The sequence below is a fragment of the Vibrio sp. L85 genome, from assembly GCF_963871815.1.
In the GTDB taxonomy this organism is placed as follows: domain Bacteria; phylum Pseudomonadota; class Gammaproteobacteria; order Enterobacterales; family Vibrionaceae; genus Vibrio; species Vibrio harveyi.
Genome location: NZ_CAWMYL010000243.1, coordinates 115,344 through 173,014, shown reverse-complemented (window position 1 = coordinate 173,014; position 57,671 = coordinate 115,344). Strand labels below are relative to the sequence as shown.

Genomic DNA, 57,671 nt, shown 5'->3' with positions numbered 1-57,671 from the left:
ACCCACAGCAACAAAACCAAGCAGTGGATCCACAACAGCAGGCTGCAGAGCAACCATATAAAAAGCAAAACACAAAAACGCATTTTATGATGGGTATGGCAGCCGGGGCAGCAGTTGCTTACCTATTGACAAACAAAAAGTTTCAGCAAGGTGTTACGACTACTGGTGAGAAAGCTTGGTCCGCAGTCCGTGGTGAAGTAGAAGAGCTTAAAGAACGCTTAGAAGACACACAAGCAGAGCTGGAATACTACCGTAACCTATACAAAGGCGAAGAATGATCTCGATTCAGGTAAAGCATCACTTTCCCGGTAGGATCCGCTTTAAAGCATCAGCATTAAGGCATCACAAAGATGTCGGCACTTGGATTGAAACCAGTTTAATGGCAATCCAAGGCATCAGTGCTGTGCGGGTCAATGAGTCAGCTCAATCTGTTGTTGTCGAATATGACACGCAACTGCTACAAGCAAAAACGGTTGAAGAACGTCTAAGCCAACTTGATTTAGCAGAAGCCACTCAAGAAGAAGCAGAACACAAGTTTACGCGTGGCGACATTGCCATGAACGTGATTGGCACTATCGCGGCGGCTTTACTGCCCAACAAATGGGGAGCACTATCAACCGCAACATTGATTGCTCCAACCTTATTTGAAGGGGTCAGCGATCTAAAAGACAAGAACATTTCTGTTGAAGTCTTAGATGCAATTGCTGTTGGTTTATCGGCTTGGCGCGGTGATTACCGTACTGCGATGATGACGCAAAGCTTAATCAGTCTTGGCGAATACATGGAGCAAAAGACCAGTCGCAACAGTGATCAACTACTGGCTGATTTGATGCGTCCTCAGGAATCGATTGTTTGGCGCGTAGACGGAACACAACGCACACAAGTGAACTCAACGGAGCTTGACGTTGGTGATGTCATTGAGCTGGCTCCTGGTGTGTCTATTCCTGTTGATGGCACTATCATCAAAGGGGCAGCACTGATTAACCAATCCTCTTTGACTGGTGAAAATGTACCAGTTCGTCGTGAGGAAAGTGCTGTCGTGTACTCTGGAACTAGCGTGCACGAAGGTACAATTCAAGTTCGCGTCGACAAGGTCGGTAGCGAAGCGACCACCGCAAAAATTGCCAAACTGATTTATGACTCGCTGAGTGAAAAGAGCGAAATTCAGCAGGTTACACAAGACATGGCAAACCGCCGCGTGAAAATTACCTTGGGTATCGGAGCCGCAGTCTTTGCGCTAACTCAGGATATTAACCGCGTCGCGTCTGTATTCCTTGTAGATTACTCCTGTGCGCTAAAACTCAGTACGCCAGTAACCTTCAAATCCATCATGTACCGTGCGGCACAACAAGGGATCTTGTTCAAAGGCGGCAGCGCAATTGAAAAATTGGTAAAAATAGACACCTGTGTGTTTGATAAAACGGGCACGCTCACTCATGGTGATATGCAGGTAACGGATGTGATTCCATTATGCGATTCCAACACGGCTCGTGATTTACTCGCTATTGCAGCGTCTGTCGAAGAACACAGCAACCACCCACTTTCTCAGGCTGTGGTAAACGCGGCAAAACACAATCAACTACCACACATCGAGCACGGTGAAGTGGAATACGTGATTGCCCATGGTCTCAAGAGCACCATGAATGATCATGAGTTGGTAATGGGCAGTCGCCACTTCTTAGAAGTGCATGAGAGTGTTGACTTCACACCATTTGAAGATGTGATCAAAAAGTATGAAGCGCAAGGTCGTCACCTTATCTTCATCTCGCATCAAAATGTGTTGATCGGCATGATTGGCTTACGCGATCACTTGCGTGAAGATGCATTAGACACGCTAAATGCACTGCACCAGTTTGGTGTCAAAGAGCTGATCATGATTACTGGTGACAGCCAATTCAAAGCCAGCATTCTTGCTGATGAACTGAAACTAGATCGAGTCTTCGCTGAAGCAGTCCCTTCAGAGAAATCAACTATCGTTGAAGCGCTTCAGGCTGAAGGACGCACTGTCATGTTTGTTGGTGACGGCGTAAATGATGCGCCGGCTTTAACCGCAGCTGATGTCGGTGTCGCAATGGGTCGAGGTACTGAACTTGCCCGCCAAGTTGCCGATGTCGTGCTTCTTCGTGATCAGCTATACGGACTGGCAGAAGCGCGTGAGCTTGCCAATATCGCCATGCATGTAATCAACTCTAACATCAAGATCGCAGAATACGTGAATAGCGGAATCATGCTTGCTGCGGCGTTAGGTTGGCTCAATCCAACGATGAGTGCTCTACTCCATAACGGCACAACATTATCTATCCTTGGTCGCTCTGCAGCGCTTAGACATGGATAAATGTATGCTTTAAGAAAAGACTCCTGAAAGCGATGAGAAAAGCCCCGACTCAATCGAGTATCGGGGCTTTTTATTACCTAAGGGAGAGCATTAGTTTGATGAAAGCTTGTAACGATCATCAATGACTGTCACTTCTGGGAACACTTTGCCACTCTTCATCGCTTTCTCTGTTTCTTTCTTCACAGACTTATCAATCCAGAAGTTACCAATATCCATTGGATGGAACATGCTCTCGGTGGATTTGGTCATTGCATCCTTTGGTGTAATCAGCCAGCGCCAATGTGCAACACGAGTATAAGGTACCATGTAACCTGGGACGATCACGTTTGCATCACCAACATACTTCTGGATCTGACGTGACAAGTCATAACGCTTTTGTTGTTCAAACTCGTTGTCATACGCTTCAATTAACTTATCTAGCTCAGGGCTACTGTAGTTCGTATGTGCATTCGTTTGCGGCTTGTTCGCATTCGCTGAGTGGAAGTATTCCCAATATGCTGGGATTTCACCTGAGCCCATATTTAGGAATGCCAGTTGGTGCTTTTTCTCTAGGATGTATTTAAACGCAGAGGAGCCATCAACAAGGTTAAGGGTAAACTCAAGACCCGCTAATTTCGCTTGTTCTTTTAGATAAGCAATTCTAGGAGTATGAGAATTGTAACCGTAAGTAATCGCAAAACTTAGGCGCTCGCCTTTGTCATTAACACGAATACCATCCGCCCCTATTTTATCGAAACCCGCTTTCTCGAAATGCTTAACCGCTTCTGCTGGATCAAATTTTGGTGGTGTATTGTTTGGATCATCATACTCACCATGACCAAAGCCTAAACCGTGTGGCTTACGTGAATAGTCACCACGCATGATGTTTTCAATCATGCCATCGTAGTCTGTTGCAGCCATGATGCCTTTACGTACTTCTATATTGCCTAGCATCGGCATTGCTGTGTTCATCCACAGACCACCTGCACCTTGAGGTGATTGGTTGAAGCCCCAATACTTTTGGATATAACCCTTGGTGTAGCCATCGCTGTTTGTTTTGTCGTGCCAAAGGTTAGGTAGCACCATATCAAAGTAATCAAGCTTGCCTTTTTCGAAGTGCTTCATCGCGATGTCTTGGTCACGAATTACAGTGATACGTACTTTGTCTACGTTGTAACGGTTTTTGTAATAACGGTTGTTATAGCCCCACCAATCTTCACCAACGTGCTTAAAGGTAACACTCTTACCCTTTTTGATCTTATCAAGGTAGTAAGGGGCGGCGGTCGGTTCTGCCTTGAAGTTGAACTTGCGGACGAAGTTATCTGGCATACCGTCTTTGTTTTCGTCCTTTTCACCCTCAAAGAAGTGTTCTGGACGAGGTTGGAAGCCGTTACTTGGCATATTGATCAAAACCATGAGAGAGTCGTGGCTTTGCGCAACAGAAAGATTAACGCGAATTGTGTATTCATCAATCTTCTCTACGCTCACAATACTGTTTTTAAAGAAGTCGTTGTACCAAGGATCGATGATGTCTTCTGAAGTGTAATACTTCATCATAAATACGTAGTCGTCTGCGGTGATCTTCTCACCATCTGACCATTTAGCGGTTTCATCCAGCTTAAAGTAAACTGTTTTATTATCTTCACCGAACGCCCACTCTTTGGCTAATTGTGGGATCCATTTACCGGTGTTTGGATGGCGCTGTGCCAATTTAGGTGCGCCATCCATAAAGTAGTGACGTAGACCTGAGTTAGCATCAGGACCAACGCTACGAAGAGTCTGTGGAAAGCTCATCATATATGTGCGCAGAGTGCCGCCTCGTACAGCTTCATCAGAAGCGAAAAGAGGCTCGTTATTATTCGAAATCCATTCGATGTCAGCAGGTAGCTCCGCAGCATTTAACTGAAAGCTGCTCGCCACTAACATTGCCAATGCCGAGAATGGCAGAGTTTTTATCATTGTTTTCTTCCTTGTCGTGTTTGCGCAGTAAGACCAGAAGAACGACAACAAGTGAATCTCGAAGCGACTGTGTTTAATACACAGTAAAGGAAATAATGGGAGCGAATACAAAGTGAAGTCCTGTTCACTTCCGTATAAATATCAGAGAGTTTCACTAGGTCATCCTGACCTTACAACGCAGTGAATGCATCCACTCCATAGTATTCGTTACACATTTGTAACGCAACCCATCCATAACACATGGTTGCACTTTCCGAGTATCACAGCGGTTTATGTTAGCAAAGTGTGAACCTAGCAGTGCCATTAGCCATACAGTCAAGGCAAAACGATATCAATTACAGCTACCTCTATTTTTTCAGTGCAGCAAAAACAAAAAAGGCGAAGCGTTCCCACTTCACCTTTTTCGTTCGGTTCAAATCAACATTACATATTTGCTAAGCTATCGTTGATTGACTTAAGGACCGATGCAGGATCCACAGCCTGAGTAATCGGACGACCAATTACAAGGTAGTCAGAACCCGCTTGGATTGCATCTACTGGCGTCATGATGCGGCGTTGATCACCTTGCTCAGAGCCTGCTGGGCGGATACCTGGAGTGATTAGCTTAAATTCTTTTCCAAGTTCATTTTTAAGTAGAGATGACTCTTGCGCAGAGCACACTACGCCATCAAGACCAGCGTTCTTTGTCAGAGTTGCTAGGCGAATAACCTGCTCTTGAGGAGCGACGTTCAGACCGATTCCAGCAAGATCGCTCTGCTCCATGCTTGTTAACACTGTCACACCAATAAGTAGCGGGCGGTCTTTACCGTAAGGTTCAAGAATTTCACGCGATGCTGTCATCATGCGCTCGCCACCACTTGCATGTACGTTCACCATCCATACGCCCAGTTCAGCTGCTGCGCGAACCGCTTTTGAACACGTATTCGGGATATCGTGAAACTTCAGATCTAGGAATACAGAGAAACCGCGTTTATGAAGCTCACGTACGAAATCAGGACCAAATAGCGTAAACATTTCTTTGCCTACTTTAAGGCGACATGACGCAGGATCAATTCTGTCTACAAACGCAAGCGCATCAGCTTGGTTATCATAATCCAGTGCGACAATAACTTTTTGGTCGATCATTTCATCTCCTAACTGTTTTTGGTTCTTATTAAATAAAGGTCAAAAAAATGCAGCGGACAGAAACTCTGCCAGCTGCATTAAAATTATTCACCGTCCAATCCTCGGATTGGCTTGATCGTCCCCCACCCTTTACACGATGGACAGTGCCAGTAAAGGGAATGAGTGGAGAAACCACATTTCCTGCATCGGTAGTGCGGTTTAACTTTTAATTGCTCACCAACCATCGCTTGTAGTGTAGAAAGGCTGTCTTTTGCACGACCATCTTCTGCTTCTGCAATATGGTAGTCAATAAGGCGGTAGAAGCCCTTCATGGTTGGGTTTTTCAATAGTTGTTTGGTTAGTAGTTCTTGTGCGGCTCCCACACTCTCATGGTGCGCAACTAACTGTGCCAACATCAATTCAGACGATACACCGGCTTTCTTATCGATACATGCTCGTAAAAATTCCACCAGCTCATCTTCTTGACCAAGGTGGTGATAACACTCGGCAATTGTTGGCAGTACATCACTAATAAAGTCTTTATCTTGCTCAAGCACGCCAGTCAGGTATTTGATGGTGTGTTTGTAGTCTTCTGATTCCAAGTACACACGACCAAGAGCAATACTCGCACGGACACATTTAGGATCTTCTGAAAGTGCTTTCTTGAAATGTTGAATGGCTTTATTGGTATTGCCATCCGCTTGGTCAAGCATCGCCAGCTCACACCAGAAGTGCGCAATGTTAGCGCGAATACGAGTGCGTTTTTTGCCCATTTTCGCTAACTGGTTTGCGTAGTGAATCGCTTTTTCCCACTCACGGGTTTGTTGGTAAATAGTCACCAACTGTTGAAGGGCACTTTCACGATGGTCTGGCTCATCAACTAGCTGCTCAAAGATCTTCTCGGCACGGTCTAAAAAGCCGGAAGCCATGTAGTCTTTCGCCAGTTGCTGGAGAGCAAGGTTTTTCTGATCCAGAGTCAGACCAGAACGGGAAATCAGGTTTTGGTGGATACGAATTGCACGGTCGACTTCACCACGAGAACGGAAAAGATTACCTAACGCTAGGTGTGTATCTATCGTCTCGTTATCAACTTGGAGCAATTCAATAAAGTGGTCAACCGCCTTATCTGACTGATCAGATAAAAGCAGGTTAAGACCCGTCACGTACTGACGGGATATCTGATGAGATTGCTTCTGCTTGTCTTGCTGAGCGCTGCGATGCCCCATGTACCAGCCATAGGCGGCGGCTATCGGCAATAACAAGAAGAGTAGTTCAAGCATTAAAGTTAAGCCTTATCCTTATGCCTGTTTTGCTACTGCTGGTTTAGCAGGTTTCTCTGCTTCAGCGGGCTCATACTTTTTAAGTTTCTTTTTCAGACGACGAACCTGAAGTTGAGTCTTGAATTGGATGCTAGCAAAGATAACCCATGCCAGAGCAAAGCCAACCACAAAGACCACACCTAGTAGCGTTGATAAGTGGAATTCACCCTTCGCTAAAAGGTAATTGAAAGTCACGATCTCTTGGTTTTGAGAACCTAAAGCCAGTGCAATTAAAAAGAGAGCTAAAACAGCAACGATTTTTATAATTTTCATGTTACATCACCCTTCGAGGAGTAAGTAGGTAAGATTATGCAGTAAAATGTTTCTTCAGACCATGTATATTACCAATAATCTAGTTATAAAAAAGCGGCATACACGAGAGTATGCCGCTTTTTCAAACTAATAAGAGAGCCTTAGCCAACCATATTTACACGTTCACGAAGCTCTTTACCAGGTTTGAAGTGAGGAACGTATTTACCTTCCAACTCCACTTTATCGCCCGTTTTAGGGTTACGACCTACGCGAGGCTCGCGGTAATGAAGAGAAAAACTACCAAAGCCACGGATCTCGATACGGTCACCGCTCTCTAGTGTAGAAGCCATGTGCTCTAAAATATCTTTTACAGCATCTTCTACCTCTTTCGCTGATAAATGTGTTTGCTCAGCGCAGAGTCTTTCAATCAGTTCAGACTTAGTCATAGTTGCCCTCTTTGAGTATCTTTATCACTCATTATAGTAAGTAATACTAATTCCAACAAACACTTGCTATCAATTCTAGACAAATTTTACACAAAATGCGCAATCAAAAAATGTCTTTTTTTAGCATAGTTTATCAACATTAGTATTACTACTCGCAAAGTAGCAAGCATAAAAAAGGAGCCTTGCGGCTCCTTTTTAGCTTAAGCGAGTAAATTATTCGCCTTTAGCAGCTTTGAAAGCGTCAGCCATTGCATTACCAAAAGCAGCTTCGTCTTGCTTGTTGATAGATGCCATTGCTTCTTGCTCTTCAGCTTCATCTTTAGCTTTGATAGATAGGTTGATTACGCGGTTCTTACGGTCAACACCTGTGAACTTCGCTTCAACAACATCACCAGCGCTTAGGATTAGAGAAGCATCTTCTACGCGATCGCGAGATACTTCAGAAGCACGGATGTAGCCTTCAACGCCTTCTGCGATTTCAACTGTAGCGCCTTTAGCGTCAACAGCAGTTACAGTAGCGTTAACTAGAACACCTTTCTTGTTGTCAGCAACGTAAGCATTGAATGGGTCGTTTTCCATTTGCTTGATGCCTAGAGAGATGCGCTCACGCTCAGCGTCTACTGCTAGAACAACTGCAGAGATCTCGTCGCCTTTCTTGTACTCACGTACAGCTTCTTCGCCAGCAACATTCCAAGAAATGTCAGATAGGTGAACTAGACCGTCGATGCCGCCTTCTAGACCGATGAAGATACCGAAGTCAGTGATAGACTTGATCTTACCAGTAACTTTGTCGCCTTTAGCTTGTGCTTCAGCGAATGACTGCCATGGGTTAGCTTTACACTGTTTCAGACCTAGAGAGATACGACGACGTTCTTCGTCGATTTCAAGAACCATAACCTCAACTTCGTCGCCAACATTAACAACTTTAGAAGGGTGGATGTTCTTGTTAGTCCAATCCATTTCAGAAACGTGTACTAGACCTTCAACGCCTTCTTCGATTTCAACGAAGCAGCCGTAGTCAGTTAGGTTAGTTACGCGACCAGTTAGTTTGTGACCTTCTGGGTAACGCTTAGCGATTGCTACCCATGGATCTTCGCCTAGTTGCTTAAGACCTAGTGATACGCGAGTACGCTCACGGTCGAACTTAAGAACTTTAACTTGGATCTCGTCACCAACGTTAACGATTTCAGATGGGTGCTTAACACGCTTCCAAGCCATATCAGTGATATGTAGAAGACCGTCAACGCCACCTAGGTCAACGAACGCACCGTAGTCAGTAAGGTTCTTAACGATACCTTTAACTTCAGAACCTTCTTGTAGAGTTTCTAGAAGCTCGTCACGTTCAACGCTGTTCTCAGATTCGATAACTGCACGACGTGAAACAACTACGTTGTTACGTTTTTGGTCAAGTTTGATAACTTTGAACTCTAGCTCTTTGTTTTCTAGGTGAGCAGTGTCGCGGATTGGACGTACGTCTACTAGAGAGCCAGGAAGGAAAGCACGGATACCGTTTAGTTCAACAGTGAAACCGCCTTTAACTTTACCGTTGATGATACCAACAACAGTTTCAGCTTCTTCGTAAGCTTTCTCAAGAACGATCCAAGCTTCGTGACGCTTAGCTTTCTCACGAGAAAGTTGAGTTTCACCGAAACCATCTTCAACAGCGTCTAGAGCTACGTCTACTTCAGCGCCAACTTCAACTTCAAGTTCGCCAGCAGCGTTCTTGAACTGTTCAGCAGGGATAGCAGATTCAGACTTAAGACCAGCGTCAACAAGAACGAAACCGTTCTCGATAGCTACTACAGTACCTTTAACGATGCTGCCTTGTTGGAATTCTGTTTCGTTTAGAAACTCTTCAAAGAGTTGAGCAAAAGATTCAGTCATTTATTTAATCTTCAATAAATTAAACGTCCACGGGTATCCTACCGCATGGGGTTATTAAATTCGCCAATCATCATCCTTGCGACCGACGCTCTTAGCCTAGCCGAGCGTAATTACTCAGCTAGCTTCGATTCGATATATTGTAGTGCCTTTTCTACCACTTCGTCGATAGTCATCGACGTAGAATCTAGCACAAGCGCATCCTCTGCAGGGCGTAGTGGCGCCACTGGGCGGTTACGATCTCGATCGTCACGCTCTTGGATCTCGCTCAAAAGGTCAGCAAATCTAACATCTAACCCTTTATCTTGCAACTGTTTAAGGCGTCGATTTGCACGCTCTTCTGCGCTCGCATCAAGGAAAATTTTCGCTTGTGCACCCGTGAATACAACCGTACCCATGTCACGACCATCAGCAACAAGACCCGGAGCAGCCTCAAATGCACGCTGACGACGCAATAATGCTTCACGAACGCGTGGCAAAGCTGCCACTTTAGACGCCGCCATCCCAGTTTCTTCTTTACGAAGTTCACCAGAGACGTCTTCGCCTTCTAGAATCACTTTTACTAGGTCACCTTCAGCAACAAACTGCACGTCTAGATGAGTAGCAAGTGGAACAAGCGCATCTTCTGACTCAGTGTCTACGCCGTGGTGAATCGCTGCGAGTGCAAGTACACGATAAATTGCGCCAGAATCAAGAAGATGAAAGCCCAACTTCTTCGCCAGCAACATACATAAAGTGCCTTTACCTGCACCACTAGGTCCATCTACGGTAACAACCGGAGTTTGAGAGGACATGTTCTTCTCCACCTATAATTTCTTTTTCAGCAATTTGCTCGGTTTTCGAGGCGCGTATTATACGGGTAATTGCCTTTTGGAGCGAGTAAAAATGTCGTGTAAAGCATTACACCCAACGCGCACTTGGATTCACGCTATTGAGAAAAGTTCCAATAAAAAACGGCGAGAATTTTCACTCTCGCCGTTTTAAGTTTCACTCGTTATCTTATCGATTAGACAATCGGTTTTTGACCACGCTCTGCAAGTTTAAGCACGACACTGTCTGCCACTTTACCTGCAACACCAGCGAGCTTGTCTGCCAGTTTCTTCTTCTGCACGTAATGCACTGCTAGTACCGTTTTCTCTTTGCATGCAGCGACAACCAGATCGTCGGAAGTGCTGATTTCATCCACCAACCCTAGCTCTTTCGCTTGCGTACCAAACCAGTGCTCACCCGTTGCCACTTTTTCAAGCTCTAGATCTGGGCGACGCTCACGGATGAAGTCTTTAAATAGTACGTGTGTTTCTTCAAGTTCTTGCTTGAACTTATCGCGCGCTTTGTCAGTGTTCTCACCAAACATAGTCAGTGTGCGTTTGTACTCACCAGCCGTTAGCTGCTCGTACTCGATATCGTGCTTTTTCAACAGTTTGTTGAAGTTAGGGATCTGTGCGATAACACCGATAGAACCCACAATCGCAAACGGAGCTGAGACAATCTTGTCTGCCACACACGCCATCATGTAACCGCCACTTGCTGCAACTTTGTCGACAGAAATCGTCAGAGGCAGACCCGCTGCTTTGATTCGGTCAAGTTGAGAAGATGCCAAGCCATAACCATGAACCATGCCACCGCCAGACTCTAGGCGCAGCAAAACCTCATCGCCTTCACGAGCGACAGCTAATACTGCAGTGATCTCTTCACGTAGCGAGCCTACTTCTTTTGCATCAATGCTGCCGTTGAAGTCCAACACGAACAGATGCGGTTCGCGCTTGCTATCGAGAGAACCTTCTTTGCTCGCTTGTTTGATTTCTTTCTCGCGAGATTTGTTCTTCTCTTTCTCTTCTTTCTTGACTGCTTTATCACGAGCTTTGATGAAAGCGTCATCGTGCAGGTGATGCTCCAACTGCTCTACCGCATCTTTATGACGTTCAGAAAGGTTGGTAACTTCCAATTCGCCTTTTGCTGCACCCGACTTACCACTCGCTGATTTTGCGATAATCAACAGCACAATTACTGCTGCAACAACGGTAACAATCTTAGCCAAAAACAGACCGTAATCTAATAAAAATTCCAATGAGAGTTCCTCTATCTCATACCAGTGATAGTCATCAATATGTTACGTAGAAAAATCAGTGAGAAGGCAAGAAAATCAGCAACCTCTTGTTCTGATTGATAGCGTTCAAATAACATACCGGACAACCGTTCTGGAATTGGTATAACACATGAATTGGTGTATTGTAACCAACTTGTCACGATTACCAAGATTTTCCATTGAGAAACAGGCGCATTTCTACATAAACGAACATGAAGCCTGTACGTCGGAACTAGATACAATAATAAGGATTAACTACCGTGAACTACTCCATTTCAGCAGATGCTCTAAAAGGTAAAGTCATTCTTGTCACTGGCGCAGGCAATGGTATCGGTCGCCAAGCCGCCCTTTCTTACGCTCAGCACGGTGCGACTGTGATTCTACTGGGTCGAAACGTTCAAAACCTTGAATCCATTTACGATGAAATCGAGTCTGCGGGCTACCCTCAACCAGCGATCATCCCACTCGATCTAAAAGGTGCAACAAAGCAACACTACATCGACATGGCAGAAACCATCGAAGGTCAATTTGGTCGTTTGGATGGTCTATTGCACAACGCCGGTGTTCTCAGCACGCTGTGTCCGTTTGAGCAAATCAATGAAGAAGACTTCGACGACATCATGCAGATCAACGTGAAAGCGGAAGTACTGATGACTCAGGCGCTACTACCGATCATGCGTAAATCAGAAGCGGGTCGTATTGTCTTTACCTCTTCAACCGTTGGTCACTCTGGTCGTGCTTTCTGGGGTCCATACGCTATTTCTAAGTTTGCTGTAGAAGGTATGATGCAAGTCTTGGCTGATGAGTTGAGTGATACACCAATACGTGTGAATGCAATTAACCCTGGTGCAACTCGTACTCGTATGCGTGAAAAAGCCTACCCAGGTGAAGATGCAAACACGTTAAAAACACCGCTGGACATCATGCCGCTTTACCTTCACTTGATGGACCCAGCAGTCACTGATGTAAACGGTCAGTGCATCGACGCTCAACCAAAGCGTAAATAACCCACTTAGGTTACCTCACATAATTGATTGAAAAGGCAGCAAATGCTGCCTTTTTTCGTATTTCTGCCTATAAAAATCTTGCGACTTTCCATCACAGAAATATACTGTATGTATATACAGGTATTTTATTTATGCAAGACATCATCCAACACTTAAAAAGCCAGCATCTTGTTTGGCAAGCAAATCTAACCAAAGCTGACGATCATCAGTTCCTTAATAGTTCTGGTTTTCCGGAGCTAGATGCTCTGCTTGGTGGCGGCTTTCCTCCTCACGGTGTGGTGGAAATGGAATCCATAGGCAGCATTGGCGAGCTGCGTTTGCTTGCGCCTTACTTAAAAGCATCCCTTTCGAGAGGAGTCACGGCATTCATTCAGCCACCAGCATTGATGAATTCATTGTTCCTACACGGCATTGGGCTAGACATCAACCAGGTGTGGGTGGTCACGCCTGAACATCAGCGCGATGCATTATGGGCAGCGGAGCAGTGCCTCAAGAGCGGTGTTTGTACCAACGTTTTGCTATGGCAAGATGAACTAGAGATCCACCAAGTAAAACGTCTGCAAGTGGCGAGCGAGCAAGGATCTTGCCCTCTGTTTATGCTCAAACCTAATATGACAAACCGCTTGTCTTTACCTGTTTCGTTGAGTCTGAAATTGCAAGGTCATGGACAAGGCGTTAGCGTGGAAGTTCTCAAACGAAAAGGCGGTTGGAGCAAAGGTAGTGTCGACATCAATTTCCAACACCACTACCCACAATTGGTGATGCCAACCACGACTCACATTCCATCAACTGTGGTCAATTTCCCATTGGCGAATCAAGGTTAGTGGTATGGCTTTGTGGGTTTATTTGCACTTCCCTCGCCTGCAGCTAGACGCACTCTTTGGCGATAACCAAGAGCAACCCGTGGTGATTGTAGAAAGCCAACGTTGTCGGATCATTCAATACAACGAGATTGCCGAGCAACAAGGCATTAAACCAAATATGGGCTTGGGTAGTGCGGCTTCTTTGTGCCGAGATTTGCAAGTGCATCCTTATCATCCGCAAACCGAATTGAGCAAGTTACAAGAAATTGCGCAATGGCTGTATTTGATCACATCTGACGTCGTATTGATGCCAAACCAAGGTATTTTACTGCGCGCAACTCCAATGCTTAATCTGTATGAAGGGCTCCAAAACTATTGGAATAAAGTCAGAGCTCACTTATCGGAGCTGAAACTGAGTTTTCAATTCGGATGTGGCTTTTCGCCTTTTTCTGCCAAATTGATGGCATTAGCAGGGACGAACGTCATCAACGAAGACAAATCTGCCATACAACAAGCCTTATCGCCACTACCGTTAACACTGACAGATTTATCAAGCGCTACTGTAGAGAAGTTACAACGTGTAGGCGTCACCACACTGCAAGGCTTACTTGAACTGCCACTACAAGACATTGCACGCCGATTCGATATTGATTTGGTGAACTACGTTGGCCGACTGACTGGACAGTTTAAACACCCTGTCGACTTTTATCACCCTACCGAATCCTTCCAAGTTTATTTAGAACTGCTGTTTGAGATTGAAAACGTCCAATGGATTGAAAAGCCACTAGCTAAGTTGCTTCGTCAGCTCGAAACCTTTCTCAAGCTGCGTGATAAAGTCGCGTTTGAACTCTGTTTAACCCTCCACCAGCGAGACAAGCAAGCGCAGCACCTTCCGCTCACATCCGCACAAGGTGATTACTTGTACCAACGTTGGCAACAGCTCGCGAGTTTGAGTTTGGAATCCGTCACGTTAAACGGCCCTGTTATCGGTCTGACGTTAAAAGTAGAACGCCAAGGTGAGCCTTTAAGTTCTGCACGCGATTTTTTTGCTGGGCAAAAAGGGCAAATGAGCGCATTAGAGCTGCTCTCTTTACTGCAAGCCAAATTGGGCAAAAGCGCAATACTCAAACCCAATATTGCCTGCGATCCAAGACCAGAGAAAGCCAGCCAATATCGCCCAGCCGATGAGCCAGATGTCTCAATTAACACCGTTCCTGCTCTACTGCGCCCCGCGATGCAATTGCCCGCACCTATCGCGCTACAAGAGCAAATATCTCTAGTACATGGACCTGAGCGTATTGTCTCTGGATGGTGGGATGGTGATGAGATCATGCGTGATTATTACATTGCGCACACCAAGCAAGGTCGCTGGTTATGGGTATTTCGCGATCAGCACAAACATTGGTTTCTCCATGGCTATTTTTGTTAAATCGACAGTTATTTTTATTAGATCGTTATGAGTTACGCAGAACTGTTTTGTCAGTCCAACTTCTCCTTTCTCACTGGCGCTTCTCATGCAGAAGAATTAGTGTTGCAGGCGGCGTTTTATCGCTATCAAGCCATTGCAATCACCGATGAGTGCTCCGTCGCAGGCATTGTGAAAGCCCATACGACCATCGAGCAGCATAAACTCGACATCAAGCAAATTGTCGGCAGCATGTTTTGGCTCAATGATGAGTGCCAAGTGGTACTACTTTGTCCTTGTCGTAAAGCTTATGCAGAGCTGTGCCGGATCATCACTAATGCAAGGCGACGTAGCGAGAAAGGCAGTTATCAATTGTCTGAATGGGACTTGATGTCGATTCGTCACTGTTTAGTACTGTGGCTCCCTACTCATCAAGAAAGCGACCATTATTGGGGGCGTTGGCTCCAGCAACACCACGCTCATCGATTATGGGTCGCGATTCAACGTCATTTAGACAGCGACGATAATGCCTACACCACACACTGTGAGTTACTGGCAAGCGAGTTCGAATTACCAATTACCGCTTGTGGTGGCGTCTTAATGCATGCGGTTGAGCGCTTACCATTGCAACATGTCTTAACCGCCGTAAAAGATAGTTGTAGCGTCGACAAGCTTGGCTTTGGTCGTTTATCTAATGCCGAGCGAGCACTGCGTCCATTGAACAAACTGTCTCGAATTTACAAATCCGAATGGCTAGCAGAAAGCACTCATATTGCGAGCTTGTGCGCATTTAAGCTTTCAGAGCTGAAATACGAATACCCAACAGAACTGATTCCGGACGGTTACACTCCTACTACTTATCTACGTATGTTGGTCGAGCGTGGTAAAAAGCGACGTTTTCCTGAGGGCGTACCCTCAGACATTCATCAAACCATTGAGAATGAATTAACACTCATTGAAGAGCTGCAATATCACTATTACTTTCTCACCATTCACGACATTGTGATGTTTGCTAAACAACAAGGCATTCTCTATCAAGGGCGAGGTTCCGCAGCGAACTCGGTGGTGTGCTACTGCTTAGAAATCACTGCCGTCGATCCTAGGCAAATCTCGGTCCTGTTCGAACGCTTTATTAGCCGAGAAAGAAAAGAACCGCCAGACATTGATGTCGACTTTGAACACGAGCGCCGTGAAGAAGTCATTCAATATATTTACAAAAAGTACGGGCGCGAGCGTGCCGCTCTGGCAGCCACCGTTATCAGCTATCGCTTTAAAAGTGCCGTGCGTGAAGTAGGCAAAGCGTTGGGGATTGAAGAGACTCAATTGGATTTCTTCATCAAAAACGTTAATCGACGTGATCGCAGCCAAGGTTGGCAAGCGCAAATCATCGAATTAGGATTGCAGCCAGAGTCGTTAAAAGGTCAGCAGTTTATCCAGTTGGTGAACGAGATCATTGGCTTTCCGCGCCATTTATCCCAACACGTAGGCGGCTTTGTGATTTCTTCTGGTCCTTTGTACGAACTGGTGCCTGTTGAGAATGCTTCGATGGAAGATCGCACCATTATTCAATGGGATAAAGATGATTTAGAAAGTTTAAAACTACTGAAAGTCGACGTCCTCGCGCTCGGCATGTTAAACGCGATCCGTAAATGCTTTCAATTGGTCGAGAAACACCATCAGCGATCACTGTCGATTGCCGAGATCACGCGATTGCAAGACGATCCGTACGTGTATCGTATGATCCAAAAAGCCGATACCGTTGGTGTGTTCCAAATTGAGTCTCGCGCGCAAATGAGCATGCTGCCGCGTTTAAAACCCGCGCGTTACTATGACTTGGTGGTGCAAATTGCCATTGTTCGCCCGGGTCCAATTCAAGGTGATATGGTGCATCCGTTTTTAAAACGACGAAATGGTGAAGAGCCAATCAGCTATCCATCAGAAGAAGTGAAAAGCGTACTAGAGCGCACTATGGGCGTGCCGATTTTCCAAGAACAAGTAATCAAACTGGCGATGGTAGCGGCAGGATTTAGTGGTGGTGAAGCCGATCAATTACGCCGTGCAATGGCGGCATGGAAGAAGAACGGCGATCTTGCCAAGTTCAAACCTAAGCTGATCGACGGAATGCGTGAGCGAGGCTATGACTTGGAATTTGCTGAGCGCATCTTCGACCAAATCTGCGGCTTTGGTGAGTATGGCTTCCCGGAAAGTCACTCGGCCTCTTTTGCTGTGCTAGCTTACTGCTCTGCATGGTTGAAATATTACTACCCTGCTGAGTTCTATACTGCCCTACTCAACAGCCAACCGATGGGCTTTTATAGCCCTTCACAATTGATTCAAGATGCGCACCGACACGGTGTTGAAGTGCTGCCTGTTTGCATCAATCATTCCTCCTATCAGCACCATTTGGTCAAACGTCCGAATGGTCGCCTTGGTGTGCAACTGGGTTTTCGCTTAGTAAAGAGCTTTAATCAGGAAAGCGCCTTTCGGCTAGTTGAACGACGACCAAACTCCGGCTATCGCGCTATCCAAGAGGTGAAGCAAATCTTAAGAAACCGCCGCGATATTGAGTTACTCGCTTCTGCTAATGCGTTTCAAATCCTTTCAGGTAATCGCTATAACGCTCGCTGGGAAGCGATGGATTCACTATCAGACTTACCTTTATTCCATCACATGGAAGAGCCAATGGTAAGTTACCAGGCTCAGCCTTCTGAATACGAGAACTTAGTTGAAGATTATGCCAGTACCGGACTATCACTAAGTCGCCATCCGATTACGTTGCTGGAAGAAGCTGGTAAGTTACCGCGTTTTACTCGGATGAAGCAGTTAGTCGAAAAAGAGCATAAATCTTTAGTGACGGTTGTCGGTGTTGTCACAGGCAGACAATCTCCCGGCACCGCTGCTGGAGTGACCTTTTTCACTTTGGAAGACGATACAGGCAACATCAATGTGGTGGTATGGCGAGCAACAGCACGCGCCCAAAAGCAAGCTTATCTCACTTCAAAGGTGTTGATGGTCAAAGGAATTTTAGAGCGTGAAGGCGAAGTCACGCACGTGATCGCAGGTAAGCTCATCGATTGCACGCACAATCTTGCTGAGCTGAAAAGTAAATCACGCGACTTCCATTAAGCAATCATGTTTTAGAGGTAGGAAAAGGCATTGCACCGAAAAAAGTAAAGGGAGGTCAAGCCTCCCTTTTTGATTCTGCTGAATTAATCTTCAGTCATCGTTTCCGTACGCTTAGTCTTGTATTTCCTATACAGTAACAAGGATAAAGTCATGATGACTTTCGATGTTAACCATATCATTAAACGGAAGTACCCTATATTGATAAGTCTAAATAGACTCATAGGTGAAAAGTGACGCGATATACTTTACATATTTCATTCTCAGAAATATGTAAAACAGTTTAGCAATCACCGTTCAATTAATCACCTATTCTTATGGATTAATTTAGGGCTCACTGATTAATTCTACGTATATAAAACTTGACGCATTCTGTCTTGTGCGACTTCAACCAAAAGATCAGGCTGGAACTTAGAAATAAAGCGATCACACCCCACTTTTTGCACCATGGCTTCGTTGAAGCTACCACTTAAAGATGTGTTTAAGGTGATAAACAACTTGGACATTCTAGAATCAGAACGCACTTCATGAGTCAGCCTATACCCGTCCATCTCTGGCATTTCCGCATCCGTAATCATCATCAGCAATTCTTTTTCGATGTCTTTGCCTTCATCACACCAACGTTTAAGAACCGTTAATGCTTCTAAACCGTCGCGACATTCGATGATGTTCAAACCAAGCTGAGATAAGGTGTCTCTTACCTGATTACGCGCGGTTGATGAATCATCAACAATGAGGACATTTTGTCCAATCATCGCTTGAGCCAGTTCTCGATCTAGTATGCCGTCAGAGATGGTCACGTCATAATGAACGATTTCAGCCAGTACTTTTTCTACATCAATAATTTCAACGATTTGAGATGAATCCCCATCTTTCACTTGGGTGATAGCAGTTAGGTAGTTAGAGCGTCCTGATGTAGATGGTGGCGGCTGAATCTCAGTCCATGCAGTATTGATGATGTTGCGAACCGGTCCTACAAGGAAACCTTGAATAGAACGGTTGTACTCGGTGATGATCAAGTTCTCTTCTTCAACTTCACCACGCAATGGAGGGAAACCGATCGAGCAACGTAAATCAATCACAGGCACAGCTTCGCCACGCAAAGATGCCACACCACGAATGTTATAGTGAGAACCTGGCAGCTTAGTAAGCGGAGGCAGTTTGATCACCTCTTTCACTTTAAAAACGTTAATCGCAAATAACTGGCGACTATTTAGCGTGAACAGCAAAAGCTCTAGTCGGTTTTCACCTACTAGATTTGTACGCTGATCAACCGTATTTAACACTCCGGACATACCACTACCTAACTTTGAACGACTACCTTTCACTCTTTATAGAAAACTGTGTTGGAACAACAAAGTAATACTTTTTTATGAGTGTTCTACAATACTTACGAAAATTACATTAATGCTATTGATATAGCAATGAAGCAGCGCTCAGATTCGAGTTTTCTCTGCTCATATGATCAAAAAAGGGCGAACCTTCCTGTTCACCCTCTGTAAATGCCCTATTCTGATGTCAGAAAAATTAACCTTCAATCACCTTCATCAACAACTGACCGTCGTACAGTGCTTGCTTAATCAAAGCCGCTCCCGGCATGGTCGCTTGTTTATAGAAACGAGACTCCACCAGTTCAAGGTCTTGGTGGTAAACCGGCAAACTTTGTTCTTCAATACAACGACGAACAGCAGGATAAAGCACCTCTTTCGCTTGGTTGATCACCCCACCAATTAAGATCTTTTCTGGGTTAAATAGGTTAATAACAATCGCAATGGCAGAGCCTAAGTAACGACCAAGCTTCTCGATAACATCAACAGCCAGAGGGTCGCCATTTGCAGCCGCCTCACAGATACTTTCAATGCTCATTTCTTCTTGTTCAGCAAGAACTGAAGCTTCACCTTGAGCAATACGAGTCACAACCTCTTCTCGAATCGCTTGTGAGCTGGCAACGGTTTCAAGGCAACCAATATTGCCGCAATGGCAACGTTTGCCATTCGGATCGATTTGGATATGACCGAGTTCACCGATGTTACCGTGTCGACCTTGTAGCACTCGACCATCCAAGATAATACCTGCGCCTAAGCCGTGGTGAATAGAGATAAGAACCGAGTTGTCGTTGTCTTGTGAATGACCAAACAGTTTCTCTGCTAGTGCCCATGCACGCGTATCGTTGGCAATAAAAACCGGTAAGCCTGTTGCTTTGTATATTTCAGGACCTAACGCTAGGTTCTCAACATTGTAATGCGGCATTTGCAACACGATACCCTGCTCTGAGTTCACTAGACCGGGCAGAGTAATCGCAATACTGGTAACACGATCAAGTTGATCGGCGTAGGTTTGGAAGAATTCATCAATTTCGTAGAGTAAACGTTCCAGCACATCATCTTGGTCACGTTCATGGATATCGATTTTGGTATCGATAAGAACGTCACCGCCAAGCTCGTGCAGTGCAATCGTCAAGTAGCCTCGACCTAAACGCATCGACAAGAATTGCCAACCTTCATTATTGACCTGTAACCCCACCGCAGGACGACCGCGACTGGTTGCTTCCTGTACCGTTGTTTCATGGATCAGGTGGGCTTCAATCAATTCTCGAGTGATCTTAGTGATACTCGCAGGCGCAAGCTCACTTTGCTTGGATAAATCAATTCGAGATATTGGACCCTTTAGGTCAATTAGTTTGTATACACGACCAGCATTGACCTGTTTGATATGATCAATATGGCCCGGTTGAGCCATGTACATCTTGCACTCCGAAATTCTATAACGGGATAATTTTTTTACTTTGCGAAGTAATTGTGAAGTGAATTGATAAATCCCCGTGACAAGCATCACGTATAAACATGTTTGTTTGTGTATTCAATCAAATAACTAGAAATCGACTCCTGTTAAATTGTTTGAAAAATAACTTATTTTATTCATCAAATTAGGTTGCAACACCTGTGTGTTGATGTTTTTTCAGCACTTTGACCTAAATGCCAACAATCCGCGCATACTGTGCATATACTTAGCGAGAATAGAATTCGAGTTATCTAGTCCTACACCTGCATTCTTCGGAGAATCTATGACTTCCATATTAAGAAGAACCAAAATTGTTACAACGCTTGGCCCTTCAACAGATAAAGACAATGTCCTTGAAGAGATCATCAAAGCTGGAGCAAATGTCGTCCGTATGAACTTCTCTCACGGTACCAGTGACGATCATATTCAACGCGCGCAAAAAGTCCGTGCTATTGCGGCAAAACTAGGACGTCAAGTTGCCATTCTTGGTGATTTACAAGGTCCAAAAATCCGCGTATCCACCTTCAAAGATGGCAAAATTCATCTTGATGTCGGTGACAAATTCACACTAGACAGCGATTTACCAAAAGGTGAGGGAAACCAAGAGTCCGTTGGTTTGGATTACAAAGAGCTACCGCAAGACGTTTCACCTAACGATATCCTGCTCCTTGACGATGGACGTGTTCAACTGCAAGTCACCAGTGTCGAAGGGAATAAAGTTCATACACGCGTCACCGTTGGTGGCCCTCTGTCTAATAACAAAGGTATCAACAAGAAAGGTGGCGGTTTATCTGCCGATGCATTAACAGAGAAAGACAAAGCGGACATTCTCACTGCCGCTAAAATCAAAGTCGATTACCTTGCGATTTCTTTCCCTCGTAATGGCGAAGACATGCACTATGCTCGCCGTTTGGCAAGAGATGCAGGTCTAGAAGCAAAACTCGTTGCCAAAGTTGAACGAGCAGAAACGGTAGCCACCAGTGAGTCGATTGATGACATTATTCTTGCGTCCGATGTAGTGATGGTTGCTCGCGGCGACTTGGGCGTAGAAATTGGCGACCCAGAGCTTGTTGGTGTGCAGAAAAAACTCATCCGTCGTGCTCGCAGCTTAAACCGCATCGTGATTACTGCGACTCAAATGATGGAGTCTATGATTGCGGCACCGATGCCAACCCGAGCAGAGGTCATGGACGTTGCCAATGCCGTGCTAGATGGTACAGATGCGGTAATGCTTTCTGGAGAAACGGCAGCAGGTCAATTCCCAGTAGAAACTGTCAAGTCCATGGCAGAAGTATGTATGGGCGCAGAGAAGATGGCTGAAGCAAGCTTGTCGACGTATCGCTTAGATCGCACCTTTGCAACCGCAGAAGAAACCATCGCAATGTCCACTATGTACGCAGCTAACCACATGGAAGGCGTAAAAGCGATGATTGCCTTGACCGAATCTGGTCGCACCGCGCTCATGATGTCTCGTTTGAGTTCAGGTCTGCCTATTTTCGCGTTATCACGCAACGAATCGACACTGAATCGTGCTGCGCTTTATCGTGGGGTAACTCCGGTGTACTTTGACTCAAAAGGTGGCGCAGGTCTAACTACCGCGCACGATGCAATTGTGACGTTAAAAGAACAAGGCTTATTGGATGAAGGGGATTTGGTGATCATCACTCAAGGTGATGTTATGGACGTGGTTGGTTCAACCAACTGCATGCGAATCCTGTCAGCATAAGTTCTACACTTGATAAGCAAGGGCACCGAAATGGTGCCCTTTTTATTATCTAGGCTGTCTCTCGACCTTCCATATTTAATTTGTCGTAAAGCTGAATCAGGTTAAAACCGGTTTGCAAACCAAGCTGATAATCATGCTCAAGAGCTTCAGGGTCACTTAAAAGAGATGAGGATTGCAGCTCCTCTTTCGGCGCCAATTGCAAAATAAAAGTATCATCAGGAGGTGCGCTAAGGAAAGCTTGCGTCAACTCGAAGGTTTGATAGTGGATCATCAACATGTCTGCTAATCCAGAATCAAAATTCTCACCAATCAAATGGCTCAAACGATAGAGGTTATCGGCTCCAAATAGCCAGCGCCCACCATTTAATAACTTTCTGCCAGACAATTTAGATTGATGTGCTGCGTTAATTTTTTGCTGCAAGAAATTGCTCCAATCTTCCTTCCATTGATGGACCTTATCTTGCCAAGATTCTTGAACCGAGTTTATGGACTCTCGGTACCATTTGATCCCTTCTTCACCAAGCTCACTTTGCGCTTTGGCTTCCGATTCAGAGAAAGGCTCAGTGCGGATCACTATGATATTTCGTGCATTTTTACGCCACGCTTCTTGAACGGGAATCGATGCAGAAACGCCGCCATCAACAAAATGCTGCCCGTTTACATTTACAGCACCTTGATACAGTTTTGGAATAGCACATGTAGCCACCATCGTATTGAGCCAATCACCACCGAGTATTGGTAAGTAGTGGTCTGAGAGCGTATCGACGTTAGTGACCGCAGCAAACGCTCCTCTTTGACCTAGCGCAGAGCGACCAAGATCCAGATCGAGTTTATAAGGGTAATCTTGAATACGTTCGAGCGCCCACTCCAAACCTAAGTACTGTTTTTTACGAATGTAGCGGATCAGATGGAAGAACTCGGGAGCCGTGGTCAGATCGGTTATAAAGGCTTTACCCATACCATGCTGACGGCAAAGGAAAGCACAAAGGTTAAGCGCTCCGGCAGACGTACCATAGAATTCGTCGAATGGGTCGAAATTAGAGAGAAGAAATGCGTCTAGCACACCAGCGGTAAAAATCCCTCTCTGCCCTCCTCCTTGTGCGACAAGGGCAGTTTTGCCATTTCTAAACTGCTCATACACTTGAATGTCGAGCTCAGCATGGCTATCAGTGATAATACCGCTGTTGCGTATCATAGGCGTAATGCCGTTAGTTTAAGCCGTCGTAATCGCAATGATGCCAAAAGAGAGTAAAACTGCGAATACCGTAACGACGATGAGTAGGGCTGATTTTAGATCGTGTTCCATAGACACCTCCTTTTGTTGTAACAAATTAATAACACCAGTGTGAATTATGTTCAAGAATTGCCTAATTTAGTCGCACGATTTTGACTAAGGCATCACAATTAGCTTAGTCATAATAAGGAGATAGCAAATGAACAATAAAATTGGCTGGCTAGTTGGGAGTGTATTATTGGGCTGTTCTATGGCAGCTCAAGCAAACGTTATCGTCACTCCCTACATTGGCTTCACGGGAGGAGGCAAAGTAGAAGATGAAAACAATCGCACCTACGATCTTGACCCTTCAATTAACTACGCTTTATCGGTAGAGACTCCTTTTGAAATGGGTCGCTTAGGTTTGTTCTATTCGAATCAGTCTTCTGAACTACAAGATGTAAACAACTCAGCAGACATCCATTACCTGCAGTTTCAAAGCAGCATCTACTATCCAGTGGCGACAGGTTGGCAAAGTTATGTTGGCCTTGGATTAGGTGCTTCATATACTGATGCTGATTGGGTGGATGACAAATACGGTTTCTCAGCTAGTGCTTTCGCAGGACTTGAGTACACATTTTCTAAAAACTTTGCATTGACCGCTCAAGTTCGTTGGTTAGGTACCGTTGTTGACAATGACACCTCAGGAGCATGCGTGCTTCCTACTGATGGTTCTTCTTGTGTAATCAAGTTTGAAACCGACTGGATGAACCAATTTCAATCCAATATTGGCTTTAGCTTCCGCTTCTAACGACTTTCACTTCTAAAGAATCGTTTTGACGCCAAATCGTCTATAGGGTGTATCGAACGCAGAGATACGCCCTAATAATCAAAAAGAGTTTATTTGACCAAGATCACATCAATAAGACAGTCATATACTCTGAAAATAACCCCATCTCACTGATCAGATAACCTAGCAAATCACGATTTAACAATATTTAAACCAGATAAAATCTCGCCGTTAACATTTAGAATCTATTGCGATAAATAATGTAAAAAGTTAGTCTGAAGACAGAAAGCAGAAGAATATTTCAGCTTTTGCAAACACACATCAAAATTTAAAGCATTTAATTCTAATTCTTCATTGGCAAAACAAAGTAAAAAACCAGAAAGTAACAATAATACCGAATTTAGGATAGAAAACTGACGGATAACAGTTGCCCTTTATTCTGCTGGGATTTACACCTGCCAAGAAGAGCTTCATTCCTTAGGGAGTTGTACAGGAGTCAAATATGAAGCGAGAACAATGGGGATCCCGTGCGGGATTCATCTTAGCTGCAGTCGGTTCAGCCATCGGTCTGGGTAACATCTGGCGTTTCCCTTATATGGCTTATGAGAACGGTGGTGGTGCCTTTTTTATTCCTTACCTTTTCGCCATGATTACTGCTGGTATTCCATTTATGATCCTGGAATTCAGTATGGGTCAAAAATACCGTGGTTCTGCTCCGAAAACATTAGCTAAAATCCACGCCAAGTTTGAGTGGCTTGGCTGGTTCCAAGTGGGTGTAGCTGCGGTTATCGCCGTTTACTACGTCGCTGTTATTGGCTGGGCAATTTCTTACTTTGGTATGTCGTTTACCCAAAGTTGGGGTTCTGACACCAATGCTTTCTTCTTTAGTGAATACCTAAAACTTGGTGATAACTCACCAACGGATTTGGGCAGCATTCAATGGAAGATCGCAGTATCCATGCTGATTGCTTGGGCAATCACCTACACGGCCATTGTGAGTGGTGTTAAATCGGGTATCGAACGAGCATCAAAAATCATGATGCCAATTTTGTTCATCATGGTCGTGTTCTTGATTGGTCGTATGATTTTCCTTCCTGGAGCACTAGATGGCGTGAACTACATGTTTGAGCCTGATTTCAGTAAGATTTGGGACGTGAAAGTGTGGGCAGCTGCGTACGGACAGATCTTCTTTACCCTAAGTATCGGCTTTGCCATCATGCTAGCATACTCCAGTTATCTGCCTGAGAAATCAGACATCACGAATAACGCCTTCATGACTGTCCTTATCAACTGTGGTTTCTCCATCTTAGCTGGTATCATGATCTTCTCAGTGCTTGGTTACATGGCTCAAGAGCAAGGTAAACCACTGACTGAAGTCGTCTCTGCTGGTGTTGGTCTTGCGTTCGTAACGCTACCTGCCGCTATCAATTTGTTACCAGCGCCATATATTCTTGGTCCGCTGTTCTTCTTTGCTCTCGTTGTAGCTGGCTTAAGTTCGCACATCTCAATCATGGAAGCGGTAACATCTGCAGTTATCGATAAACTGAAATGGAGCCGTAAAAAAGCGGCAAACGTGGTGATTGGTATTGGCTTTATTGTCTCAATGGCATTTGCAACCAACGGAGGTCTATTATTACTTGACCTTGTCGACCACTTTGCTAATAACGTCGGCATCATGGTTGGCGGTCTGGTTGAAATCGTCCTAATGGCTTGGCTACTTAAACAAGTGCCAGAAGTTCGTGACTATGTAAATGAGCGTTCAGATTTCTCTATTGGTCAATGGTTTGTAGTCTGCCTACGTTTTGTTACTCCAATCATGCTAGCAATTATCCTAGCAACTAAGCTATATGCCCTTCTAACAGAAGGTTACGGTGGCTACGACCTAACTCTTGGCTGGGCAGTGATTGCCGCGCTATTTGTTTTTGGTGTACTGATTAACGTGGTAAGCAAGGAGAAAGCGTAATGACAACAAGTGCAATTATTATGATGGTTATTGGTCTTGGCATCACTTGGGGTGGCGCAGCTGTGTGCATCAAGCGAGCGATGGATAAGCAGCAATAATACCGATCCTATATCAAGAATAATGCCGGCGTTGATGCCGGCATTTTTGTATCTGCTTTAACTCAAAAGCTGTATTTAACCCCAAGAGCTCCACCAATTTGAAGATCGGGTCCTTTATACAGATCGAGCTCTGGATGAATTTGCGCATAGAGATCCCATCCTTTTGAAAGATCCCAATTCACGCCAAGCGGAACACGAAAACCAAATTCATCATCCCACTCGTACCAACCACCAACACCTACATACCAGGTCAGCGGCATATTTTGCTCAAAAGAACCACGTTTCGCGATATAGTCAAATGCCATACCGTCATTACCGATGATACCTCGATATTTATCATCGATTTCAACTACGACACTCAATTGCTGATCCACTGCCATACCAACGGAAAAATTCGTCGGTTGGTTTGCTGCCATACTTACACTAGGTAACAGTGCTGCTGCCAGCATTATTTGTTTTTTCATACACGTCATCACTCTAAAAAAACGGCGTGCATAATTCAAACATGATTTAGTTTTGGTATATCAGCAATGAGTAAGGGAGAGGTACGAAAAACGCTACAACTGTAAGGCTGCGTATTGTGTCACGATGTGGGACGTTAAATTAAAGATAAGCCGTTAGTCGTCGTGGTTTCAGCATGAAAAACAGGCACAAAAAAAGGAGACCGAAGCCTCCTCTTTTCTATGAATGACTGAGATTAGCCGTGGTTACGAATCCACTCATCCATTTCAGTTTTTAGGTTATCAGACTTAGTACCGAAGATAGCCTGAACACCACCTGCTACAACTACAACACCAGCAGCGCCTAGTTGTTTTAGCTTGTCTTGGTCAACAGCAGCTGTATCAGCTACCGCTACACGTAGACGAGTGATACATGCGTCTAGACCAGTGATGTTTGCTTTGCCGCCGAATGCTGCAACAAGCTCACCTGCCATGTCAGAACCAGAAGTTGCAACAGCTTCTTCAGATTCATCTTCACGACCTGGAGTTTTAAGGTCAAGAGCAGTGATTACTGTGCGGAATACTACGTAGTAGATTACAGCGTAAACTAGACCAACAGCTACCATCAGACCCATCTTCTGAGCGTGACCAGATAGAACTAGGAAATCGATCAGACCATGTGAGAATGAAGTACCGTGTACGAAGCCTAGAGTGTTAGCAACAACGTATGCAGAACCAGCTAGTAGAGCGTGGATACCGTATAGTACAGGAGCAACGAATAGGAATGAGAATTCGATTGGCTCAGTAATACCAGTTAGGAATGAAGTCAGTGCAGCTGACGCCATGATACCCATTACTTTCGCGCGGTTTTCTGGTTTAGCACAGTGAGCAATAGCGATTGCTGCAGCTGGTAGACCAAACATCTTGAACATGTAACCACCCGCTAGCTGACCGAAGCCATTACCAGCAGCACGAGATGCATCATCTGCAACTAGGTAACAAGTTAGTACGCCGTTTTGAGTTTCACCAGCAGCGTTCACACAAGTACCTGCTTCGAAGAAGAATGGTACGTTCCATACGTGGTGTAGACCGAATGGGATTAAAGAACGCTCAACTACGCCGTAGATACCGAACGCAAGCTGTGGGTTTTGGTGTGCAGCCCAGTCAGAGAATGCAGAGATTGCACCGCCGATTGGTGGCCATACGATAGATAGTACAACACCTAGGATGATCGCAGCGAAACCAGTGATGATTGGCACAGCACGTTTACCAGCGAAGAAGCCAAGGTACTCTGGAAGTTGGATTTTGAAGAAACGGTTGAATGCCCAAGCAGCAACACCACCGACAAGGATACCACCTAGTACACCTGTGTCGATTTTCTCAACGCCCATGATGCCAGCCATAACGCCTAGCGTTGCTGTCATGATGCCGTAACCAACGATAGCAGCTAGACCAGCTACACCGTCGTTGTTTGTGAAGCCTAGTGCTACACCAACAGCAAATAGAAGTGCCATTTGGCCGAATACTGAACCACCAGCTTGTTCCATTAGGTTAGAAACCACTTCTGGAATAAAGCTTAGGTGGGCAGCACCAACACCTAGTAGGATACCTGCGACTGGTAATACTGATACTGGTAGCATCAGAGCTTTACCAACTTTTTGCAGGTTTGCAAAAAGGTTCTTAAACATGTTTATGCTCCTGATAAATTATAAGTATTATTTGGGCACTAACGGCACACCCCCGTAGCCTAAATGTTAGCACCCAATGAAAATGTAACCACACGTTGCATTATATTTTCCGGCTCTAAATATATATTGATGGCCCTCAAACTTTCCACACAGTTACGAAATTTAGTTTCAAAACAAGCCGCAGATCACACCTAAAAACCGTCGATGAAAAGGTTTGCATTAAACTTATGATATTGTTTTATAAAGATTTTATTATCTACATAATTAATTTTAAGGCGTAAATAAAATAAAGGTCGATGTTATTTTTAGTAACAAAATTACATTTGAGGGATTTGGATGCGGTTAAATCAACAAATTTAGTAAACATTAAACTAAATGATCTTTTTGGTGCATTTATCAACAAAAAAGGGGCAAAAGCCCCTTTTTTAATCTGCCTATTGATTTTTCATCGCAAAAAAAGATTTCGGAAATTTTCGCTGGTTTTTTGCCCAACTTCAGACAAGGCACACTCTTTCAGCTGTGCAATATAGGCAGCAACTTCGACAACATAGGCTGGTTGGTTCTCTTTTCCACGATGTGGAACAGGGGCAAGATACGGAGAATCCGTCTCAATAAGCAACTTTTCAAGAGGTAGGGCTTTCACAACATCCTTCAATTCCGTCGCTTGGCGGAAAGTCACAATACCTGAAATTGAGATGTAAAACCCTAAATCGAGTGCAGCTTCTGCAAAAGGCAGATCTTCAGTAAAACAGTGTATGACGCCACCACATTTTTCGGCTCCGCCATTGCGTAGAATTTCTAATGTATCTTCACGTGCATTACGAGTATGAATAATCAGTGGTTTGTTTAATTCTACTGCTAGGTCAACTTGCTGCTCAAAACGCTCTTTCTGCAGTGCGGCGGTCCCTGGTTTGTAATGGTAATCCAGCCCCGTTTCACCGATCGCCACAACTTTTTCATGGGACGCGTACTCTCGTAAGATATCCATCGAAAAGGCACTTTCAACATCAAGAGGATGAACACCACAAGACGCGTGAACGTTATTGTAAGGTGTGATCATTTCGAGCATTTTAGGGAAAGAGTCCAAAGTCACACCAACGGACAATAACTCAGTAACATTAGCTTGCTTAGCTTTGTTGATAACGTCTTCAACATTAATATGAAGGTCATCGTAATTCAATTTGTCTAGATGACAGTGCGAATCTACGAACATAATGCCTCTCGTGATTCAATTAACCAATTCATAGATAGTAGCTCAAGGTTTAAGCCTGGAAAGGTTTGTCGTTGAGCTTTCAATTCAAGCAGCTTTTGAGCCGCTTGATACAGACAGTTATATCTACCGGGCTGAAACTGAGCGGCGCCAGGAAGCAGATCCACTTCCGTAACACCAAATTGCGCTTTCTGGGCATCGGTCAACAAATACCACGCCCAGTCTAACGCTTTGTCTGGATTCTTAGCCATTAACGTCGCGCACCGAAACACATCTGACAAAGGCGAAGACAAAGTCTCAATCAAGCAGCGCTCAAACGCTTGATACTCATCCAGCTCACCACTTTTTGCTGCTTCCAGCGTATTTATTGGTGAACCCATATTCAACTTAAGCGCATAAGGGGGCACTTGAGAAGCCCCTTGCTCACTCATCCAGCTCATAGCTTGCTCTGTTGAAGGCGTAGCCACGACCCATTGCTGACAGCGACTTTGAATCGTTGGCAGTAATCGCTCATGGTTCTGTGTAACAAGCAAGAACAAACACTTCTGCCCTGGTTCTTCTAGTGTTTTCAACAACGCATTGGACGCAGACTCGTTCATTGCTTCCGCAGGTTCAATAATGAACACGCGATATCCATTTAGCTGTGATGATTCATGAGCAAGACGATTACAAGCGCGGATCTGATCAACCGTAATTGATTTGCCTTCTTTTTCCGGCTTAACCCAATGTAAGTCTGGATGACTATTAGATTGAGTTAGCTGACAACTGTGGCAAAAACCACACGCCTCACTGGTGTAGTTTTGGCACAAAAGAGAGTGGCTGAAGAGTTCAACCAGTTTTTCAACGGCCAACCCTTTCTCACTTTGTAGTAACAAAGCTCCAGGAACTCGCTCTGAATCCAAACTGATTTTGAGGTTATCCCAAACGGGCTGTAACCATGGAAAGTCATTTAACATGAATCACCTCAATCTACCCTCAACTTACTGAGCTGCAAGCCATGCATTTAGTGCAGCTCTGATATCATGTGCCACTTCGTCAATCGACTGCTCTGCATTGATAACTACGATAGAGTCATCTGCATTAGCCAACTCTAGGTAACGCTCACGAGTGCGTTCAAAGAAGCTGATGTCCATTTTCTCAATTCGATCTAGCTCACCGCGACCACGAGCACGCTCAAGACCAACACGAGGATCGATATCCATGTACAACGTAAAAGCAGGTTTGAACTCACCAAGCGTAGTGTCGCGTAAGTTTTTCATCAGCGACGCATCGATTTGACGACCACCACCTTGGTAAGCTTGAGAAGACAAGTCATGGCGGTCACCCACCACCCATTGATTGTTTGCAAGTGCTGGCTTGATTACATTTTCCACTAGCTGGACACGAGCTGCGTAGAGTAAAAGCAGCTCCGTCATATCTTTCAAATCTTCGCCTTCGTGCTCTTCTTTAACCAATGCACGCATCTTTTCAGCGAGAGGGGTTCCACCGGGCTCACGAGTATTAACGATATTTTCAATACCTGCAGCTTTCAGCGTATCCAAAACCGTTTTGATTGCAGTACTTTTACCCGCGCCTTCTAGGCCCTCAACGACAATAAAGTTTGCTTTCATCATTTGTTCTTTCTTAGTTCTCTTAAATAGGCACGTACAGCACGGTTGTGCTCAGCAAGGGATTTCGAAAATACATGTCCGCCCTTCCCACTTGCTACGAAATATAGATAGTTACTGTTTTCAGGGTTTAACGCGGCTTCAATCGAAGCTTCACCCGCCATGGCAATCGGCGTTGGTGGCAAACCATTGATTGTGTATGTGTTGTATGGTGTAGGAGTACGCAAATCTTTCTTGCGGATATTACCATCATAGGCATCTCCCATACCGTAGATAACTGTAGGGTCTGTTTGTAGACGCATACGTTTATTAAGACGATTCACAAATACAGATGCGACACGCTCACGCTCCGAGTCTATCGCCGTCTCTTTTTCAATGATAGAAGCAAGAATCAGCGCTTCGTATTTGTCTTTTAGTGGCAGTTTCTCTTGGCGCTCTTCCCACTGAGCATCCAAAATCTTGTTCAGCTTACTATGAGCACGCTCTAAGATCTGACTCTCACTTGTACCAGCTGTGTAGTGATAGGTTTCGGCAAGGAATAAGCCTTCAAGCTTTTCGCGCTCTATCCCCAGCTTTTCAGCCATCTGCTTTTCCGATAATCCGGTCAAATCATGTTTAACATAAGGCGCTGCACTTAACTGCTCAACCCACTCAGAAAAGCGACTGCCTTCCACAAAGGTAATCGCAAACTGATGTTCTTTACCTGTGTTTAGTTGTTCCAACGCGTCATATAGAGAGGTGTTAGGTTCTAGTTGGTAAGTGCCTGCTCGCACCTGAAGAAGCTCCGGATAGAGATGAGGCATTAAACGAGTGTAGTCTGAAGCTTCGATGATGTTACCTTTCGCCAAGTCACGCATTACTCGGTGAAAGCTGGTGCCATTTTCAACGGTAAACAGCTGAGGCTGCTCAATAAGAATTGGCGAGTTAACGTATTGCTTAGTCTGTGAAACAACGTAAAAAACACTTGCTGCACCAATAACGGCAATCAGTACAACAAACGCAAACAGTTTTTTAATCACGTATTTAGATTCCCTTGAAGTCGTCGAGTCAATTTCCCAATTGGAAAGTCAATCTTGTTCTCTGGTGCTGAAATACCGGAAACCGGTGCTACACCCAATAGTGAATTACACATCCACACCTCATCTGCATCGAGCAAATCTGTCAGTGTGAAATCGGCTACCTGCACTGAGTAACCTTCGCTTTGGAGATATTCCAAAACCTTACGGCGCATCACGCCAGCCACACCGGATAAACACAAACCGGGTGTGAACACCTTTTCATCTTTAACCCAAAAAAGGTTTGCCATTGTAGTTTCAATGACATGATTTTGCACATTTAACGTCACAGCATCAGCAAATTCAGTACCATCAATTTCTGCCTTTGCGAGCACCTGCTCTATACGGTTATTGTGCTTATGTCCGGCAAGTAATGGCTGGATTCCAAGTCGGGTTTCACAAACACCTAATTGCACGCCACGCTCTTGCCAAGCAAGGTAGTGAGCAGGGAATGTAAAATTCGAGATAGTGACAACCGGACCTTCGACACCGCTAGGACTATACCCTCGACCACCACAACCGCGGCTAATATGAATTTTGATTCCGGCAGATTCATCTTTTAAAGTTGCCGACATCGCCCAATCCAAGACCGTACGCCAATCAGGAAAAGGGATTTGTAATGTCGTTAAGCATGCTTCCATACGTTCAACATGCGCTTGCCAATGCTCCAACTGCCCTTTCTTGGTTTTGATGGTAGAGAAACAGCCATCACCATATTGGAAAGAGCGGTCACCGAGTGGAACATGTGTTTGTGGCAGTCCATTTACCCAGAACATTCAGATCCCCTTACTTTCTGATCGACAAATAAAACAAAACGGCTCAATGCTAAGCATCGAGCCGTTAGAATACAAGTATCGCTACTCTAAAACTGTGTTAGAGACTTTTACTCAGCGATTTTTTTGAATACAAGCGAACCGTTAGTACCGCCGAAGCCGAACGAGTTACAGATTGCGTATTCCATATCAACTTTGCGCGCAGTATGCGGCACAAGGTCGATATCTAAACCTTCTTCTGGATCATCTAGGTTAATCGTTGGTGGAACAATTTGATCTACCAATGAAAGAACCGTGATGATTGCTTCTACTGAGCCTGCTGCACCTAAAAGGTGACCAGTCATAGATTTAGTAGAAGAGACAAGAACCTGCTTAGAGCCTTCTTCACCAAGTGCGCGTTTCACACCCTTGATTTCAGCCACATCACCTGCTGGTGTTGATGTACCGTGAGCGTTCACGTAACCAACTTGAGTACCTGTGATGTTTGCGTCACGCATCGCCGCTTCCATTGCCAGTGCGCCACCAGAGCCATCTTCACTTGGAGAAGTCATGTGGTAAGCGTCACCAGACATACCGAAGCCAACAAGCTCTGCGTAGATCTTAGCACCGCGCGCTTTTGCGTGTTCGTACTCTTCAAGAACCATCACGCCCGCACCGTCACCTAGAACGAAGCCGTCACGACCTTTATCCCAAGGACGTGATGCTTTTTGCGGTTCATCGTTACGAGTCGATAGTGCTTTTGCAGCGCCGAAGCCTGCCATACCAAGTGGCGTAGATGCTTTTTCTGCACCACCAGCAACCATAGCTTCCGCATCACCGTATGCAATCATACGAGCCGCGTGACCGATGTTGTGAAGACCTGTAGTACATGCAGTAGAGATCGCGATGTTAGGACCACGAAGACCACGCATGATAGATAGGTTACCCGCAACCATGTTTACGATGGTCGAAGGAACAAAAAATGGGCTAACTTTGCGAGGACCTTTCTCAACTAGCGCTGAGTGACCTGCTTCGATTAGGTCTAGACCGCCAATGCCTGAGCCGATTGCTACACCAACTCGAGCCGCGTTTTCTTCGGTAATTTCTAAGCCAGAGTCATCCAATGCTTGGATACCCGCAGCAATGCCGTACTGGATAAACAAATCCATTTTACGAGCATCTTTCTTAGACATGTACTCTGTGCAATCAAAATCTTTTACAAGACCAGCAAAACGAGTCGAGAAGTTCGTTGCATCGAAGTGCTCGATGTTTACGATACCGCTTTGACCTTCTAGCAGGGCTTTCCAAGATGATTCTACTGTGTTGCCTACCGGTGACAACATACCCATGCCAGTGACAACTACACGACGCTTGGACACGATATAATTCTCCGGGAATTGAATGTTTCTATGAGAGGATAGAAGAAGTTAGAAAGAACACAGGCGGTCTAGGAGACCGCCTGGGAGAGATAATTACTGAGCGCTGTTTACGTAGTCGATTGCAGCTTGAACAGTAGTGATTTTCTCTGCTTCTTCATCAGGAATCTCAGTGTCGAATTCCTCTTCTAGAGCCATTACTAGCTCTACAGTGTCTAGAGAATCAGCACCTAGATCGTCAACGAAAGAAGCTTCGTTTTTAACTTCTGCTTCGTCTACACCTAGCTGTTCAACAATGATTTTCTTTACGCGTTCTTCGATGTTGCTCATTTTTCTTTTCCTTTACAGATTTCGCCTAATGCGATGATTCCGTAGTTTATTCGAACTATTGAAGTTTGCAAGGGGGTCCTTGCTGGTCAAACCACAAAATTAGCGAATTTAACCGAATTTCAATACATTTTTGACTTAAATCATGCACAAATCTTGCGCATGAGCATGACAACTTAATGACAGTTAACAGCAACTATAGGCTATTTTTCATAAAGTAAAATAGCTTATTTTGCACGAACTGTGCATTAAACCATGTACATGCCACCATTTACATGCAAAGTTTCACCAGTAATGTAAGCCGCTTCAGGTGAAGCAAGGAATACAACTGCTGATGCAATTTCACGAGGGTCACCTAGACGACCTGCTGGCACGTTCGACAACGTTGCTGCACGTTGGTCGTCATTTAGCGCCTTAGTCATGTCAGTTTCGATGAAACCTGGAGCAACCGTGTTCACTGTTACACCACGAGAAGCCACTTCACGAGCCATTGATTTAGTGAAACCAATCACACCCGCTTTTGCTGCTGCATAGTTTGTTTGACCAGCGTTACCCATAGTACCAACAACAGAACCTACGTTGATGATGCGACCAGCGCGTTTTTTCATCATGCCACGTAGAACCGCTTTAGACATGCGGTAGATTGGCGTTAGGTTTGTATTGATGATGTCGTTCCACTCGTCATCTTTCATACGCATTAGCAAGTTATCGCGCGTGATACCAGCGTTGTTTACTAGAATATCGATTGCACCAAACTCATCATTGATGGTTTTTAGTGTTGCTTCGATAGACTCAACGTCAGTTACGTTAAGTGCTAGACCTTTACCGTTTTCACCTAGGTACTCGCTGATCGCCGCTGCGCCGCCTTCAGAAGTCGCAGTACCGATTACCGTTGCACCGCGTTCAACAAGAAGTTCAGCAATCGCACGACCAATGCCACGGCTTGCGCCTGTCACTAGAGCGATCTTACCTTCTAGATTCATCATGTTGTGTTTTCCTTTTCTTATCGTGAGCAGATTACTTAGCGGCTTCTAGCGACGCTACGTCGTTAACTGCTGCTGCGCTTAGTGTTTTCACGATACGTTTAGTCAGACCTGTCAGAACTTTGCCAGGACCAAGCTCAAGAAGATTTTCTACACCTTGTTCGTTCATTAGCTGCACGCTCTCAGTCCAACGAACTGGGCTGTGAAGTTGACGAACAAGTGCGTCTTTGATTTTTGCAGGATCAGTTTCAGCCGCCACATCAACGTTGTTGATAACCGGAAGTTGTGGTGCGTTGAATTCGATAGACTCTAGCGCGACAGCTAGTTTCTCTGCTGCAGGTTTCATTAGTGCGCAGTGTGAAGGCACTGAAACAGGAAGAGGAAGTGCACGCTTAGCACCTGCTTCTTTACATAGTGCACCAGCACGTTCTACCGCGTCTTTACTACCTGCGATAACAACTTGACCAGGTGAGTTGAAGTTTACTGGAGAAACGACTTCACCTTGTGCTGCTTCTTCACAAGCTTTTGCAATTGCTTCGTCATCTAGACCGATGATCGCGTACATTGCACCTGTACCCGCAGGTACCGCTTCTTGCATCAGTTGACCACGTAGCTCAACCAGTTTGATTGCTTCTTTAAAGTCAATCACGCCAGCACACACAAGCGCTGAGTACTCACCTAGGCTGTGGCCAGCTAGGTTTGCTGGTTGCTCAAGACCAAGCTCTTGCCATACACGCCAGATAGCAACAGATGACGCTAGCAAAGCTGGTTGAGTACGGAAAGTTTGGTTTAGATCTTCTGCAGGTCCATTTTGAACAAGCGCCCATAGGTCGTAACCTAGTGCGTCAGATGCTTCTGCAAATGTTTGTTTTACTACGTCATATTGTTCGCCTAGATCAGCAAGCATACCAACTGCTTGAGAACCTTGACCTGGAAATACGATAGCAAACTTGCTCATGTTGTTTTCCTTTAAGCAAAGTAAAAAGAAATAAGATGCGCCGTAGCGCATCTTAAATTTTGAATCTTGTGAAACTTAGAATTTCACCAGGGCAGAACCCCAAGTGAATCCGCCGCCAAACGCTTCAAGAAGTAGAGTTTGACCACGTTTAATACGACCATCACGTACCGCCTCATCCAGTGCTGTTGGCACGGTTGCTGCTGATGTGTTGCCGTGTTTATCAAGTGTGATCACGACTTGGTCTAGTGACATCGAAAGCTTTTTCGCTGTCGCTGAAATAATGCGGTAGTTCGCTTGGTGCGGAACCAACCAGTCTAGTTCAGACTTGTGCATATCGTTTGCTTCAAGCGTGTCTTTCACTAACTTCGAAAGCTGAGTTACTGCCACTTTGAAAACTTCGTTACCCGCCATGTGCAGCCATTTATCTGCATCTTTACCACGCTCAGGTACAGGAAGGCTCAGAAGATCACCAAATTGACCATCTGAATATACGTGTGTCGAAATGATGCCAGGTTCTTCGCTCGCACCAATTACCACCGCGCCTGCCGCATCACCAAATAAGATGATAGTTGAGCGGTCAGTCGGATCACACGTTTTCGATAATGCGTCAGCACCAATCACAAGTACGTTTTTACACATACCTGATTTAATGTGTTGGTCAGCTACAGACATTGCGTATACAAAGCCTGAACAAGCAGCGGCTAAGTCGAAAGCAGGACAACCTTTAATGCCAAGCTTTGCCTGCACCTGACACGCAGATGAAGGGAAAGTATGGCTACTGCTCGTGGTAGCAACGATAATTAGGTCGATATCATTTTTATCAATGCCGGCCATATCGATAGCGTTTTCAGCTGCGTAGAATGCCATGTCCGCAACAGTTTCATCTTCTGCTGCAATTCGACGCTCTTTAATACCCGTGCGAGCTACGATCCACTCGTCACTTGTATCTACCATTTTCTCTAGGTCTGCGTTAGTACGCACCTGAGATGGCAGGTAGCTGCCAGTACCTAAAATTTTGCTATACATGAAGACTAATAATGCCTCTCGAGTAAAACCGCTTCCAAACGATCGCTAATACGGCTTGGTACTTGTCGTTTGACCTCGTGTACTGCCTCGCCAAGTGCATTGACAATCGCAGATACATCCGCACTTCCATGGCTTTTTATGACAATGCCGCGCAATCCTAGCAAACTTGCGCCGTTATACTGGTCGGGGTTCAGTGTTTTTAGTTCATTAAATAGCCGAGAAAACAACTTTCTAGCAATCCAACCCTTAATCGTCGATTCCATCATGCTGGTTTTTAGTTTTTCGATGAAGAGTTGAGCTGTTCCCTCGCTGGCTTTTAAGCATACGTTACCGACAAAGCCATCACAAACAATGACATCGGCTACGTCATGCAAAATTTGATTACCTTCAATATAACCGACAAAGTTGATGGCGTCGGTTTGAGAAAGCATTTCAGCACAGCGTTTGACTAAATCGTTACCTTTGATTTCTTCTGCGCCAATGTTCAGCACCGCAACACGAGGAGGTCGACCTAGGTGTTCTTCTGCTAATGCACTGCCCATCACGGCAAACTGGAATAAACTGTCGGCATCACACGACACATTTGCTCCCAAATCTAGCATCCAGGTGCGTTTTCCACTGATGGTCGGTAACGCAGAAACTAAAGCAGGACGCTCAATACCAGGAAGCAGCTTAAGAATAAAACGTGACAGCGCCATCAATGCGCCGGTGTTACCACCACTCACACAAGCATCAGCTTCATTTTCAGAAACCAGATCAATCGCCATACGCATAGAGCTATTTTGGCTATTGCGAAGGGCCAAAGACGGTTTTTCTGAATTAGAAATCACTTTCTCGCTATGAAGAATACTCAAACGAGAACTGGTAGAGGTACCAAGTTGAGATAATTGAGACGTGATCAGAGATTGATCACCTATAAGAATCACTTTTAGCTCTGGGAAATGAGACAGTGCCTGCACGGCGGCAGGCACTGTTACGCGTGGACCGAAATCCCCGCCCATTGCATCAAGTGCAACGGTAATACTTTGCAAAGGTTCAACCTTACTTGTTGATAACCTTTTGACCACGGTAGTAACCTTCAGCAGTTACGTTGTGGCGTAGGTGAGTTTCACCAGAAGTCGCGTCTACAGATAGTGCAGCTGTAGTTAGCGCATCGTGTGAACGACGCATACCGCGCTTAGAACGAGTTTTACGGTTTTTCTGTACGGCCATTGACCCTACTCCTATACTATTGGGTTAAAAACCTAAAGAAGAAGCGGCTACCACACCAGTTACTTTTTCAGATTTTTCAAAACATCGAATGGATTCGGTTTTTCTTCCTCAATTTCTTCAGGAATTTCACCAAAAACCATGTTATTTGAGTCAACGCTACAATCCGCATCATCGTGCATTGCGATTTGAGGTAATGTTAAGATGAACTCGTCTTCAACCAGTTGTATAAGGTCTAATTCACCGTACTCATTTAGATCTACCAAATCATAAATTTCTGGTGCTTCCTCTTCCGTCTTCTCACCGTAGTAAGGAGTGTAAAGGAATTCAACTTCACACATGTGTGTGAATACCTCATTACAACGCTGACACTCTAAATCAACTTCGATGTTAGCTTTACCAGAGATAACAACAAGTCGCTGTTCATCAATATCAAATGACAATGAGACTTCTGCGTCGCGTTTTACGCCTTCAGTTGTTTCCGCTAAGCGCTTGAAAAGACTAGCTTGGATGATGCCATCGTAATCTAATCGTTTCTGTGCGGACTTTGCTGGATCAACCGTTCGCGGTATTTTTACCTTTTGCATAGGGCGCGAATATTATCTTCCAAATCAAAATTAGTCAAAGAAAAAGGCAAAAAAGTTGTACTTTTTTACGCTTAACATATAGAGCATTAGCCAGAATCAATTTTGATCGATTATCCTATTGGAAATGCTCGCGTGAATTGTAATTCAAAATGAAAAATTACCAACTGGTTTTAGCCTCAACTTCCCCTTTTCGTAAACAACTGCTGGAAAAGCTATCAGTACCGTTTACTTGTTTATCTCCGCAATGCGATGAGACCCCCTTCCCCAACGAAACGCCTTTAGATTTGGTGCAAAGGCTTGCGATTGGAAAAGCGACGTCTTGCGATACCGACCAAGACAGCTTGGTGATCGGGAGCGATCAAGTTTGTGTTATTGACGACAAGATAGTCGGCAAACCATTAGACCGAGAGAATGCCATCAAGCAATTATTGGCTCAAAGCGGTAAAACCATCACTTTTTATACTGGGCTTGCGGTACATAATACTGCCACGAATCACACTGAAGTCGGCTTCGACACCTTCGAAGTTCATTTTAGAGATTTGACGCTTGAACAGATTGAACGATACGTCGACAGAGAAGAACCATTTTATTGCGCTGGCAGCTTTAAAAGCGAAGGAATGGGAATTTGTCTTTTCAACAAATTAGCCGGCAAAGATCCGAATACGCTAGTAGGTCTGCCTCTCATTGACTTGATCGACATGCTACAAAAGCAAGGGTTTGAGGTTTTGTAAAAAGTACTATGTAAAAGATATTGTGTAATATACCCAAGTAACCTCGAGATGCTAGGTTCAGCGAGAATGACTTGGTTTGTAGACGCGGCGGCGATTTAAAGATCTAGTCATTCTAAATCAAGAATCGGCAACAAAGTATACAAGCCAAGGCAGCTCGCCCTTTGGGAGCGTGTCATTGACCCGATTGCTGCGTCAAACAACTTGGAAAGAGCTAGCTATTACACTGCGTTGTTTTCCTTACTCTCGAATCAATGACAGCGCTCTGAATCCTGCATCTTGAAGTCACTTGGGTATAGGTATTGATAGTTAATAAACGTTAAAGGGTTGGCATGAGAAAGCGCCAACCCTTTTTTAAATGCCAGTGCGAGAAGATTAAAATCACAGCGTCAAACTAATCACTCTATATCTAAGATAGAGATTCCCGGCAATGCTCTTTCGTCGCTCTCGGGAAAGACGCTGTGTCAGCCCATTCCTCTAAAAATAAGAATTACCCACTTAGATTCAGAAGTCGCAGCGCGTCATCCTCAAGAGTGAGGAACGAGCGAGTTGGGGATCTCTTTTCTCATCTTTCGAAGCGAAGCAGTCTTGCTATCCCATAGGGTGAAGCCCGCTCTCACCTCTACTTCTTACGCAGACCCGCGAGTACTTTCTCTAATCTCGCTTCCATCGGCGCATTGATTTCCATCCACTCATCATTCGATGGGTGTTGGAACTTGATGTTCGCTGCATGAAGGAACAAACGGTCTAAGCCCACTTGCCCAGTGTAAGCATCGAAGCGACGGTCGCCGTAGCGATCATCCCATGCAATTGGGTGACCCGTGTATTGAGTATGCACACGAATTTGGTGAGTACGACCGGTAATTGGGCTAGCTTGGATAAGCGTTGCTTGGTCAAACTTTTCCAGAATCTTGAATCGAGTTTCTGACGGCTTCCCATTTGGGTTCACACGCACGATGCTATTCACTTCGTTTTTAAGTAGCGGCGCATTCACGACCTTACAGCTGCTTTTCCACTCCCCCATCACAAGGGCAAAGTAGAACTTCTTCACGGTCTTTTCGCGAAATTGCGCTTGCAGATGGCGCAATGCTGAACGCTTCTTAGCCACCAATAAAATACCAGAAGTATCGCGGTCGATACGATGAACAAGTTCAAGGAAGCGAGCTTGCGGACGTAACGCACGAAGTGCCTCGATAGCACCAAATTTAAGACCACTGCCACCATGCACAGCTGTACCAGAGGGCTTATTTAGAATCAGCATATGATCGTCTTCAAAAATGATCCTATGTTCTAGCTCTGCTACTTTGTTCAACTTGGTGCTTGGCGCAACGTCGTCCTCTTTTTTCTCTACCGTTACTGGTGGAATACGTACGAGATCGCCAGCCTTGAGTTTGTACTCGGCTTTAATACGCTTTTTGTTAACGCGCACTTCTCCCTTACGCACGATTCGGTAAATCATGCTCTTAGGGATATCTTTTAATTGGTTACGCAGAAAATTATCAATGCGTTGACCTGCCATATCTTCGTCGATATCAACGAACTGGACTTTTGTTCTTATTTCGCTCATGCGCGGTATTGTAAACCCAAATCTGTGCGACTTCACATTATTCTTGCTGCAAAAGAAACACTCGTTGTCATAAATTGTTCTAAAACTCGCCAAGCTTTTGTTTAGATTATTAAAAGTCTTTATCAACTTCTCGTTTTGATTTGTGTCTTTCTCAGTTTGCAAGACTCAAGTGCTTATGAAACAGCCAGTTATAAATTACAAAAATTGAATTTAGCGCCAAATTTTCCATCGTTTGCGCTAAAGCAGATTGCTGATATCCACCTGCACTGCTATAGTTCACAGCTGCTAAGGAAGGTTTGGTTACATTTTGTTCATTACCAATCATTTATCCCCAAGCAATGTGAGTAGATTGTTGAACGTCAGGTGCAGCATTGGCGTAAGACACGTTGAGTTCAACACACTTGTCACTCTACTCCTCGCATATTCACGTTGAGTATCTACCGCCCGAATAGCGGGTCACAAGTTAACGTTTCCAACGAAACCCAAAGCAATTTGTGATGACTGAAGTGCCCTAGAGCATCCCCTTCCAGCCGGGAGGCTGCAAAATATAAGCCATGGGATCAGGCACCGTGAAAGAGCGAAAAGCCAGTGACAAGTTGAAAAGAAAGATAAAAGAAAAGACAACGAGAAATTTTCAATGAAAAGAATGTTAATTAACGCAACTCAAAAAGAAGAGTTGCGTGTCGCTCTGGTTGATGGCCAGCGACTTTTCGATCTTGATATCGAGAGTCCGGGTCATGAATCTAAAAAAGCGAATATCTACAAAGGACGTATCACACGTATCGAACCAAGCTTAGAAGCCGCATTTGTTGATTACGGTGCTGAGCGTCACGGTTTCCTCCCTCTCAAAGAAATTGCCCGCGAATATTTCCCAGAAGGTTACACTTACCAAGGTCGCCCAAGCATTAAAGAAGTGCTGACTGAAGGTCAAGAAGTTATCGTTCAAGTGGAAAAAGAAGAACGTGGTAGTAAAGGCGCAGCTCTAACTACTTTCATTTCTCTTGCGGGTAGCTATCTTGTTCTTATGCCTAATAACCCTCGTGCCGGCGGTATTTCTCGTCGTATCGAAGGTGACGAGCGCACTCAACTAAAAGCCGCATTAAGCACTTTAGAACTGCCTCAAGGCATGGGTCTGATTGTTCGTACTGCTGGCGTTGGTAAGAGTGCAGAAGAGCTTGAGTGGGACTTGAACGTACTACTTAACCACTGGGGTGCAATTAAAGGCGCAGCAGATTCTAACCCTGCTCCTTTCCTAATCCACCAAGAAAGTAACGTAATCGTTCGTGCAATCCGTGACTACCTACGTCGTGATATCGGTGAAATCCTAATCGACAGCAACACCATTTATGAGCGTGCTAAAGAGCACATCAAACTGGTACGTCCTGATTTCATCAGCCGCGTTAAGAAATACGAAGGCGAAGTACCACTATTCAGCCACTACCAAATCGAAAGCCAAATTGAATCGGCTTTCCAACGTGAAGTGCGCTTACCATCAGGTGGTTCTATCGTAATCGACCCAACGGAAGCTCTAACATCTATCGATATCAACTCGGCTCGCGCAACCAAAGGCGGCGATATCGAAGAAACAGCACTTAACACTAACCTAGAAGCAGCAGACGAAATCGCTCGTCAATTGCGTCTACGTGACCTTGGTGGTTTGGTGGTTATCGACTTTATCGATATGACACCGGTGCGCCACCAGCGTGAAGTTGAAAACCGTCTGCGTGAAGCCGTTCGTCTAGATCGTGCTCGTGTACAAATCGGTCGCATTTCCCGCTTTGGTCTGTTGGAGATGTCTCGTCAGCGTTTGAGCCCTTCTCTAGCAGAAGCAAGCCACCATATTTGTCCTCGTTGTAGCGGTACAGGTGTTGTTCGTGATAACGAATCTCTAGCACTTTCTGTACTTCGCCTGATCGAAGAAGAAGCTCTAAAAGACAATACAGCCCAAGTACTAGCAGTAGTGCCTGTGCCGATCGCATCTTACCTTCTGAACGAAAAACGTCGCTCGGTCAACCACATCGAACGTATTCAAGAAGTGAAGATTACGGTTGTGCCAAACTCAGACATGGAAACGCCTCACTTCGAAGTTATCCGTGTTCGAGAAGGCGAAGAGTTTGACCTGCTTTCTTACCTACTTCCTAAGAAACTGGAAGCAATGAAAGAAGCAGAAGGCAAAGAGCCAGCAGAGGTTGATGTCAAGCCTAAGCGTATCGAAGAGCCTGTATTAAAAGGTTTTGCTTCGCCAGCGCAAACTGCTCCTACGCCAGCAGCAACTTCTAAACCTGCTCCAGCAGCGAAGAAGAAAGAAGCAGCTCCGCAAGAAGAAAAACCAGGTCTATTCAGCCGTCTGTTTAAAGCAATTGGTAGTTTCCTATTCAGTGGTTCTGAAGAAGTTAAAGAAGAACCTAAGAAAGAAGAGAAAAAACCAAACCGCGATAACAAGCGCAACAAGCGTGACCGCAACGATCGTCGTCGCAACAACAACCAGCGTGATAACCGCGAAGGTCGTGACAACCGCGATAACAAACGTCGTCGTAAACCGCGTGAAGAACAAGCGACTGAACAGAACGAAACACAACAGCAGCCTAACAAGCAGCAAAACCGCAACCAGAAACGTAAACCTAGAGCTCAACAAGCTGAAAAAGCACAAGAGCCTAAAGTTAACGCGAAAGTCGCGGAAAAAGGTCTGCAGCTAGCTGCTGAAGCTCGTACTGGTTCAGAAGCGAAGCCGGAAGAAAATAAAGCGAAGTCAAACGCAAAAGCAGAGAAAGTGAAAGAGCGCCGTCAACGTCGCAAGCTAAACAAATCTGTACGTGTTAAAGACCAGCAAGCGGCTGAGCAAGCGGAGCTGGAAGTACCAGCACAACCTGTTGAAGCAGTTGAAGCAACGGTTGAGAAGCCAGTTGAGGCAGCAGCAGAAGCGCAACAAGACAACAAAGCAGAGTCTAAACAGCGTCGTAACCGCCGTTCACCACGTCACCTACGTGCAAGCGGTCAACGTCGTCGTCGTGGTCGCGATCGTCGTCCTAACCCATTCCGCCTACGTAAAGGTGGTGTAGCATCTCCTGAGATGGCAATGGGTAAAGTGATGCCACGTTACATTCCAAAACCAGCGCCTAAGAAGGAAGAGCGAGTGAAGGAAGAAGTAGTGGTAACGGCAGCAGCAGTTCCTGCAATTCAAGGTGGTTTTGCTTGCCCTGAAATGGCGATGGGTAAAGTTATCATCCGTCGTGAACAACCTGCAGTTGTTGAAGCACCAGCAGTTGAAACGAAAGTTCAAGAATCAGTAGAAGCGAAAGTAGAAGCGCCTGTTGCGGAAGCGCCAGTGGTAGAGGTTGCCGTTGCTGAGCAAGCTGAAGCTACAGTAGTTGAAACAACGCAAGTAGAGCCAATCGTTGAAGCACTTGTTGTCGAAGTGACTGAATCTGCAGTTGAAACAGCTCCAGCTCAGGAACCAGCTGTTGAAGTGGCAGAAGAAGCGGTAACAGAAGTTACAGCAGAAACGCCAGTAGAAACGCAAAAACCTAAAGCAGAAGTTATCAAAGTAGCTGCTAAGCCACGCGCTAGTGCTCCAATGACTAAAGCGCCAGGTCCTCAAGAGCTTCGCGAAATTACGGTTACAGCGGCACCGTTTAAAGCTGAGCGCTACGCACCGAAAGGCGCAGGTAGCCAAGTAGCAACAAACCGTGCATCAGCAGTAATGACAAAACCGAACTTTAACTAAGTTTTACTTTGTCATCGCATTAAGCGAAATACGAAACAAAAGGCTGCCAATCGGCAGCCTTTTTTGTTGAAGTAAGTGTTAACTCTAATTAGCTATATTAATATCAATGACTGATCACATTTGTGCGTCAATATCCCCTTCATTGTTGAACTTAATCACACTTTTCGGTAGCATTCGCCGACTCAAGTTTTCGACACCATTCTGATGCGGCTCTTTTTTTAATACGGTTTGTGCTGATAGAAGTGACTTCACTTTCACCAGCAGTACTTGTGCAAACACGAATATGTGTCGGGAGAAATTCATCGCCAAGAGAACTCAATACAAAACATGTTCGAATTTCCTCAATTTTCTAAGCACTCCGTAAAAAACGACGTGCTATCAGGTCTAACTGTTGCGCTCGCATTGGTTCCTGAAGCCGTAGCATTTGCATTTGTTGCTGGTGTAGACCCTATGGTTGGTCTTTACGCAGCCTTTATTGTCGGTCTTATCACCTCTATTTTCGGTGGTCGACCAGGTATGATTTCCGGTGCGACTGGCGCAATGGCAGTTGTTATGGTGTCGCTTGTTGCAACTCACGGTGTTCAATATCTATTTGCCGCAATTATGTTGGCGGGTATTCTTCAAATTGCAGCCGGTCTATTTAAGCTAGGTAAATTTATCCGAATCGTTCCTCATCCGGTGATGATTGGTTTCGTAAACGGTCTGGCTATCGTTATCTTCCTTGCACAACTAGGTCAGTTCAAAGCACCAGACCTTAACGGTATGCTAACGTGGCTACCACAAGACCAAATGCTGCTAATGCTAGGTCTGGTTGCGCTAACAATGGCTATCATTCACTTCCTACCAAAGATCACAACGGCAGTGCCTTCTTCTCTGGTTGCGATCGTGACCGTTACTGCACTTGTTGTTGGCTTGGATCTAGAAACACGTACCGTAGTTGACTTCCTACGTACTATGTCTGGCGATGAAGCAGCGACTTTGGCGGGTTCTCTTCCGACCTTCTCTATTCCAGCGGTACCTTTCACTCTAGAAACTCTGCAAATCATTTTGCCTTACGCAATCATCCTTGCCGCTATCGGTCTGATCGAGTCTCTGTTGACACTAACAGTGCTGGATGAAATGACTAACACTCGCGGTCAATCTAACCGTGAATGTATCGGTCAAGGTATGGCAAACATGACGTGTTCTGTGTTTGGTGCAATGGGTGGTTGTGCGATGATTGGTCAGTCAATGATCAACGTAAACTCAGGTGGTCGTGGTCGTCTATCAGGCATCGTTGCGGCTATCGCTCTGCTAATGTTCATCCTGTTTGCTTCTTCACTCATTGAGATGATTCCACTTGCTGCACTCGTTGGTGTCATGTTCATGGTGGTTATCGGTACATTCGAATGGGCAACCTTCAAACTTGCACGTCGCGTACCTAAGCAAGATTTCTTCGTTATCGTTCTTGTAACAGTAGTGACGGTGCTGACTGACCTCGCTGTTGCAGTAGCCGTGGGTGTGATTGCATCTGCGCTAATGTTTGCATGGCAACATGCTAAGCACATCTACGCAGATACGCGTCTAAATGAAGAAGGCTCAAAAGAGTACAAGATCCACGGTCCTATCTTCTTTGGTTCTGCGGCAAATTTCCTAGAATTGTTTAACGCACATGGCGATCCAAAAGACATCATCGTTGATTTCGCGGACTCTCGCGTAACAGACCACTCTGCTATCGAAGCGATTGAAACGTTGGCTGAGCGTTACGCCGCACTTGGTAAAACACTTCACCTACGTCACTTGAGCCCAGATTGCCGTAAGCTACTAGATAAAGCAGGTAGCTTGGTAGAAATCAACGTAAAAGAAGACCCAAGCTATAAGGTTGCGACCGACGTACTTGCAGGTTAATAAAAACAAAAAGGGATGAGCATGACTCATCCCTTTTGCTATCTATTTTGAGTTAATAAATACTCAGATTTTTTTCAAAATCGCTTCTGACGCCTCTTCAATCAAATCCAGTACCAGTTCAAAACCAGCATCGCCACCGTAATATGGGTCTGGGATCTCGTCATAATCAGAGTCACCATGACTTAAAAACAACGACACTTTAGGACGGTGTTCTACCGGGCAAATATCCAATAGATCGGCGAGATTGGCTTTGTCTGCAGCTAACACCATATCAAATTCATCGAAGTCTCCAACTGTTACCTTGCGGGAACGCATTCCTTTAAACGAATAACCGCGTTGCTTTCCCGCTTGCATGGCGCGAGCATCAGGCGGATTTCCGGCGTGGTAACTAATGGTCCCTGCAGAGTCCACTTCCACTGATATGCCCAGTTCTTTGGCTTTAGATCTTAATACCGCTTCACCAGTTGGCGAACGACAAATATTTCCCATACAAACAATGAGTAGCTTCTTCATTTTATTCCCTGAATTATCGATGGTTTTTCTTCATCAACTGTTGGTCTATCATAACGAGATAATTCAATGAACCCAAATCGGCTTGGGTCAGTTCAAAAAAGGAATTGAGGAAACATTATGTCTATCGACGAAAACAAAGAAGCACGCCACAAGGCGCGCCAACAAAAAGTAAAAGAGCAGGTAGACGCGAAAATCGCAGCCGCCCAAGAGGAGAAAGGTTTATTACTGATCATCACTGGTAATGGGAAAGGCAAATCGACTTCCGGTTTTGGTACAATTGCGCGTGCAGTTGGTCATGGTTTGAAGTGCAGCGTAGCGCAGTTTATCAAGGGTACATGGGATAACGGCGAGCGTAACCTACTTGAAAAGCTAGGTGTTGAGTTCCAAGTTATGGCAACAGGCTTTACTTGGGAAACCCAAAACAAAACAGCCGATACTGAAGCCGCCCAACTTGTTTGGCAAGAATGTAAGCGTATGCTTGCCGATGAATCAATTGATGTGGTTCTGTTCGACGAACTAACGTATATGGTGAGTTACGGGTACATAGACTTAGACGAAGTCGTCGAAGCACTAAATAATCGCCCTAAAATGCAATCGGTCGTCATTACAGGACGTGGAGCGCACCGTACTTTGATTGAAATGGCAGATACAGTATCAGAAGTGAAAAACGTTAAGCACGCCTTTGAATCCGGAGTTAAAGCTCTGAAAGGCATAGATTGGTAAGCGTCCGCCGTTGCTTCCGAAAAGACTAAAAACTAAAAAGGGTTGGCTCAATGCCAACCCTTTTACTTTACCTATATCCTCATAAAGAAGCTTGGTCCTTTAGTTGAACAAGTTCTTCAACAAACCATCTACCGCCTCTTTTGTTTTCTCATCTTTGATCTTGTCCGTGAGCTTCTCTACTCCACGATCAATTTCTTTCTGAGCTTTTTGTTTCAACACGTCATCAAAGACTAGCTTGAACTTAGGATCTGCCCATTTGCCAGAAACGTTGATAGGGATAGTGATGTCTTTCAATTCATCAATGGTCTTACCACCCTGACCTTCCAATGAACCCACTATCGAAGTACTAATGGTGAAATCAACAGTTTCATTCAAGTAGTTTGCCTGCCCCTTACCACGAACACGAAGAAGTGGAGACTGCGCTTTCATGTTATCCGTTGAGACCGTGCCTTTATTTAACTTCAACGTCGCGGTCATCGCACTGAAGTCGGTTTTCTTAACTTCATCTGTGCCTTCAATGCTTTGACCTTTAAATCGCGCGTAGTTTTCGCGGATTAGCTGAGCAACGTTAATGCCATTCACAGCACCATCTGCAAAATTGATCACCACTGTACCAACAAGGTTCTTTTTGATGCCAGTTGGCGTTAGGCTCTTACCACTCACATTGACATCAATGTTACCAGTACCTTCCAGCATGTCGTTATTTGCTACATCGACAAGTAACGGTTGGACTTGTACACCTTTGATTGATTTCTTCGCAGAGTATGTGGCAGGTGATTTACGCGCATCCAGTTTGGCTGTCGCAGTGATCGTGCCTTGGTACAACTTAGAGCTGAATGAAGTAAGATCAAAGACACCACGATTAACAGAGAAGCTTGCTTTCACTGCTTCCATCTTCGCATTAGCCGCCTTAAATTTGTCAATCGTAATATTGCCTTTCACATCAAGCGTTTTTAGTGCAGACAAGTCCGGCTCAACTTCAGGACCAGTAGATGCACTACTGTTGCCACCTGATGCTGGTTTATCACCCGCAGGAGCTTGCTTATTCAAGCCAAGGAATTCGTCCAAATCGATATTAGGACTATGCACTGCAAAACGTACTTTAGGAATATCACCCAGAGTCACATCTGTTTTACCATCGAGCGCAATTGCGTTCGCCGTAAGTTTCTCGAGCACAAAGCTCAGATGATTCTTAGTGAGGTCGAATGAAAGATCAGAGACCATATCAACTTTCATTGGTGATTGCGGTAGCGCATCTCCCTCAAAAGTCGCATTCAACGTCAGCTTATTCAGTTGTACCTTACTGATCGCCTTATCGATACTTAGCTCACCACCACCTTGCATATCGAGCTTCATACCACCAGCGTCACCTTTCAATGCATAGCTCAAGTTATTCACTTTATCGAACTCAAACGTATCTAGGCCAATAGTTGCTGAGTCAATTTTGTTTGCAGGATCAGCGTAAGTCGCATCAAAGTTGATGTTTTTCAGTGCGTAGCTCGCCAGACCTTTTGCTACTTTAAAGTCCGCTTTGCCTTGTGCTGTGAACGTTTGGTCATTCATCTCACCTTTCATGCCGAAATCAGCCGTTGTCCAGTTATCAAAAGCAAACTGAGAAAGGTTTAAAGAAATGTCAGAAAGCTTAGTGTAGCTACCTGTTTGCTTGTCTTGGATTTCAACATAGCCATTTGAAATGCTGACTCCAGCGAGATTGATCGTCCAATCAGAAGCAGCACTTTGTGAGTCTGCCGCTTTTTCTGGCGAAGCTTCGGTCGTTTGTTCTGCTTGTTGAGTTTGTGCTTTGGTTAACGCATCAATGTTCTTCGTGCCATCTTTCAGTGTTTCAAGATAGAACTCCGCACCATCAAGGGTGACATTACCAATTTCCAGCTGTTTGCTTAATAGCGGGGTAACCGAGACATCAACACCTACTGTCTCGACTTTAAATAGGTTTGGTTGACTAAAACCTTGTGGGTTTCTCAGTTCAGTACGACCCAATTCGAAACCAATCGACGGGAAAAACTGCCAGCTGATATCCCCTTCGATTACGAGTTCCAATCCAGTTTGCTTTTGCGCTTGCTCCACGATAAGTGGTTTAAATTGGTTTGGATTGACAAAAATAACCAACCCTAAAATGACAGCTAAGATCGCCACAATTGGAATGGCAATGATTAAGAGCAGTTTCTTCATTCGCTTTTTCCTTGCTCGAGTGTTTTTACAATTATAAGCACAGACTTGTTTTATCGCTGACCGTTCCACGAAAGCGTGAAAAATGTCCGATTTTGTAGTGCAACTGACTAATTTAAAAACAAAAAAAAGAAGTGGCACCTAAGGTGCCACTTCTTCATACAAAAATAAAGCGATATAGCCGTCTAAACGCTTAAGCTTTCAGAAGTTTTGCAATGTGCGCTTTAAGAACATCGATTGCGATACGGTTTTTACCACCGCGAGGTACGATGATGTCCGCGTATTGCTTAGAAGGTTCAATAAATTGCATGAACATCGGACGTACTGTCTGCTGGTATTGCTTAAGAACAGATTCCATTGTACGACCACGCTCTTCAACGTCACGTTTAACACGACGCAATAGACAGATATCTAATGGCGTATCCATAAATACTGTCGCGTGCATTAAGTCGCGAAGACGCGGATCAGTCAGAAGCAAGATACCTTCAAGAATGATGACCTTTTTAGGGGTCATTGGAGTGGTATTGCTTGTACGAGTGTGCTCAGTGTAGCTGTACTCAGGTACTTCTACTGCTTCGCCACGAACCAATTTTTCTAAGTGTTCACACAGCAGGTCGTGGTCTAACGCGCTCGGGTGGTCGTAGTTAGTCTTTACACGCTCTTCCATGCTTAGTTGGCTTTGGTCGTTGTAGTAGCAATCTTCCGTGATGACACCGATTTGATGATCGCCCACTTTCTCGCGAAGCTCATTGTAAATAGTGCTCGCGATCAGACTTTTTCCAGAAGCAGAAGCGCCAGCAATACCTACGATGACGCATTGATTATTATCAGACATTAATTTGCACCCGATGATGATTTTCTAGTCACATAAAAAGATAAACTGCCTGATTATAGGGAGTTCACCCGTTCGTTACTAGTTGGAATTAGGGTTTCGTTATAAGTTTCTGTCAGCTCAGAGGATTAACCTCCGAGCAAACGTTTAAATGAACGATATTCAACCAGTGCTAATATTAAACTCAGTTCACCATAGTAAAACTGATTGCATCAGGTTTGGCTTTGCCTTGCCAATACATTGTACAACAAACACGATCAGCAAGTTGTTTATAGTAACCAGCGTGTTCACTATTCGGACGTCTCGCCACGGTCGGAATACCAGCATCAATGTCTTCTCGCATAGAGATATGAAGCGGAATTTGCCCAAGCAGCGCCAAGCCAAATTCTTGTGACATTTTTTCTGCACCACCAGTACCGAAAATATGCTCAACAGCCCCACACTGACTACAAATGTGGTAACTCATGTTCTCAACGATGCCGACAACAGGCACGTTGACTTTATGGAACATCGCCGCACCTTTACGTGCATCCGCCAATGCGAGATCTTGCGGTGTTGTAACAAGCACCGTACCTGTTACTGGAATTTGCTGAGACAGCGTTAGTTGGATATCCCCCGTACCCGGTGGCATATCAATCACCAAGTAATCAAGCTCTGGCCAATCCGTTTCTGTCAGTAGCTGTGATAAGGCCTTAGAGGCCATGGGACCACGCCAAATGGCTGCTTCCGATTTATCGACTAAGTAGCCAATAGAATGAGTATAGATTCCGTGGGCAAAAATAGGCTCCATCCACTTAGCATCACGAACTTCAGGCTTAGCGTCTTCTTGACCAAGCATCATAGGAACCGATGGACCATAGATATCGGCATCTAACAAACCTACTTTTGCTCCGGATTGCGCAATTGCGAGGGCAAGGTTTACTGCTGTGGTTGATTTCCCAACCCCACCTTTCGCGGAACTTACCGCAATAATGTTTTTAACGCCCTTTACCGCATTGGTGACTTGAGTCTCAAGTGCTTTAACGTTGAGCTCAACCTGGAAATCAAATGCAGGAACATCACCTGATGCTTGTTGCTCTTGTATCCAATCGGATAACGAAACTTGAAGTTCGTTACTCGCGAACGGTAAAGTGATTTGAATGCCACCTTGTGCGGGAATCACGACAATACCGTGAATGTCCGCCCAGTTTTCCACCAACTGTGGATGTTGGAACTGGTTGAGCCAATGACAAAAATCTTGTTTTGAAGTGAACTGATGCATGAGACCTCCTTTATGCATCTAATCGTAGCACCCAGCGGCGAGATTCAGAACCCCAAAAAAACTAAGGCAATCCATGGTTTGATGCCTTGGCGTTGGGAAGCTCATGGGGTAGTATTACTCTCTATTTTTTATACCTATCAAAAAGCGATTATTAAGTATGGCAAACGATCCAAGAAAACTGCTGGTAACTTGTGCCCTTCCGTACGCTAATGGTTCGATTCACCTAGGTCACATGCTTGAGCACATTCAAGCTGATATCTGGGTTCGCTACCAACGCCTACGTGGCAACACTGTAAACTTCATCTGTGCTGACGATGCTCACGGCACGCCAATCATGCTAAAAGCACAACAGATGGGAATTACACCAGAAGAGATGATCGCTGCAGTAAGCGAAGAGCATCAGAAAGACTTCGCTGGCTTTGATATTAGCTTTGATAACTACCACAGCACACACTCAGACGAGAACCGCGAGCTAGCGTCTCACATCTACCTTGAGCTGAAGAAAAACGGCTTTATCTCTAGCCGCACTATCTCTCAGTTGTTCGACCCTGAGAAAGAAATGTTCCTACCGGATCGTTTCGTAAAAGGTACTTGTCCTAAGTGTAAGTCAGAAGACCAATACGGTGACAACTGTGATAACTGTGGTGAGACGTACAGCCCAACTGAACTGATTAACCCGAAATCAGCAGTATCTGGCGCAACGCCAGTCATGAAAGACTCTGAGCACTTCTTCTTCGACCTACCTCAGTTCGAAAGCATGCTAAAAGAGTGGACTCGTTCAGGTTCTTTACAATCTGAAACTGCTAACAAGATGCAAGAGTGGTTCGAGTCTGGTTTGCAACAGTGGGACATCTCACGTGATGCGCCTTACTTTGGCTTCGAAATCCCAGGCGAGAAGAACAAATTCTTCTACGTATGGCTAGATGCACCAGTTGGCTACATGGCTTCTTTCAAGAACCTATGTGACAAGACTGAAGGTCTAGACTTCGACGAATACTGGAAGAAAGACAGCTCAACTGAGCTTTACCACTTCATCGGTAAAGACATTGTTTACTTCCACTCACTATTCTGGCCAGCAATGCTAGAAGGCAGCGGTTTCCGTAAACCAAACAATGTATTCGTACACGGCTACGTAACAGTAAACGGTGCGAAGATGTCTAAGTCTAAAGGTACGTTTGTTAAAGCAAGCACTTACCTAAACCACCTAGACCCAGAGTGTCTGCGTTACTACTACGCTGCAAAACTAAACAGCCGTATCGACGACCTAGACCTTAACCTTGAAGACTTCACTCAACGTGTTAACGCTGACGTAGTAAACAAAATCGTTAACCTAGCTTCTCGTAACGCTGGCTTCATCTCTAAACGTTTTGAAGGCAAGTTGGCTGAAAACTTTGCAGAACCTGAGCTATACAACGAATTCGTTGCAGCAGCAGACCGCATTGCAGAGCTTTACGAAACTCGTGAGTTTGGTCGTGCGATCCGTGAAATCACAGCACTAGCAGACAAAGCAAACCAATACGTTGACGAAAAAGCACCTTGGGTTGTTGCAAAAGAAGAAGGCAAAGATCAGGAACTGCAAGAAATCTGTTCTGTAGGCATTAACCTGTTCCGCGTGCTGATGACTTACCTAAAACCAGTGATGCCGGCACTAGCAGCGCGTACTGAAGCATTCCTAAACGAAGAGCTAACTTGGGAAGGCATCGCTGCACCACTGACTGGTCACGAGATCACTAAGTTCAAAGCGTTGTTTAACCGTATCGATCCTAAGAACATCGAAGCGATGATCGAAGCATCGAAGGAAGACGCTGCGGCAGAAATGGCAGCAAAAGAAAAAGCGGAAGCAGAAAAGAACAAAGCTAGCCAAACTGAGCTAGATAAAGATCCAATCGCTGAAGAGATTGAGTTCGATGCTTTTGCAGCGGTTGATATGCGTATTGCTCGCATCATCTCGTGTGAAGAAGTGCCAAAAGCAAACAAACTGCTTAAGTTCCAACTAGACATCGGCGGTGAAACTCGTCAGGTATTCTCTGGCATCAAGTCAGCTTACAAACCTGAAGAGCTAGAAGGCAAGCTAACTGTAATGGTAGCGAACCTAAAACCTCGTAAGATGAAGTTTGGTATGTCAGAAGGCATGATCCTAGCAGCGGGCCCTGGTGGCAGCGACCTATGGATCCTTGAGCCACATGAAGGTGCTCAACCAGGCATGCGTGTAATGTAATTCGTCACTTTACGATCAAACGTAAAAATCCCCGCCCAATTTGGCGGGGATTTTTTTTTGACAAAATTCACACTTTTGGTGAAATTACGCACCAAAATCGTACAGTTATTTATTCATAAAAAATCTAAGCTACTGTTTTAAAACAACTTAACTATTGGCATCAAAGATGCTCTTACTTAGTTGCTAGGTCAACAGCACTAACAAGGAGTTGGTTATGTTTGTTTTGATTTCTACTTTGATCTCGATTGCCATTCTGGCAGGGATCTATCATTTGGCAGCGAAGCGAGAAAAACAACATGCTCGCAAATATCAATTACTCACCTTATTACGCGATGTGGTTCACCAACTACGCCGTCACCGAGCGGTGACCCACTACTCTATCCAATACCAACAACATCATGAAAAAGAGATAGAGCAAATTCATCAGGAGTTAGGTTATAAACTGCATCAGCTCGTGGAAACTTCTCGCTTTGAGAACAAACCCATGTATCGCGTGCTGCAAATCAAAATCGATAAGTTGATGGAACAATGGCAGGACAACACGGTAGCACGGAATCAGATGGAGCATGGCAAACTGATCCGCCATAGTTTGTTCTTAATGGATGAGGTTACCATCGCATGGCTCGCTATTGCCCAGAGAGACGAGTTACATGACGAGTACCATATGAATTGGCAAACCGTGATTGATAGCTTAGAAACGCTTACACAGCTCCGTATCAGCATTCAAGACATGCAAGACAGAGGAGGGCCTGAAAGGATGAGAAATTACGCATCGGTAATGATTAGAAGGCTCAATCAATTGGCAGTAATTAGCCCCTTGAGCGTTGCCTCTCCGATGTCCGCTAGGTCGATTCAATCTCTAAATGAATATATAGAAGGTGAAATACTGTCACTGAGCGAAGAGGAGTTGTACGACATTACTTCTGATTTGTCCCTTACTGTGTTCAATACCTATGACCAGATGCTCTCAGACATCATAGAGACCCTTTACCTACCATTGCCCAGACTGTCCTTAGCTTAACGATTCGATGATGGTTTGACTGCTCTCGGTGAGCTACTAATAATAATAAAAAAACCGCAGGTACATGCCTGCGGTTTTGTATTTGAATCTTTTGCTAAGAGCGCTGATTAACTGTCGTCTTCCGTGAAGTTGGTCGGCAGTTCTTGCTTCATCTCATTCCAGATCTGAGCACTTTCCATACCATAGTGACGAATCACAACAGGAAGCTGATCACGTTGGCCGGTTTCACACGTTTCTAGAAGTTGGCGGTAGAAGCGCAGCGCTAGATCTCGTGATGCTGGATTTGAGAAGTAGTAGCTACCCACACGATCGTACAGTTTTCTCAAACCGTTAAAGATCAAACCGTAAATTTGGTTGCCAGAATGGAACGCTAAGCGTTGGAACAACATGTAATCATAGAAGTTGAACGTCTTAGCAATCAGGATTTCCTGACGTTTCGCCTCATCCTTCTCCGTGTCTTCTTTCACGCTTTGCAGAATCTTATCGGCATAAGGAGATGCCGCGATAAAATCGTCCCATGAAGGTGCTTTTACTAGAGCTTCACATGACTCGATAACGTTTTGAATAGTACGCTCAGACGCTTCTTTGTTTGCTTTGAATGCATAACGCATGAAGATAGGGCTGATGTTAGTACGTGCAGCAAGCAGGTCTTCGACGATGTTTGTCGCGTTATCAACATCTAGAGTCATCAGCGTGTCCAAGATATGCAGACCAGATGTCTCCATAAATTGGTTCACTTTGGTTGGCTTACCGTGCTGAATAGTCAACCAGCCATCACGAGCAAGACGTTGAAGTACTTCACGTAGAGTCGTACGGGTAACACCAATTAGTTCAGATAGCTCACGTTCAGCGGGTAAAATTGAGCCAGGAGGAAAACGGCCGTTCCAAATGCTCTCGATAATGTATTTTTCTGCGAAACCCGCAGGGCTTTTAGCCTTAATGACCATTCTGTTTTTATCCAATCTTGATTTCTAAGGGTCGATACGACTCATCATACCACTACTTAACGATTTGCGAAAATTAACGATCAATAAATGAAACGAAATCTCAATATAGAGTTAATACTCTACATATATTTTCAATTTAAAACGTTAACCACTTGGAACCAAACGCGCAAAATTTATATTTTGAATAAAATGTACAGACCACAAACTCAGGAAAAATAAAGCCTACCTCGTCACACTTTTCTGCTCAAAATATGCAAAATAAATTTGTGTTTTACGATTAATATTCTTTCTTAATTTATCTTTTCTAGTAATTGACTTGGTTTTAAATTCCAAGGTGATTTTTTTTAATCTTTTCGTGGTATAGTAACGCCGTTTTGATCGCGTTATTACAAATAAAAAGCAGTTTTAGTCGGCAGCATCACGTTTTGTTATTGACTAATAAATGCCGGGGTGTAGAGTTGCGGTCGAAAGTGAGCGGTGCTTAAGTTCAGGGGAAGTAACTTGGCAAGACTACAGTAAAACAATGGATTGTTGTTTTTCTAAGTTATTGTTTTAAAAGACTAAACAATAAGTCT

Annotated in this window: 51 protein-coding genes (1 of these 51 only partly in view); 16 read left to right on the top strand and 35 right to left on the bottom strand. The window is 44.8% G+C overall.

Features of this window, described 5'->3' with window-relative positions; translation table 11 throughout:
* On the top strand, positions 1–278 hold the 3' portion of the coding sequence (locus tag AACR11_RS23580; protein WP_005444865.1) for a hypothetical protein. Its footprint begins 43 nt before the window's first position; 278 of the gene's 321 nt are visible here — the last part of the coding sequence; the start codon falls outside the window, past its left edge; its stop codon occupies positions 276–278.
* Positions 275–2,335, top strand: a complete 2,061-nt coding sequence (locus AACR11_RS23575) for a heavy metal translocating P-type ATPase (RefSeq protein ID WP_009698469.1) — start codon at positions 275–277, stop codon at positions 2,333–2,335. Before AACR11_RS23580 ends, AACR11_RS23575 begins: the two co-directional genes overlap by 4 nt.
* A 90-nt stretch (positions 2,336–2,425) precedes the next feature.
* Here the strand turns inward: AACR11_RS23575 and AACR11_RS23570 are convergent, their stop codons facing one another.
* The 8 genes from AACR11_RS23570 to sohB all read right to left on the bottom strand — a co-directional run bounded on the left by AACR11_RS23570 (position 2,426) and on the right by sohB (position 11,343).
* Positions 2,426–4,273, bottom strand: coding sequence for an extracellular solute-binding protein (locus AACR11_RS23570; protein ID WP_005444862.1), 1,848 nt, complete (start codon positions 4,271–4,273; stop codon positions 2,426–2,428).
* Positions 4,274–4,696: 423 nt separating this feature from the next.
* The gene (gene pyrF, locus AACR11_RS23565; RefSeq protein ID WP_005444860.1) at positions 4,697–5,398 is read right to left on the bottom strand and encodes an orotidine-5'-phosphate decarboxylase; all 702 of its coding nucleotides are present in this window, start codon (positions 5,396–5,398) and stop codon (positions 4,697–4,699) included.
* Positions 5,399–5,481: 83 nt separating this feature from the next.
* A complete protein-coding gene (gene lapB / locus AACR11_RS23560) occupies positions 5,482–6,657 on the bottom strand; it encodes a lipopolysaccharide assembly protein LapB (RefSeq protein WP_005444858.1) in 1,176 nt (391 codons plus the stop codon).
* 18 nt (positions 6,658–6,675) lie between these two features.
* Positions 6,676–6,969 (bottom strand): lipopolysaccharide assembly protein LapA domain-containing protein, encoded by a 294-nt coding sequence (locus AACR11_RS23555; protein WP_005444857.1) that lies wholly within the window; start codon positions 6,967–6,969, stop codon positions 6,676–6,678.
* A 140-nt stretch (positions 6,970–7,109) separates the two neighbouring features.
* Positions 7,110–7,394, bottom strand: a complete 285-nt coding sequence (ihfB, locus tag AACR11_RS23550; RefSeq protein WP_005444856.1) for an integration host factor subunit beta — start codon at positions 7,392–7,394, stop codon at positions 7,110–7,112.
* A 213-nt stretch (positions 7,395–7,607) separates the two neighbouring features.
* A complete protein-coding gene (rpsA, locus tag AACR11_RS23545) occupies positions 7,608–9,278 on the bottom strand; it encodes a 30S ribosomal protein S1 (RefSeq protein WP_005444855.1) in 1,671 nt (556 codons plus the stop codon).
* A gap of 110 nt (positions 9,279–9,388) precedes the next feature.
* Complete coding sequence (gene cmk, locus AACR11_RS23540) at positions 9,389–10,069, bottom strand: (d)CMP kinase (RefSeq protein ID WP_005444854.1); 681 nt, start codon at positions 10,067–10,069, stop codon at positions 9,389–9,391.
* Between the two features lie 212 nt (positions 10,070–10,281).
* On the bottom strand, positions 10,282–11,343 hold the full coding sequence (gene sohB / locus AACR11_RS23535) for a protease SohB (RefSeq protein ID WP_005444853.1): 1,062 nt from the start codon (positions 11,341–11,343) through the stop codon (positions 10,282–10,284).
* 278 nt (positions 11,344–11,621) lie between these two features.
* Here sohB and AACR11_RS23530 point away from each other — a divergent pair, with 278 nt between their 5' ends.
* From AACR11_RS23530 to AACR11_RS23515, 4 genes are all read left to right on the top strand, one after another.
* Positions 11,622–12,368 carry a YciK family oxidoreductase gene (locus tag AACR11_RS23530; RefSeq protein WP_029790890.1) on the top strand — a complete coding sequence of 249 codons (747 nt, stop codon included), beginning with the start codon at positions 11,622–11,624 and terminating at the stop codon, positions 12,366–12,368.
* A gap of 131 nt (positions 12,369–12,499) precedes the next feature.
* The gene (gene imuA / locus AACR11_RS23525; RefSeq protein ID WP_009701881.1) at positions 12,500–13,192 is read left to right on the top strand and encodes a translesion DNA synthesis-associated protein ImuA; all 693 of its coding nucleotides are present in this window, start codon (positions 12,500–12,502) and stop codon (positions 13,190–13,192) included.
* Positions 13,193–13,196: 4 nt separating this feature from the next.
* Entirely contained in the window at positions 13,197–14,600 is a 1,404-nt protein-coding gene (locus tag AACR11_RS23520) for a Y-family DNA polymerase (RefSeq protein WP_079325144.1), read from the top strand.
* Positions 14,601–14,627: 27 nt separating this feature from the next.
* Positions 14,628–17,702: an error-prone DNA polymerase gene (locus AACR11_RS23515; protein ID WP_029790888.1), complete on the top strand. Its 3,075-nt coding sequence runs from the start codon at positions 14,628–14,630 to the stop codon at positions 17,700–17,702.
* A gap of 344 nt (positions 17,703–18,046) precedes the next feature.
* Here AACR11_RS23515 and AACR11_RS23510 read toward each other — a convergent pair whose 3' ends face one another.
* Together AACR11_RS23510 and mlc are read right to left on the bottom strand one after the other, a co-directional pair.
* Positions 18,047–18,994 carry a chemotaxis protein CheV gene (locus AACR11_RS23510; RefSeq protein WP_005444843.1) on the bottom strand — a complete coding sequence of 316 codons (948 nt, stop codon included), beginning with the start codon at positions 18,992–18,994 and terminating at the stop codon, positions 18,047–18,049.
* Positions 18,995–19,226: 232 nt separating this feature from the next.
* A complete protein-coding gene (mlc, locus tag AACR11_RS23505; protein WP_005444840.1) occupies positions 19,227–20,444 on the bottom strand; it encodes a sugar metabolism global transcriptional regulator Mlc in 1,218 nt (405 codons plus the stop codon).
* A 319-nt stretch (positions 20,445–20,763) separates the two neighbouring features.
* On the opposite strand from mlc, the gene pyk reads away from it, so the two are divergent.
* Positions 20,764–22,206: a pyruvate kinase gene (gene pyk, locus AACR11_RS23500; protein WP_005444839.1), complete on the top strand. Its 1,443-nt coding sequence runs from the start codon at positions 20,764–20,766 to the stop codon at positions 22,204–22,206.
* A 49-nt stretch (positions 22,207–22,255) separates the two neighbouring features.
* Here pyk and AACR11_RS23495 read toward each other — a convergent pair whose 3' ends face one another.
* Both AACR11_RS23495 and cydH read right to left on the bottom strand, forming a co-directional pair.
* Entirely contained in the window at positions 22,256–23,401 is a 1,146-nt protein-coding gene (locus AACR11_RS23495) for a patatin-like phospholipase family protein (RefSeq protein WP_005444837.1), read from the bottom strand.
* An 18-nt stretch (positions 23,402–23,419) separates the two neighbouring features.
* Positions 23,420–23,512: a cytochrome bd-I oxidase subunit CydH gene (gene cydH / locus AACR11_RS23490; RefSeq protein ID WP_005444835.1), complete on the bottom strand. Its 93-nt coding sequence runs from the start codon at positions 23,510–23,512 to the stop codon at positions 23,420–23,422.
* Positions 23,513–23,639: 127 nt separating this feature from the next.
* Here cydH and AACR11_RS23485 point away from each other — a divergent pair, with 127 nt between their 5' ends.
* From AACR11_RS23485 to AACR11_RS23475, 3 genes are all read left to right on the top strand, one after another.
* On the top strand, positions 23,640–24,230 hold the full coding sequence (locus AACR11_RS23485) for an outer membrane protein (protein ID WP_029790883.1): 591 nt from the start codon (positions 23,640–23,642) through the stop codon (positions 24,228–24,230).
* A gap of 481 nt (positions 24,231–24,711) precedes the next feature.
* Positions 24,712–26,172, top strand: a complete 1,461-nt coding sequence (locus AACR11_RS23480; RefSeq protein ID WP_029790881.1) for a sodium-dependent transporter — start codon at positions 24,712–24,714, stop codon at positions 26,170–26,172.
* The gene (locus tag AACR11_RS23475) at positions 26,172–26,270 is read left to right on the top strand and encodes a MetS family NSS transporter small subunit (protein ID WP_005444829.1); all 99 of its coding nucleotides are present in this window, start codon (positions 26,172–26,174) and stop codon (positions 26,268–26,270) included. Before AACR11_RS23480 ends, AACR11_RS23475 begins: the two co-directional genes overlap by 1 nt.
* Before the next feature lie 62 nt (positions 26,271–26,332).
* On the opposite strand, the gene AACR11_RS23470 is transcribed toward AACR11_RS23475, so the two are convergent.
* The 15 genes from AACR11_RS23470 to yceD form a co-directional block, all read right to left on the bottom strand.
* Positions 26,333–26,734 (bottom strand): hypothetical protein, encoded by a 402-nt coding sequence (locus AACR11_RS23470; protein WP_005444828.1) that lies wholly within the window; start codon positions 26,732–26,734, stop codon positions 26,333–26,335.
* A gap of 233 nt (positions 26,735–26,967) precedes the next feature.
* Positions 26,968–28,398, bottom strand: a complete 1,431-nt coding sequence (ptsG, locus tag AACR11_RS23465; protein ID WP_005439576.1) for a PTS glucose transporter subunit IIBC — start codon at positions 28,396–28,398, stop codon at positions 26,968–26,970.
* 445 nt (positions 28,399–28,843) lie between these two features.
* Positions 28,844–29,611 carry a TatD family hydrolase gene (locus AACR11_RS23460; protein ID WP_029790878.1) on the bottom strand — a complete coding sequence of 256 codons (768 nt, stop codon included), beginning with the start codon at positions 29,609–29,611 and terminating at the stop codon, positions 28,844–28,846.
* Positions 29,602–30,564, bottom strand: coding sequence for a DNA polymerase III subunit delta' (locus AACR11_RS23455; RefSeq protein WP_029790876.1), 963 nt, complete (start codon positions 30,562–30,564; stop codon positions 29,602–29,604). The genes AACR11_RS23460 and AACR11_RS23455 overlap by 10 nt, the downstream gene beginning before the upstream one ends.
* A 24-nt stretch (positions 30,565–30,588) precedes the next feature.
* Positions 30,589–31,221 carry a dTMP kinase gene (gene tmk / locus AACR11_RS23450; RefSeq protein WP_033001763.1) on the bottom strand — a complete coding sequence of 211 codons (633 nt, stop codon included), beginning with the start codon at positions 31,219–31,221 and terminating at the stop codon, positions 30,589–30,591.
* A complete protein-coding gene (gene mltG / locus AACR11_RS23445; protein WP_009698487.1) occupies positions 31,218–32,234 on the bottom strand; it encodes an endolytic transglycosylase MltG in 1,017 nt (338 codons plus the stop codon). The genes tmk and mltG overlap by 4 nt, the downstream gene beginning before the upstream one ends.
* The gene (gene pabC, locus AACR11_RS23440) at positions 32,231–33,046 is read right to left on the bottom strand and encodes an aminodeoxychorismate lyase (RefSeq protein WP_005444813.1); all 816 of its coding nucleotides are present in this window, start codon (positions 33,044–33,046) and stop codon (positions 32,231–32,233) included. Before pabC ends, mltG begins: the two co-directional genes overlap by 4 nt.
* A gap of 107 nt (positions 33,047–33,153) precedes the next feature.
* Entirely contained in the window at positions 33,154–34,401 is a 1,248-nt protein-coding gene (gene fabF / locus AACR11_RS23435) for a beta-ketoacyl-ACP synthase II (protein WP_005444811.1), read from the bottom strand.
* A 93-nt stretch (positions 34,402–34,494) separates the two neighbouring features.
* Positions 34,495–34,728, bottom strand: coding sequence for an acyl carrier protein (acpP, locus tag AACR11_RS23430; protein WP_004406112.1), 234 nt, complete (start codon positions 34,726–34,728; stop codon positions 34,495–34,497).
* Positions 34,729–34,973: 245 nt separating this feature from the next.
* A complete protein-coding gene (fabG, locus tag AACR11_RS23425; RefSeq protein WP_005444803.1) occupies positions 34,974–35,708 on the bottom strand; it encodes a 3-oxoacyl-ACP reductase FabG in 735 nt (244 codons plus the stop codon).
* 34 nt (positions 35,709–35,742) lie between these two features.
* A complete protein-coding gene (gene fabD, locus AACR11_RS23420; RefSeq protein ID WP_005444801.1) occupies positions 35,743–36,666 on the bottom strand; it encodes an ACP S-malonyltransferase in 924 nt (307 codons plus the stop codon).
* Between the two features lie 75 nt (positions 36,667–36,741).
* Positions 36,742–37,692, bottom strand: a complete 951-nt coding sequence (locus AACR11_RS23415; protein ID WP_005444799.1) for a beta-ketoacyl-ACP synthase III — start codon at positions 37,690–37,692, stop codon at positions 36,742–36,744.
* Between the two features lie 5 nt (positions 37,693–37,697).
* Positions 37,698–38,723, bottom strand: coding sequence for a phosphate acyltransferase PlsX (gene plsX, locus AACR11_RS23410; RefSeq protein WP_005444797.1), 1,026 nt, complete (start codon positions 38,721–38,723; stop codon positions 37,698–37,700).
* A gap of 10 nt (positions 38,724–38,733) precedes the next feature.
* The gene (gene rpmF, locus AACR11_RS23405; protein ID WP_005396978.1) at positions 38,734–38,904 is read right to left on the bottom strand and encodes a 50S ribosomal protein L32; all 171 of its coding nucleotides are present in this window, start codon (positions 38,902–38,904) and stop codon (positions 38,734–38,736) included.
* Between the two features lie 59 nt (positions 38,905–38,963).
* Complete coding sequence (gene yceD, locus AACR11_RS23400; RefSeq protein ID WP_005444794.1) at positions 38,964–39,488, bottom strand: 23S rRNA accumulation protein YceD; 525 nt, start codon at positions 39,486–39,488, stop codon at positions 38,964–38,966.
* Between the two features lie 149 nt (positions 39,489–39,637).
* Here yceD and AACR11_RS23395 point away from each other — a divergent pair, with 149 nt between their 5' ends.
* Entirely contained in the window at positions 39,638–40,219 is a 582-nt protein-coding gene (locus AACR11_RS23395; protein ID WP_005444793.1) for a Maf family protein, read from the top strand.
* A gap of 619 nt (positions 40,220–40,838) precedes the next feature.
* Here the strand turns inward: AACR11_RS23395 and rluC are convergent.
* Positions 40,839–41,783: a 23S rRNA pseudouridine(955/2504/2580) synthase RluC gene (gene rluC, locus AACR11_RS23390; RefSeq protein WP_029790452.1), complete on the bottom strand. Its 945-nt coding sequence runs from the start codon at positions 41,781–41,783 to the stop codon at positions 40,839–40,841.
* Positions 41,784–41,934: 151 nt separating this feature from the next.
* The gene (locus AACR11_RS23385) at positions 41,935–42,108 is read right to left on the bottom strand and encodes a hypothetical protein (protein WP_017189381.1); all 174 of its coding nucleotides are present in this window, start codon (positions 42,106–42,108) and stop codon (positions 41,935–41,937) included.
* A 312-nt stretch (positions 42,109–42,420) separates the two neighbouring features.
* Here AACR11_RS23385 and rne point away from each other — a divergent pair, with 312 nt between their 5' ends.
* Positions 42,421–45,507, top strand: a complete 3,087-nt coding sequence (rne, locus tag AACR11_RS23380) for a ribonuclease E (protein ID WP_029790453.1) — start codon at positions 42,421–42,423, stop codon at positions 45,505–45,507.
* A gap of 114 nt (positions 45,508–45,621) precedes the next feature.
* Here rne and AACR11_RS23375 read toward each other — a convergent pair whose 3' ends face one another.
* Complete coding sequence (locus tag AACR11_RS23375) at positions 45,622–45,786, bottom strand: hypothetical protein (protein WP_339367394.1); 165 nt, start codon at positions 45,784–45,786, stop codon at positions 45,622–45,624.
* 48 nt (positions 45,787–45,834) lie between these two features.
* Here AACR11_RS23375 and AACR11_RS23370 point away from each other — a divergent pair, with 48 nt between their 5' ends.
* Positions 45,835–47,394, top strand: a complete 1,560-nt coding sequence (locus tag AACR11_RS23370; RefSeq protein ID WP_005444782.1) for a SulP family inorganic anion transporter — start codon at positions 45,835–45,837, stop codon at positions 47,392–47,394.
* Between the two features lie 63 nt (positions 47,395–47,457).
* On the opposite strand, the gene AACR11_RS23365 is transcribed toward AACR11_RS23370, so the two are convergent.
* Positions 47,458–47,907 (bottom strand): low molecular weight protein-tyrosine-phosphatase, encoded by a 450-nt coding sequence (locus AACR11_RS23365; protein ID WP_029790455.1) that lies wholly within the window; start codon positions 47,905–47,907, stop codon positions 47,458–47,460.
* A gap of 117 nt (positions 47,908–48,024) precedes the next feature.
* On the opposite strand from AACR11_RS23365, the gene cobO reads away from it, so the two are divergent.
* Positions 48,025–48,630 (top strand): cob(I)yrinic acid a,c-diamide adenosyltransferase, encoded by a 606-nt coding sequence (gene cobO, locus AACR11_RS23360; RefSeq protein WP_005444774.1) that lies wholly within the window; start codon positions 48,025–48,027, stop codon positions 48,628–48,630.
* Between the two features lie 99 nt (positions 48,631–48,729).
* Here the strand turns inward: cobO and AACR11_RS23355 are convergent, their stop codons facing one another.
* The 3 genes from AACR11_RS23355 to apbC all read right to left on the bottom strand — a co-directional run bounded on the left by AACR11_RS23355 (position 48,730) and on the right by apbC (position 52,910).
* Positions 48,730–50,820, bottom strand: coding sequence for an AsmA family protein (locus AACR11_RS23355; protein ID WP_005444772.1), 2,091 nt, complete (start codon positions 50,818–50,820; stop codon positions 48,730–48,732).
* A gap of 190 nt (positions 50,821–51,010) precedes the next feature.
* Positions 51,011–51,652: a uridine kinase gene (gene udk, locus AACR11_RS23350; protein WP_005433235.1), complete on the bottom strand. Its 642-nt coding sequence runs from the start codon at positions 51,650–51,652 to the stop codon at positions 51,011–51,013.
* A gap of 181 nt (positions 51,653–51,833) precedes the next feature.
* Positions 51,834–52,910, bottom strand: coding sequence for an iron-sulfur cluster carrier protein ApbC (gene apbC / locus AACR11_RS23345; RefSeq protein WP_009700263.1), 1,077 nt, complete (start codon positions 52,908–52,910; stop codon positions 51,834–51,836).
* Between the two features lie 157 nt (positions 52,911–53,067).
* On the opposite strand from apbC, the gene metG reads away from it, so the two are divergent.
* Positions 53,068–55,128 carry a methionine--tRNA ligase gene (gene metG, locus AACR11_RS23340; RefSeq protein WP_017817847.1) on the top strand — a complete coding sequence of 687 codons (2,061 nt, stop codon included), beginning with the start codon at positions 53,068–53,070 and terminating at the stop codon, positions 55,126–55,128.
* Between the two features lie 214 nt (positions 55,129–55,342).
* Positions 55,343–56,149 (top strand): hypothetical protein, encoded by an 807-nt coding sequence (locus AACR11_RS23335; RefSeq protein ID WP_029790456.1) that lies wholly within the window; start codon positions 55,343–55,345, stop codon positions 56,147–56,149.
* A gap of 107 nt (positions 56,150–56,256) precedes the next feature.
* Here AACR11_RS23335 and fadR read toward each other — a convergent pair whose 3' ends face one another.
* Complete coding sequence (gene fadR, locus AACR11_RS23330; RefSeq protein ID WP_005444763.1) at positions 56,257–57,096, bottom strand: fatty acid metabolism transcriptional regulator FadR; 840 nt, start codon at positions 57,094–57,096, stop codon at positions 56,257–56,259.
* Positions 57,097–57,671 lie beyond the last annotated feature (575 nt).

Bases quoted from the DNA above. Each gene is read 5' to 3' on its own strand.
- tmk (WP_033001763.1), bottom strand. From the start codon at position 31,221: ATGATGAAAGCAAACTTTATTGTCGTTGAGGGCCTAGAAGGCGCGGGT.
- AACR11_RS23415 (WP_005444799.1), bottom strand. From the start codon at position 37,692: ATGTATAGCAAAATTTTAGGTACTGGCAGCTACCTGCCATCTCAGGTG.
- ptsG (WP_005439576.1), bottom strand. From the start codon at position 28,398: ATGTTTAAGAACCTTTTTGCAAACCTGCAAAAAGTTGGTAAAGCTCTG.
- fadR (WP_005444763.1), bottom strand. From the start codon at position 57,096: ATGGTCATTAAGGCTAAAAGCCCTGCGGGTTTCGCAGAAAAATACATT.
- AACR11_RS23385 (WP_017189381.1), bottom strand. From the start codon at position 42,108: ATGATTGGTAATGAACAAAATGTAACCAAACCTTCCTTAGCAGCTGTG.
- rne (WP_029790453.1), top strand. From the start codon at position 42,421: ATGAAAAGAATGTTAATTAACGCAACTCAAAAAGAAGAGTTGCGTGTC.
- AACR11_RS23470 (WP_005444828.1), bottom strand. From the start codon at position 26,734: ATGAAAAAACAAATAATGCTGGCAGCAGCACTGTTACCTAGTGTAAGT.
- fabG (WP_005444803.1), bottom strand. From the start codon at position 35,708: ATGAATCTAGAAGGTAAGATCGCTCTAGTGACAGGCGCAAGCCGTGGC.
- AACR11_RS23335 (WP_029790456.1), top strand. From the start codon at position 55,343: ATGTTTGTTTTGATTTCTACTTTGATCTCGATTGCCATTCTGGCAGGG.
- AACR11_RS23395 (WP_005444793.1), top strand. From the start codon at position 39,638: ATGAAAAATTACCAACTGGTTTTAGCCTCAACTTCCCCTTTTCGTAAA.
- AACR11_RS23365 (WP_029790455.1), bottom strand. From the start codon at position 47,907: ATGAAGAAGCTACTCATTGTTTGTATGGGAAATATTTGTCGTTCGCCA.
- ihfB (WP_005444856.1), bottom strand. From the start codon at position 7,394: ATGACTAAGTCTGAACTGATTGAAAGACTCTGCGCTGAGCAAACACAT.
- pyrF (WP_005444860.1), bottom strand. From the start codon at position 5,398: ATGATCGACCAAAAAGTTATTGTCGCACTGGATTATGATAACCAAGCT.
- yceD (WP_005444794.1), bottom strand. From the start codon at position 39,488: ATGCAAAAGGTAAAAATACCGCGAACGGTTGATCCAGCAAAGTCCGCA.
- AACR11_RS23460 (WP_029790878.1), bottom strand. From the start codon at position 29,611: ATGTTCGTAGATTCGCACTGTCATCTAGACAAATTGAATTACGATGAC.
- AACR11_RS23370 (WP_005444782.1), top strand. From the start codon at position 45,835: ATGTTCGAATTTCCTCAATTTTCTAAGCACTCCGTAAAAAACGACGTG.
- AACR11_RS23575 (WP_009698469.1), top strand. From the start codon at position 275: ATGATCTCGATTCAGGTAAAGCATCACTTTCCCGGTAGGATCCGCTTT.
- lapB (WP_005444858.1), bottom strand. From the start codon at position 6,657: ATGCTTGAACTACTCTTCTTGTTATTGCCGATAGCCGCCGCCTATGGC.
- AACR11_RS23570 (WP_005444862.1), bottom strand. From the start codon at position 4,273: ATGATAAAAACTCTGCCATTCTCGGCATTGGCAATGTTAGTGGCGAGC.
- AACR11_RS23455 (WP_029790876.1), bottom strand. From the start codon at position 30,564: ATGTTAAATGACTTTCCATGGTTACAGCCCGTTTGGGATAACCTCAAA.
- AACR11_RS23475 (WP_005444829.1), top strand. From the start codon at position 26,172: ATGACAACAAGTGCAATTATTATGATGGTTATTGGTCTTGGCATCACT.
- rpmF (WP_005396978.1), bottom strand. From the start codon at position 38,904: ATGGCCGTACAGAAAAACCGTAAAACTCGTTCTAAGCGCGGTATGCGT.
- AACR11_RS23520 (WP_079325144.1), top strand. From the start codon at position 13,197: ATGGCTTTGTGGGTTTATTTGCACTTCCCTCGCCTGCAGCTAGACGCA.
- AACR11_RS23480 (WP_029790881.1), top strand. From the start codon at position 24,712: ATGAAGCGAGAACAATGGGGATCCCGTGCGGGATTCATCTTAGCTGCA.
- cobO (WP_005444774.1), top strand. From the start codon at position 48,025: ATGTCTATCGACGAAAACAAAGAAGCACGCCACAAGGCGCGCCAACAA.
- cydH (WP_005444835.1), bottom strand. From the start codon at position 23,512: ATGGAACACGATCTAAAATCAGCCCTACTCATCGTCGTTACGGTATTC.
- apbC (WP_009700263.1), bottom strand. From the start codon at position 52,910: ATGCATCAGTTCACTTCAAAACAAGATTTTTGTCATTGGCTCAACCAG.
- AACR11_RS23495 (WP_005444837.1), bottom strand. From the start codon at position 23,401: ATGATACGCAACAGCGGTATTATCACTGATAGCCATGCTGAGCTCGAC.
- metG (WP_017817847.1), top strand. From the start codon at position 53,068: ATGGCAAACGATCCAAGAAAACTGCTGGTAACTTGTGCCCTTCCGTAC.
- AACR11_RS23510 (WP_005444843.1), bottom strand. From the start codon at position 18,994: ATGTCCGGAGTGTTAAATACGGTTGATCAGCGTACAAATCTAGTAGGT.
- rpsA (WP_005444855.1), bottom strand. From the start codon at position 9,278: ATGACTGAATCTTTTGCTCAACTCTTTGAAGAGTTTCTAAACGAAACA.
- cmk (WP_005444854.1), bottom strand. From the start codon at position 10,069: ATGTCCTCTCAAACTCCGGTTGTTACCGTAGATGGACCTAGTGGTGCA.
- AACR11_RS23485 (WP_029790883.1), top strand. From the start codon at position 23,640: ATGAACAATAAAATTGGCTGGCTAGTTGGGAGTGTATTATTGGGCTGT.
- udk (WP_005433235.1), bottom strand. From the start codon at position 51,652: ATGTCTGATAATAATCAATGCGTCATCGTAGGTATTGCTGGCGCTTCT.
- pyk (WP_005444839.1), top strand. From the start codon at position 20,764: ATGACTTCCATATTAAGAAGAACCAAAATTGTTACAACGCTTGGCCCT.
- AACR11_RS23515 (WP_029790888.1), top strand. From the start codon at position 14,628: ATGAGTTACGCAGAACTGTTTTGTCAGTCCAACTTCTCCTTTCTCACT.
- AACR11_RS23555 (WP_005444857.1), bottom strand. From the start codon at position 6,969: ATGAAAATTATAAAAATCGTTGCTGTTTTAGCTCTCTTTTTAATTGCA.
- AACR11_RS23355 (WP_005444772.1), bottom strand. From the start codon at position 50,820: ATGAAGAAACTGCTCTTAATCATTGCCATTCCAATTGTGGCGATCTTA.
- rluC (WP_029790452.1), bottom strand. From the start codon at position 41,783: ATGAGCGAAATAAGAACAAAAGTCCAGTTCGTTGATATCGACGAAGAT.
- pabC (WP_005444813.1), bottom strand. From the start codon at position 33,046: ATGTTCTGGGTAAATGGACTGCCACAAACACATGTTCCACTCGGTGAC.
- fabD (WP_005444801.1), bottom strand. From the start codon at position 36,666: ATGAGCAAGTTTGCTATCGTATTTCCAGGTCAAGGTTCTCAAGCAGTT.
- acpP (WP_004406112.1), bottom strand. From the start codon at position 34,728: ATGAGCAACATCGAAGAACGCGTAAAGAAAATCATTGTTGAACAGCTA.
- imuA (WP_009701881.1), top strand. From the start codon at position 12,500: ATGCAAGACATCATCCAACACTTAAAAAGCCAGCATCTTGTTTGGCAA.
- mlc (WP_005444840.1), bottom strand. From the start codon at position 20,444: ATGTACATGGCTCAACCGGGCCATATTGATCATATCAAACAGGTCAAT.